The organism is Mesorhizobium sp. WSM4832, from assembly GCF_055811115.1.
This window is the reverse complement of record NZ_JBVVQH010000018.1, coordinates 1-57,671: the sequence shown is the minus strand read 5'-3', so window position 1 is coordinate 57,671 and position 57,671 is coordinate 1. Positions and strand designations below refer to the sequence as shown.

The window sequence follows — 57,671 nt, the reverse complement described above, 5'->3', positions numbered from 1 at the left end:
CCGACGCCGGTATAGGCGATGTTCGTCGACAGCCGTGTCTTGTCGTCGTCGCTCATCTGGCCAGGCCCTCCGCTGCGGACCGATCCGAATGGAGCGCGCCGTTGCGCCCGCCGCCGATCTTCACGAATACGATGGTTACATTGTCGGTTCCGCCGCGCGCCAGCACCATGTCCAGCAGGGTCTGGCATGCCGCCCGTGGCGTGGCGGATCCGGCCGCGGCCTCGATCTCGGCGTCGCTGACATGCGCGGTCAGTCCGTCGGTTCCCAGGACGAAAACATCGCCCGGTATCAATTCGCCCTGCTGGAAGTCGATCTCGAGCTCGTCGCTGACGCCGACCGCATGCGTGATCACATTGCGGCGCGGCCAGGTGCGCGCCTCCTCCGCGCTGATCATGCCGCGGTCGAGCAATTCCTGCACCTCGGTGTGATCCTTCGAAACCTGGAAGATCGAGCCGTTGCGGATGAGATAGATGCGGCTGTCGCCCGCCCATAGGCAAGCGAAGCGTCCATCCATGGCAAGCAGGGCCGCGAAAGTGGAGCCGATGGTGATGCCGCGCGATCGCGATATGTTGCGGATCTCGGCATTGGCGCGGCTAAGCCGGTCCTCGAAGCGGGCGCGAAGGTCCGGCGCCGAGCTGGCAATGCCGATCGTCGCCAGGTGATCGACGATGCTGGCCGAGGCGACTTCGCCGGCCTCATGCCCGCCCATCCCGTCAGCCACCACCCAGAGGCCGGTCTGCGGTTCGATGAGGTAATTGTCCTCGTTGTGGTCGCGCACGCAGCCCTTGTGGCTCACGCCGAAGCTGTCGATGGGAAGGGCGACAGTGCTCAAATTGCCACCAAGCGCTTCGCGAGCGTCCTCTGTGACCAGCCATGGGCCGCGTGCCCGGGCCACTCTGCCATAAGCGCATACATTAGAGTACCGAAATGAAGGATCGAGCCGGCGATGTTCTGGAGTGCAGCCATGGTCAGAACGCCTTCGGACAGCTGAAGCCGGACAAAGCCGGCAGGAAGAGGGGGTTGGCCCCTGATCCAGCCTGGATCGTGTAGGCAACATCGCGCCCACCAATGACGAAGCGGGCTTCGGTGTTGGCGCCGTCGCCGGTGATGGTCGCCTTGTCGAGCAGCCGCTTCAACGCCCACGGCCCATCGAACTTCAGCGCGGACTCGCGGCCCGGCATTTCCGGGACGAGGGTGAGGCTCGCTGATCCGGAAGCGGCGCCGCTCGGCCACGTTACCGTGCTAGGCGCGTTGCCGGCCTGAGCGCTCTGGACCGTCTGCCCGTCCACGTTGAGAAGCGCGCTGTCGACTTCGCTGTTCAGCGAGGTGGGCGTGAAGGTGATCGACACCAATGGCGTCGATCCGCCCGACGGGAAGAAGGCACCGCGGATTTCCGCCGCCGCCTGGAACGCCTTCAAGGTCGACTTCGCAAGGTCCCTGCTGGAACGCGCATCCTGCTTCCAGGTCCACTCCTGGCCGGTCATGTCGATCAGCGGCGCAAGGTTCTGCGCGAAGAAGCGGTCCATCAGGCCGCCGGGCGCGAATAGCTTGGCGAAATCCGCCATCGAGATGTCTTCGGTGCTGTCGCTGGCGAAGGGATAGCGGCCGTTGACCGCCTCTTCGCAAGGCCGCGTCACCGTCTGGTCGAGGCTCTGGTTGAGGTTGGCGACAGAGGCTTCGGCGACATTGCCTTCGAACTCGTCCGCCGCGGCGTTGACCATGCGCGCCAGCGGCTTGGGCAGGCGCGAGACATTGGCGCGCAATGTCGAGATCTGCAGCTGCAGGTTGGCGTTGACGCGCTCGGTCTGCGAGGGGACATCGGCTGCAAGCTTCAGGCTCTGGAAGATGTCGTGGAAATTCTGCGTCAGCGCATCGAGCGGCCGGCGGCCGGCAGCCCCGCTGACCAGCGCCTGGAACGACCGGAACTGCGCCTCGACGCTCGCGCCGGCGTTCTGCGCAGCGGCCGAGCTTGCGCCGGCGCGGTTCTGCGACTTGCCGCCGGCGATCTGCAGGCCGATACGTGCCAGGCCCTTGGCCATCGCGGCCGGATCCTGCTGCGCCGTGCCGGCCTCGGCCTCGGCGGCGGCACTGTCCTTGGTCAACGCGGTCTCATCGGCGATCGCCGTGAACAGCTGGTCGAGAGGCGAGTCCGGCGAGGCGAGGGCGGAGAGCGCCAGATATTGCGGTTTGTCCTTCAGCATCGCCTTGAGCTTCAACTGGTCGAGCACGCCGTTCCAGGCGGCGGCGAATTCCTTGCCGTAGCGGTCGATGAGCTCGGGACCGAGCCTGGGCAGGTCCTGGTCGATGCCGCCCTGTTCGCCGCCGCCACCCAGCACCCACTGGTCGTCGACGAGCATCTGCGCGATGCGCGACAGCTGCGGCAGGAAGAAGCGATTGAAGCCGGCGCGCGTGTAGAGACCGGGAACCTGGAGATCGGCAAGCTCGCTGCCGTCCGTGCGCTCGAACGACAGCTGCGCTTCCGGACCGGCTTGCGCGGCGACGGAGAAATCCTGCAGCCTTGCCGCGTAGACCGCCGACTTGATCTGCGCCGAGGCGCGGTCGGCGAGGCTCATGCGCCCAAGCGAACGCTGCGCGGCCTCGACCAGCGGCTGATTGAGCGCGAAGACCGGATCGTAGGCGTCGTCCAGCGCGAGCATGGCGCGCAGATGCTTTTCGAGCTGCGCGCGGCCTTCGCGGTTGTTTTCGCCGGGGTAGCGGTTCTCTTCCCAATCCTGTTTCATCCAGGAGACGATCAGTTCGTCGTCGACCTTCGGCGCCTTGCCGCCCAGCATCAGGTAGATCTTAAGCGGTTCGTAGAGCGCCATCGGATCGGCCATCTTGGCCTGGATCGTCCGCTCGGCCTGGACCAGGATCCGGGAGCGGAAGGTCCGCTCCAACGCCTGCCGGTAGGCCGTCTTGGAGGCCGACAGCAGCCTCTCCCGCTGGCTGAGCCCGAACGTCTCCTCGATCGGCTTGCCCTGGTCGCCGTTTTCGAAACCGGCGGGCAGGTTGCGCAACTGGTCGAGCGGGCCGATGACGTTTTCAAGATCGACGTCGGTCACCGTCGTGCTCTTCAGAAGCGTATCGGCGCTGTCGCGATAATGCGCCATGGCTTGCCTAGTGGAAGCGATCAGCGACTTGTTGGCGAAGAAGCTGAGCCCCAGAATGCCGAGCGCCGCCAGCGCCGCCAGCGCGATCGCGGCCACGCTGCCAGACCTTGCGAACCTGGCACGCCGTTCGGCCGCCCGGTCGAACGAGACCCAGCCCGATTCCGGGAAGACCACATTGGCCAGCAGATCGTGCAGGAAGAAGCTCTTGCCGGCCCCGGAAAGATGAGCCTGTGAGGAGCTGCCGAAACTGCGGCCGATCGCGCCGAGCACCTGGTCGAAGGGCGTCCCTTCCTGGGTGCCCGATGAGAAATAGAGCCCGCGCAGGCTGACATTGACCTGTGTCCGCGATGCGTCGAACAGGCTGCCGACGAACTGCGTTATCCGGTTCTTCAGCGCGCCGAACTGCGCCGGGAAGCCGAACAGCGCGATCCGCGCCACCGGGTCGGCCTCTTCCTGCAGCCGGTCGGCAACCTCTTCGGTGAGCCGCTGCGCCAATCCGTCGAATTCTGCCGGCGCCTCGCCGGCCATGTTTTTGGTGCGATCGGCGGTCTGGAAGGTCGCGCCCCAAACCTTGCGCCTGCGCGCCTCGTCGAAATCGCCGAAATAATCCATGAAGCCGGAGACGAGATCGGCCTTGGTGAAGAGCAGATAGACCGGGAACCGGATCTTCAGCGTCTCGTGCAGCTCGCGCAGGCGGCTCCTGATTTCGGTGACATGCGCGTCGAGCTGCTGGTCGTCGAAGCCGATCAGATCGGCAAGGCTGATGGCTAGGATCACGCCGTTGATCGGTTGCCTGGTGCGGTGTTTCTTGAGCAATCCAAGGAATGCGAGCCAGCTCGCTTTGTCGCGCTCGCGGTCCGATTCCTGCGTCGTATAGCGGCCGGCCGTGTCGATCAGCACCGCTTCGTCGGTGAACCACCAGTCGCAGGACCGCGTGCCGCCGACGCCAGCCACCGGCTGCGCGCTGCCGGAGCCGGCAAGCGGAAATTTCAGCCCGGAATTGACCAGCGCCGTCGTCTTGCCGGCGCCTGGCGGGCCGATGATGATGTACCAGGGGATGTCATAAAGGAAATTGCGCTTGCCGCTCGTCCGCTTCAGCGTTGCGAGGGCTTCGCTCATGCGCGTCTCGAGCACCTGCGAATCGTCGCTCCGCTCGTCGCTGCGCACGATGGCCGTTTCGAGCGCCTTTTGCGCCTTGCGCTGCTGCCAGAAGCGGACCCCATAGAACAGCGCAAGCACCGCAACGCTGACGCCGACGATCGTCGCCCTCAGCCACACAGGCCCAAGCGGGCGCGTATCGGCAAAGCGGATCAGCGGTCCGGCGTACCAGACCGCCGCCGAGAAACCGGCAAGCGCAAGCAGGCTCAAGATCCGCAGCATCCAGCGCATCAGAGCCATCCTCCGCGGCGCACGCTCACAGCGTCTCCTCCTTCGGGATCATCACGTCTACGCGGCGGTTCTTGGCGCGGCCGTCCGCCGTTCCATTGTCGGCGATCGGTTCGTCCTCGCCCTTGCCGTCGACGCTGAGCCGGGAAGGGTCCTTCAACTGCTTGGCCATCATCGCCTGGACGGCTTTCGCGCGGGCGACGGAAAGGTCGAAATTGGATTTGAACGCGCTCGACTTCTTCGGCTTCACATTATCGGTGTGACCGACGATTTTGATCGGCCCGGGCTCGGCGTCCAGCGCCGTGGCGATGTCGGCCGCGATCGGCTGGAATTGCGGTTTCAGCTCCGCCTGGCCGGAAGCAAACAAAAGCTGGTTGTTGATCTCGACGACGATGAACTCGCCCTTCTCACCGACGCTCAGCCCACCGCCGGCGATCTCCTTGGCAAGCACCGCGCGGATGCGGTCGATCTGGGTCGTGTCTGGAGCCGCGGGCGGCGGCGGGCTGGCTTGCGCCGGTTCGGCCGGCGGCGCCACGCTGGCGCGCTCGATGGTGACGGGCGTCGACGGGTTGAGCGCCAGCAACGCGCCGGCGGTCGCGTCGCCTTCATCGGTGATCATGACGCGCAGTCCGAAGAAGGCTGCTGTCACCAGCGTCGCCGCGGCGGCCGCGACCGCCCAGAGCGGCAGCCGCGCCCTTGGCTTCGGCATCGCCGCCGCCATGCCTTGCCAGCGGGGCGAGACGTCGTCGGCGGCGCGCGGCTTGAAGAAGCGCAGCGTGTCGTAGACGTCGCGCCGAACACGTTCGAGCGTGTTTCGCTCGCCTGCCAGCGCCCGATACTGGCCTTCGAAGCCCAGCGATAGGCAGGCGTGCATCAGTTCGAGCAGGTCGCAATGCGCTTCCGGCTTGGCGAGGATATTGTTCAACGCCTTGTAGAAGCCGGCGCCCGTTGGTCGGGTGTGGAAGAACTGCGCCACAAGGCTGTGCTGAAGCCAGCTGTCCTTGCTCGGCAAGGGCAAATTGCCGACGAGGTCGTCGGCGGTTTCGCAAAGGGCGAATTTGGCGATCCGCGCGTCGTCTTCCCCAATGCCGGCTTTCGCGACTGTTCGCTCGAAGGTCTCGATCGCTTCGGCCATATGCTCCGCCAACGGCGCCGCTAGCCGTTCGACCGGCATCAGCCGCAATTGGCCGAACAGCATCAGCAACGGCGCCGCGGCGGCAAGGATCGGATTTGCCGCAGGATATTTCACGCCGCCGGCGGCGTTGAGCAGGGCATCCTGCTGCAACCCCGGCGCCGCATTTGCGGCCGCTCCCGGAGTAGGCCCTTGAAAGAGCACGGTTCCGGACGACCAGCCGGGCGGCATCTGCCGGCCGCCACCGGGATCGAACACTGTCGATTCCCTCGTGGCTAATGAAGCAGGCCGCACGCTTTCCGGGTCGGACCGCTCGGCAGGCGCAAGCGGTTTCTGCTTCGGCCGTGGCGCGCGGATGACGGTCCTATCCGTCGGCCCGGAGGAATCATCCTTCGAGCTCATCGGCGACGACCCACCGTCACGGCACAACGAGCATGTGTTCGGCCGGATGGGAGACGCGCTGCAGGCTTAGCCTCGGCGGCGGGCCGTATGGAAAGGCTCATTTCGCCGAAACATGCCATTGCTGCACACGCCCCAAGCCACGCCGCTTTGCCCGCCAGGCAAGCGTCCCTGCCCATTCTAATCGCCCGGGCACTCAATTGAAACGGGCCGCCGATTGAAATCGGAATGCAAGATGATCGAAGCGGCGGCTTCTTCTATGAGACCCGTCACATACAGGTGGCGCGGTCCGTGCGCGTGCGGCTATTTCTGTTTGTCGGCCTTGGCGTAGGCCTCGGCAAAATAAGCGAGGAAGACATCCAGCATGCCGTTCTCGTGCTTGTCTTCCATCGTCCGCCATGTCGCCACAAGCGCATCCCAGGCCTGGCTTTTCCTGGACGAGAAGGACGCAGGCGGGATTTTTTTGGCGATCGCCTCCGGCGACAGGTCGTCCAGCAACCGCGACAGCGCGGCCTGCATGGCGGCGTATGTTGCTATTTCGTGCGTCTTGAGGTCGCGGAACGCATCCTCGATACTATGCCTGGCATCGAGATAGCCGGCCCTGCGCTTGGCGAACATGATCTCCAGTATGTCGTCGGTCCCCGGCACGAATTTCAGCGGGTTGTTGTCCTCGGCGCCGATCATGGTGCGGTGCGCGCTCTTGGCGAGCACCTTGGCCGCCGCGCGCGCCTTGAGCAGCAGCGACAATTGCTCGACCGTGGTCCTCAGCACCGCGCCGATCTCAGCGGCGACGTCATGCGGATCGCGCGACTGCAGCAATTCCGGCGCAAGGCCGGCCGCCTTGGCGATATCGCGCAACATCGCGTCCGGTCCCGCCGGCCGATTGGCCGGGGCTGCCGGGCCGGGCTGCGGCGCCGACGATGCCGACACCGGCTCGGTCGGGCGCTGCTCCATCGGATTGAAGAATGGCTCGCGGCCGGGATCCTGCGGGCGGCCCGTCGAGGGTGGCGGCTCGCGCTGCGTCGACCCGGTCCTGGCCTGCGGATGTCCGGCCGCGGCTCGTTCGTCTTCGATCGAAACGCCGACGACATAACGTCCGATCAGCAGCCGGTCGCCCTGGGCCAGCCGATGCGGCCCGGCCATGCGCCGGCTTGAGCCGTTGACGAAAGTGCCGTTGCGCGAGACATCGTAGAGCCAGAACGAACCCGCCTGGTAACGGACCTCGCAGTGTCGGCCCGAGATGAACTTGTCCGGATCGGACAGCGTCCAGTCGCAATTCTCGCGGCCGATCTCGAAACTGCGGTCGCGGGCGGCGTAACGCGCGGCGATGCCGGCCGGCAGCCCGTCGACATTGCTGATCTGGAGAGAGATGAACATCCGGAAGCGTCGCCGAACTTGGTCAATAAATGCTTATTTTCCACGCAATTCCCGACGAAAACCGCTGCGCGCTTTTCCCGGGATTGCTCTGGCATTCTAGCAGCTTGCAAGCGCAGCGGGAGAGGAGTGTTTCACACCGGCGCATGGGCGCTGTTTAGCCATCGCTGTTATTTGGCCTCCATCAAACATGTGCTAGGTTGGCGGCCGTACGGTGCGGTGAATTCGAACGTCCCGAACGTGATGCAGTTAATAGAGCGGGGGCTTCAAACCATCACACTGGCGGCCGCGTCGAGGAGGGGGTACGACCCATGCCGAACGAACGTGCCACGGTTGTACAGACGCCGGCGGGCGCCGACCTGACCTTTACCCATCTCATCGGTCGCGATGAGATCAGCCGTTGTTTCGCCTATACCGTCGGCTTCGTCAGCAAGAACCGTGACGTCGATCCGCTGAAGATGCTGGGCGGCGTTGTTTCGGTCGAAGGCGAATCCGACCCGAAGCGATGGTTCAGCGGCCTTGTGTCGGATTTCAAGCTTACCCGTATCGAGGACCGGCTGGCCTTCTACGAGGCCACCGTCAGGCCGTGGCTCTGGTTCCTCGGCCACACCACCGATTGCCGTATCTTCCAGAACATGACGGCGGTGGAGATCGTCGAAAAGATATTCTCGAAATACGGCATCGCCAAATGCGAGAAGCGGCTGCAGGGGTCCTATCCCCAGCGTGAGTACTGCGTTCAATACGACGAGAGCGATCTCGATTTCGTACAGCGGCTGCTCGAGCATGAAGGCATCTTCTATTTCTTCGAGCATGACGAGGGCAAGCACACGCTGGTGCTGTGCGATGCGATGAGCAAGCTGAAGCCGGCGCCCGGTTACGAAAAGGTGCTCTATAATTTCGAAGGCCATGGCTCGCGCCGCGACGTCGAATACATCACCGAATGGATCCCGGGCAGCGCGGTGCGGCCAGGCGCCTACGCCCATACGGACTATGATTTCGAGAAGCCCGGGGCCGATCTGATGGCGAAATCCGCCCAGCCTTTCGGCCACAAGGAGGCCGCGGGCGAAAACTATCGCCAGCCCGGCGCGCATCTCGATGTCGGCCGCGGCGACACGATCGCGGGAATCCGCCGCGAGGAACTTCAGGCGGTGCACCAGCACAGCACGGCGGTGGGCACGGTGCGCGGCCTTTTTTCCGGCTGCAAGTTCACGCTGGAAAGTTTTCCGCGCGACGACCAGAACCAGGACTATCTGGTGGTCAGCGCCGAATACCGGCTGTTCGACCCGGGTTATCGGACCCAGAACGAAGCCCATAGCGAGAATTTCAAGGTGGTGCTGGGCGTGGCGCCAACCAAATTGCCCTACCGGCCGCCGCGCATCACGCCGCGGCCGATCATGCGCGGACCGCAGACCGCGACTGTCGTCGGCCCTTCGGGCGAGGAAATCTTCACCGACAAATATGCGCGTGTGAAGGTGCAGTTCCATTGGGACCGGATCGGCAAGAAGGACCAGAACTCTTCCTGCTTCGTGCGTGTGTCGCAGACCTGGGCCGGCAGCAACTGGGGCTTCATCCAGATCCCGCGCATCGGCCAGGAAGTCATCGTCGATTTCATCGAGGGCGATCCGGACCTGCCGATCATCACTGGCCGGGTCTACAACGCTTCGCAGATGCCGCCCTATGGGCTGCCGGGCAACGCCACGCAGTCAGGCTGGAAGTCGAATTCCTCGAAAGGCGGCGGCGGTTACAACGAGCTGATGTTCGAGGACAAGGCGGGCTCCGAGCTGGTCAATTTCCAGGCGCAGAAAGACCACCATCTGCTGATCAAGCACGACCGCAACAAGACGGTGCAGCACGACCAGTCCGACCGCATCGACCACGACGCCAAGCACTCCGTCGGCCATAACCTCGATGAAGACGTCGGCAACAACAAGACGGTCAAGATCGGCGTCGACCAGACCACCAACATCGGCAGCAACGACACCGAGACGGTGGGCGCGAACCGGTCATTGACGGTGGGGGCGAACGAGACGATCCATGTCGTTGGCAATTCGACGGAAAACATCGACGCCAACCATTCGCAGACGGTGGGGCTCAACCAGACAGTCACGGTGGGTATCGCGCGCGTGGACACCGTAGGGGCGGCGGAAGCGAGGACCGTGGGAGCCTCGCAGACGAACACCATCGGCGCGACGCGCTCTGTCACGGTGGGTGTCAATCAAAGCCACAGTATTGGTGCAGCGGACAGCTGGGACATCGGTGCCGCGCAGACCGTCAATGTTGGCGCGGATCAAAGTGTGACCATCGGCAGCAACCAGACGTTCAACGTTGGCGCCGGCCGTAGTGCCAGTATCGCGGACGATGATGCCACGACGGTTGGAGGCGCCCATTCGCTGACTGTCGCCAAGGACAGCGGGATCAGCGTCGGCGAAGACAGTTCGATCAAGGTTGGCAAGAAGTTGGTGATAGATGCCGGCGACGAAATCTTGATCCAGTGTGGTTCGGCCAAAATCATGATGAAGAAGGACGGCACGATCGGTATCGAGGGGAAGGACATTTCAGTGAAGGGCTCAGGCAAGATCAGCATCAAGGCCTCTAGTGACATCACGATGAAGGGCTCGACGATCACTGAAAACTGAGGGCGTCAAAATGAGCGAGACAAGGGAACGCATCGAAGGGGTCGTGATAGGGATTTTTCTGGGGTTCAATGAGGGAGCCCCGTTGGTTGTTTTCCCCGGCAATCCACAAGAGACCGCGGTTCCGGCCCGCAGCCTAACCGAGCTTGTCTCCGACATGATCGGCGCGGAAGTCGCCCTGCTTTTTCAGGATGGCGATCCCCTCCGCCCGTTGATTGTCGGGCGCATCGTTGAACCCCCCCGAAAGGCTTCATCGCCGCAGGTCATCCGTGACGGTGAGAGTGTGCGCATCGTGGGAGAGGAGCGCGTCGAGCTGCGCTGCGGCAAGGCGACGATCCTCATGGAAAAGGACGGCCGCATCACCATTCGCGGAACTTACGTTACCAGCCAGGCGAGCGCCGCCAATCGCATACGCGGCGGCTCGATCGATCTCAACTGATGTCGGCCTCGGCTCGAAGCAAAATGAAGGGCGCGCCGGACCGGCCTATGGTTCCGGATGTCGTCAGGCAGCATGTCGAGCAGGCCGCGTTCTTCTGGGCGCAGCGAGACACGTTAATGTTGGGCGATCCGCCCGACCTTCATGTGGTCGCCGGCGTAGACAGACGCTTGGAAGCGAACCTCGATGGTCTGCGCATCGCTGGACCGGCCGCTTGGCCATTCGTCGTCGCCGCCTATGAGGATTTTCCCGAGAAGGGCGAACTGTTCCTCTACGGATGGATGTCGATCGAAGAGGACAATGATCGCCGCGTCGCTGAGGCGATCGAGCTCGGCCGTCAAAGCACGGACGAGGCTCGTGGATTGGTCGGTGCATTGGCATGGCATAAGCCTGCAACGATAGCTCCTTTCGTGCGCGACTGGATCGGCGCGCCGGATGCATTCAAGCGATTTTTAGGCGTATCGGCTTGCCTTGGCCATGACGCTAATCCGGGACAATTGCTGGCGCGCCTCGTCCGCGACCCGGACATGCGCGTGCGAGCCGCCAGCCTGCGCCTCGCCGGAAAATTGAGACGGACCGACCTTGTAGCGGAATTGCGGGTGGCGCTTGAGGATGGCGAAGAGCAGCCGCGGTTCTGGGCTGCCTGGGCGTTGACTGAACTCGGCTCTGGTGATCTGGCTAGCCCACGACTGCGCGAAGTGGCGGTGAACGGAGGCCCCGACGCACTGACTGCCCTTCGGGCGGCGATTAAGGCCGCGCCAGACCAGGATGTGCGGTCGTGGATGGGCGGATTGCTGAAATCACCCAAAACCGCGCCACTGGCGGTTCGAGGCGCTGGCATGCTGGGCGATCGCACTCTCCTCCATTGGCTGATACATCAAATGCGTAGTCCGGCGCTGGCCGCTGCTGCTGGCGGCGCCCTACTGGAGCTATTTCCCGAGTCCCGCGAGGCTGACCTGTTCACAACCGATCCGGGCCAGGTGGATCAGGCCTTCAGCGATCATTTTGGGGATCAGTTCGCAAGGGTACCGTTTGCGGACAAGGTCAAGGCGTGGGGCAGTGCCACCGGCTGGCTGGTGGCTTCCTGACGTAGGTCGTACTGAAATTGCTATAAGGCGAACCGCCGCCCTTCCGATGAAAAGCTGCGCTAGCTAGACGTAAATCTGTGCAGCCACTGAACTGAGTTGTCCTCGGTCCACCGGTTTCCGCCAAAGGAGCCGTGCGCCACGATTTGCGCCGGAAGAAGTGCCTTGGCGAGCCTGGCTTCCGGTTGAAAGTCCTCGCGCCGGTTGAGGTCGATGAGTGCTGGACTGGGTCGGGTTTGGTATATCGCGCCTGTCGGAATCTGCCTGTGGGCGTGAGCGGCACGGCGTGCCGCCGATTGAACTTCAGGGAACTCCTCCAGCACCGAAGCGCCCAAGAGGGTAAGCCAGGATATGCATTTGAAACGGTTGCCGAGCCAATTGACGGTCACATCCTGGTTCCATGCTTCCACGCCCCAATATCTTCGGCATACCGCATACATGTGGTCGAATGCGTCGACATCGTCGGGCCACGGCTGAAGTACAAAGCCACAGGTGCCGCTGGTGAATGGCGCCAGAGCCGCAACGTCCGACACAAACGCCTGAAGGTCGGCCTGATCATAGTCATGTGGGAACTCGAAGCGGCAGAAGCTCGACTTGTTTGGCTCACTCACGGGTTTGTAGCTGTGGAAGACGAACAGAAAGGCACCGAGCAGATTGCCATCATCGAAGGCGTACCCCCATTCCAATGTCCGGTACAAATCCGGCAGATATTCATCGAGAAACCTGCGATGCACCGTTTCGTCGAATTCCTCGATGAATGAATCCGACCAGGTCGCCAGATATCTGCGCATCCTCTTGCCGAAGCGCGACATGTACAGGTCGTAGATGCGGCTGATATAAATGATTTCGACGGGACGATCGAAATAGAGAACGAAAACAAGTTTGAGTTCCCACCGCGGGATATTCTCGTCGAAACGAGTTTCGACCTTGAGGAAAGTATCCGACGGCCGACGGGTGGAACTCATCGCGTTAGACCTTTCCGGTCCGCCTTGTGGCGTGCAATATCTTTCTCGAGTTCGGCTCTCCGCGATTCCAGATAGGCTACGAAATCCTGATGCTCCTTGCGGATGCCACCGGAATCGAAGTCCACGACATCGATTTTCCCTTTCCTGCTTGCCCTGAAGGCAACGGAGTGAGCATCGCTGTCGGCCTGAGCGAAGATGAAGATCTCACCATCTCTGAACATCTCCGCATCGACAAAGATCTCGTCCATTTCTAGGTTATCGAGGATGTATTTGGTCGATAACAAGAAGACGTTGGGTGCATCCAGATTGTCGATGCCATCGTGCCTGCGGAGCAGATTCAGATAATCATCCGGAAGAGGATGGCGCCAGAGCTTTTTCAGCTTCTCGATGCTCTGCTCGTTCGCTCCCGGCCTGAATACCGGCTCTCTCTTTATCCTGAAAAAAGATCGATGCTCGATGGCTCGATCGGCAATCTGTTTTACAAGCGAAAGCACAGTCTCGTCACTGGACATGGATTTTCTCCTTGCAGGCAATCATGAATCCGGAGGACCATCCGGACACTGGCAGCTCGGATGCGCGCGGATTGGTAAGCCATCGTGATCGCCCGAGTTGTCGCGGTTGTATCGGCCCATGGCGGCGCCGATCGTGGTGTTCACCCGTGTATTGAGCATCTTGAAGTTGCGCATGCTGGCGAGTGGGCCGCCGAGCGCTGCGTCATGCAGGTGATCGGCATTGAAGGGCGCGTTTGACCCGCCTTCTGTCGGGTTTGACGGCCTGGGGTTCATGTCGTTCCATTCCTTAGCCGCGCATGGATGCGCGAATTGGCTCTCCATCTTGTTCTTCTTGTCGGCGGCGCGCGCGGCGAAGCGTTCGGTATATACCGCCTTGTAGGAATCATAATCCGACTGGCTGTAATCGACCCTTCGAAGGGATTTGCCCTTCGGCGTGTTTACACCGCGATTCAGCCTGGCGCGGTCAAGAGATGCCACCTTGGCGCAAAGCTGTTTGCACATGCAGGCGGTCCATTTCTTTTTTCCCCGCTTCTTCATCTTCTTGTCGCATCGGATGTTGAGCATAAAGCAATCGGTTGCCTTAAGCGGATCGACATCTCCTGCAAGGTTCACGGTATTCTTGTCGTTGTGGAATTTTTTGTCGGTGTGGCGGCAGGTGTTGCCGCCGTCCATCTTGACGTCGAACGAATAGGTGATCCAGTCGGTCGCCTTCTTGAAGACGTTCGACTTGACGCCTCCGACCGTGCCCGGCTCATCGCCTGAACTCATCGCGTATTGCGAGCCCTTGATGGCGATCATCTTGCCCCCCTTGGCCAGAACCGTCGTGGTGCCGTCCTTTAGCGTGCTCTGGTTGGCGATGTTGGGGTAAGGCAAGGGAATAGGACCGCCGGGGCTGGGGGTCTTGCAGACGTCGGGGATAGTCGCGATCGACAGGCCGATCGTGCCTTTGTAGGTCAAGCCAAGATTGTTGACGACGATATGAGTGGGCATCAGCCGACCCTTCTCGGTCCGCCGAGCAATACGGCTGCTCGAGCGCCGTTCTCGGAGCTTGCCCAGATCAGCGACAGCGGGCCGGCCTGATAGCCGCGCGCGTCTGCTTCCGTGACCAGGCTGATGAACAAGGCCCCCGATGCCGCGCCGACATCGCCCCAGCAATCGGCGGGTGTCTCGAAATCGGCGGCATCCTTGAAGCGCCCAGGATTGCGGATGACGGCGAATCCATACTCGTTGCCGCGATAGCGCTCGCCGTTCATGTCACAGATGATGCGATCGACTTTGTCGATCGGCGCATCCTGGAAAAGCGAGCGGAAAGCCGCGCCCAGGCCCTCTCCCAGCACGACGGTTTCGGTTTTGATCCTATTTTCCTCGCTGGCGATCGAAGCGCCGACGATTTCCAGCAACGGGACAAGTCCGTGAGCGCGCGCTGCCGCATGCGTTGTCAGCAACGCAAACCCGGCCGCTTCGCCTGGGCAGAAACCGTAAGTGGTCGTCTCCGAATGAAGCTGCTCGTTCTCGTCCAGCCATTCCAGCGTTTCCGGTTCAAGATAGCTGTCGACGCCGCCGACAAGGCAAAGCTTGGCTCGGCCGTCCCGCAACGATTTACATGCGTGATAGATCGCGAGTAGGCCGCCGGCATGACCGCCCGCCGTCGAGCCGCCGCCCGCCAGGACGACATGCTGCGCCAGGCGTTGGCGAAGACGCGTATCGACCTGCGCGGCGAACCCTTCCGGCTGCCCTGGCCGGGGTTCACCAGTGGACAGCACGAGCGTCACCGGCAGGGTGGCGCCCGATTTCAGGAAAGGCCGCAACGCGTCCAAGGCCGCCGATTGCGCGATCTCGACTATCCGGTCGGCCCCGCGCAGATCGACGTCGACACCGGTATCGCGTGTCACCTTCATCCGCTCGCCGTACCGGTCGATCATATAAGGATGGTCCTGGATGGCCGAGATTCCGGCACGCACCGCCGCAGCGCTGGAGGCCGCGTCAAACCCCAGCGGTGTGCGCGCTCCTACGCCGACAACGACGATCGTGTCCCCTTTCGCCATCATTCGTCTTCTTCGTCCGCCAGCCAAACACCCGTCGCCGCGATCGTTGGAGAAATACCGGTGCGCTCGCGGATGCTCAGCGTCGTCTGCTTAAGGCGCTCCTCGTCGAACGGCACCGGCAGCGTCGACATCCACGTGATCGAGAACTGCCTGAGGTCGGGCTTGATGCGAAGCGTGTGAATGATCGCTTCGCCGTTTTTGCGATCAGGCCGGTTGTAGAACTCAGTGTTCATATCGAAGGTGATGCGCGGCAGCAGGAACTGCCAGAAGCCCTCCTCCGTGAAGTTGCCCAATCGGACGGCCTCATAACCGATCAGGGGGGTCTGGGTTTGCTGATCCTCGGGCGCGCACTGGAAGTACATGCGGTCGAAATCGCGGGGTAAAAGCGGATCGCGGTTTTTTTCCCACTCCTCGCCATAGGTGCCGGCATATTTTATGCGCGGCTGCCAATGCCGTGCCACCGCGCCGAAGCCGGCCGGCCTGCCGCTTCTGTGATCGCGATAGGGAGCGTCGGGATATTCGAAATTCGGTCCGCTTTTGCCGATCAGGCGCTGCGGGTCGACGGCAAATCCTGTGCCTACAGGATTGCGCTGGTCCCAGTCCGGCTTCGATGCTTCCATATCCGTGCCGCCGTAGGTGCGGCGCCAGCTGATCGGCATTTTCGTAAATGGTTCAGACCGGCCCAATCGCACGGATACCGGGCCGGGCATGAACACGCGGTTGCCCACCGCTTTTACGCTCTTGTCGACATCGCCGACCTTGATGCGCGCCACGCTTTCGACGTTTGGGCGGCCATCGGGTGTGTAGATGTGCCCTTCGATCAGAATATCTGTGTGCCTCTTCTCGAGGTTAAGGTCGGTCTCGTCGAGAAGCTCGTTGGGATCCGAGCCATAGACGGGCGCCAGGTTCACAGGCGTCTGGTCCTTCAAGAGTCGCTGTTTGCCGTCCGGATCGATCTCGAACGACGCCTTGATCGCGATCAGCCACACCTCGTGGCCGCGCTCGTCACGCGTCCAACTCTCCTGGGCAGCGAACGGCGTATCGTTGGACAGTATCCACATTTTGACAACGCGTCCCTAGGCAACCAACGGGCCTCAACCACCTTCAAAAGAACCAGCTTTGGAAAACATCCTCTGTGCTCAATTTCACCTGCATCAGCTGGTCTCCCAACTCGCGGCAAAGATCTGCTCCAGCGTCGGCTGCGGCGCCTGCGCATCGACGTCGAAAATATCGGAGTGCGCTGTCCACGCCACGAGATCGTCGATGACATCGCTTTCGCCACCGACAAGCGAAACCGACAGTCCGCCCAGCGCCGCTTCCAGCTCGTCCGGCGTCAGCTCGCCCCGCTGCGCGGCGAAGGCGGCGGTTTCAATGCCTTCGAACCACACGTCCGCGTAGGCCAACTTCAGCGGTGCTACGGGGAGCAGCACGACGACGCTCAACGGAAACAGCCGGCCGACCCGGTCGGCGCTCTGTACAATGACGCCCATTGAGGCGCCGAAGAAGGCGGGGCCAGCCAGGAAACGCAGCGCCATGCTCTGGGGCCAGGTTTCCATCCCAAACAGCGGCACGATGTTCTGCGCCAGCCAGCGGTCCCACACGCGCACGAAATCCGCCGGCAGTCGGCGCGTGACGAAATCGCCGGTGGCGGGCATCTTGCCGTAGAAGCCGGGTGCGATCAGATCTGCGGCGGACATGTGAACTTCTTGAACATTTCGAGTGTGTACGGGTTCTCGACGCTGGCCGCCTTGAGCTCGAAATCGGCCCACATCCCCTTCGTGCCGAGTCGCAGGCTGTAGACGTCGGTGAGCTTGGTCGCGTTGAAGCGGCCGCCGCGCAGCATTCTCAGCCACGCCCAGCTGCCGGTCTCGTTGAGCATCACTTCGGGCGAGCCGTCGACCGGCTGGAAGGCCAGCGAGATCACGCCGGTGCCGTCCTTGCCGGGCCATGTCATCGGCTGCGGCCTGGTCGCGTTGTTGTAGTAGGCGAGGCTCTGGCCATCGAGGTTGAGCGTCACCCGCGCCACGTTGGGCGACAGGTCCTTCGGCTCCAGCGTGAAGTTCATCACCGGGCCGGTGCCGCCGGGAAACAGGTCGTCGCGGATATGCCGCGCCTGTTCGAACGCTGCCAGCGCCGCCGGGTCGAGGCCGAAATCGGCGCGCCATTTCCACGGCTCGCTGGCGGTGTCGACATAGTTGATCAGATGGTCGTTGGTGAAGGCGTCGATCAGGCCGGTCGGACCGAAAAGGCGTTGGAAGTCGCGCACATTGACGTCGACCGCGCTTTCCGGGCTGAACGGATAGCGGTTGTTGAGCGCTGCCTGGCAGAAGGGCAGTATGTCCGCCCGCCAGATAGCGTTGAGCTCGTTGGTGACGGCCTTCTGCGACAGGCCGCTGGTGTCGCCGGCAATGCCGCCCAGCCAGTCGTTGATCGGCGAAGGCAGGATCTGCGCCTGCCTGGCGACCGCGCCTGTCAGTTCAGCGAGGCCGCCCTGCTTCTTGATCGCATCCTGCGGGTTGGGGTTGGCTGTCACCGTCTGCAGCACATTGGACAGCGCCGTCAGCGCCACCACGGCGGCGTCGAGCGCCGGCGGCTGGCCGTCGACCTGGGCGATCGTGCCTTTGAGCGGCTTGAAATGTTCGGCCACCAGGCTGCCGGTCATGTCCACCTGATTGGCGGAGCCGGCGCGCGGCAGGAGCTTGGCGCCCGTGGTCACCACCTTGCCGAGTTTGCCGAGCTTGCTCAAGAGCTTCGACCCGGTCTTGGCGGCGCCGCCATTCTTGTCGTCGGCAGGTGCCTCGTCGGAGCGGGTCAGGTCGGTCTCCTGCACCACCGCGGTCAACAAGCGCTTCAGCGCGGAGTCGGCGCTCGACAGGTCCTTGAGGTTCTCGCTGGCGACGTTGAGGTCGGTCAGCGGCGCCAGCCGCATGTCGCGCAGGAAGCTATCCCATTGCGCGATATAATCGTCGTAATAGAGCTTCAGGATGTCTTCCGACAGCGCCGAGACCGACGTCTCCGAATTCTCCGAGCAGCCGCCGGCAAACACCGCCCGGTCGAGCGCCGCCTGTCCCGCGACATCCTCGATCCGATCGAGGATCGCATCATGGAAGCCGGCATAGGTGTAGGGGCCTGGAACGCCGACACGCAATGTCTTGTCCGAGCGGCGCGCGAATACCTTGGCGCCGTTCGGTCCGGCGAAATTGGCCGGCACCCATTCCTTCGCGGCTGCCACTTCCGGGTCGGCCAGAAGCTGCTTGTAGGCGCGCTCCGGCAGCGAGATCGTGCATACCGTCTTCAGCGCCTCGGCGACCAGCTCCTTGTCCGGCGCGATGTAGCTGTCGTCGACCGCCATGCGGCGGATCGCGGCGAGCTGATGCTCTTCGGCGTCAGCGGTCGGGAAGGGCGCTGCCGGCGCGAATTGCGGCAGGCTGTTCACCCACCAGTTCTGCACGAAATCGGTGTCCATCTGCGACAGGCCGGTCATCATGCGGTAGGTCTTCAGCGCGCCGAGCATGAAATCCGGATCGCGGATCTGCCGCCACATCGTCGCTTCGAGCAGCGCGACCATGTGCGGCTCGAGCACATTGCGCAGCGCATGATCATAGGTGTCGGTCTGCGCGCGCACCAGCTCGGCCGAGGCGGTCGGGCCGAGCAGGTTGTGGACCGCGTCTGGGGGCGCGGTGCGCGCCGCCGCCACAGCATCCATCGCCGCCAGCGCGCCGTCCATCGTCGGCTGCTCGACCGCGGCCGGCATGGCGGCGACGTCGGTCAAAGGCTGCTGCAGCGCTTCGAACTGGCCGGCCTGTTCGGTGATCGCATCGCGGTTGTCGAGATAGGACCACGTGAAAAGTCCGCCGGCGAGCAGGGCCGCGAGCGCGCAGGCTGCGGCCGCTCCGCGCCAGATCCAGGCGCGGCGACGCTGCGCCAGCGGATCGAACGTGCCGAGGCCGGCCTCCTTGAAGATCACGTCGGTGAGAAGGTTCCTGAGGAAGAAGCTGCGCTTCTCAACGCGCGCCGCCGGCATGGCGCGGCGCGGCGGCAATCCGAAGGAGGATGACAACGCCGCGGTCAGCCGGTCGATCGGCGCGCCTTCCTGCGTCGCCGACGTCAGATAGAGGCCGCGCAGCCAGGCTGCCTCCTCATAGCGGCTCTCGCCGAACATCGCCTCGACCAGCACCTGGATCGGCTCGGAGAGGCTGGCGAGCTGCGCCGGGAAACGGAAGATTTCGGCACGCTGGCCGAGCTTGTCCTCGTCCTCGAGCCGCGGCACCAGCCGCCGCTCCAGCTCGGAGCCAAGCCTGGCAAGTTCCGTCTGGATCGTGCCGGCGTTGACACGGGAGTCGAGCGGAAAAGTCGTGCCCCACACCTGCTCGCGCGCCGTCGTCGACAAGCCGCCGAAGAAGGCTTCGAAGCCTTTGATCAGGTCGGCCTTGGTCAGCATCAGGTAGACGGGCAGGCGGATTTCGAGCCGGTCGTTCAGCTCCGCCAGCCGGCGGCGGATCTTGCGCCCATGCGCCTTGATCGCCTCGTCTCCTTCCGAGAGCGCATCGATCGACAGCGCGACGATGACACCGTTGAGCGCACGCCGGCCCCGGTGCTTCTTCAGAAGGTCGAGGAAGCCCAGCCATTCCGCCGCGTCGACGTCCGGCTGGCTTTCCTGCTGGACGTAGCGGCCCGCCGTGTCGATCAGCACCGCATTCTCGGAGAAGAACCAGTCGCAATTGCGCGTGCCGCCGACGCCCTGCAGATCATCGGTGAGGTCGATCGGGAAATTGAGGCCGGACTGGCGCAATGCGGTGGTCTTGCCGGTGGCCGGCGGACCGACGATGACATACCAGGGCATCTCGCGCAGGAATTTTCTGCCGCCGAGCTTGCGCCGCTTCAGTTCCGCCATCACCTCGCCGAACTTGGCGCCGACCGCCGCGACGCTCTCTTCGCCGGGGGTGAGCTGCTTTTCGGCCACGGGTGCCGCTATCTCGGCGACGAACATGCGGTTGGCGCGGATCGCGCGGCGCTGCGCGATGATCAGCCAGATCAGCCACAGGATCACCAGCCCGGCGATCATGGCGATGCGGACATTGTCGGATTCGAACGGTGCGTAAGGGCCGACCTGCACGATCGGGCCAAACACCCAGATCAACAGCGAAAGCAGCGCGATGCCGATCAGCGTCCACAGGAATCGCGAGGTGATGACGGCCCAGAGGAAGCGCAGGATGAACATCTCAGAGCCTCTTCTCGACCAGAACCTCGACGCGCCGGTTGAGCGCGCGGCCCTCGCGCGTCGAGTTGTCGGCCGCCGGATCGGTTTCGGCGCGGCCTTCGGAAGAGATACTCTCCTGCGGCACGCCTGCTTGCACCAGAAGCTTGGCTATGGTTTCGGCGCGCGCTTCCGAAAGACGCTGGTTGCTGGCAAGCGGGTTGGACCTTTGCAGGCGCACATTGTCGGTATGGCCAACAACGGTGATTTTTCCGATCAGCTCCTTGTTGTCCAGGATCACCTTGGCGATCGCTGCGATCAGCGGCTCATAGCCTTGGGTCAGCGTCGGCCGTGATGATTGGAACAGCTCGGGGTTGGAGGACTGAACGACAAGCTTGGCCAGTGAGACGCTCTCGGTGCCGCTGAGCGCCCCCTTGAGATTGTCCGGCGCTTCGGCCTTGAACTCGGGCAGCAGGGCGAAATCGACCGGCTGCGGCGCTTCGAGTTCGGGCGCATCCTGCTTGGGCGCGGCGCGGGTGACGTCGCCGCGCGAGGCCGGCGGCAGGGTGCGTACCAGCGCGGAGAGCTCGACCGCCTGGCTGCTCAAGCCCATCGACAGGCCGATATAGGCAGCGGCGGCGACGACCATCGCGGCAAGCGCCATCACCCAGATCGGCACGATGAAGCGCTGCGGCTCGTCGGAGGCGATCACGCCTTTCCAGTTCGGCGACAGCGGCGCGTCCTCGGCATCGGCGTTGCGCAGGAACCGCGCGGCTGCGACACGCACGGCGTTGAGCGACCGGTCGCCCGCGCGACCCGGCACCCGATACTTGCCGCGGAAACCGAGCGCCAGGCAGTAATATTGCAGCTCCAGCATCTCGCGGTCGCGGTTCGGATGGCGCTCCAGCTCGTCTAGGCGGGTGAAGAACTGGGTGCCGGCGTCGACATCGCCGCGCAACATGACCACCAGCGGCTGGCGCGGCCAGGCGCTGGCGCCGCCCCAAGGCGTGTTGAGTGCGAGGTCGTCGAGCAGCGCCGCCACCGCCCAGGCCGCCTGGTCGGCGCGCTCTAGTGATGAACCCGCGGCAATAGCGGCATCGCGGGCCCGCACCAGCTCGTCGAGCAGGCGCGTGCGCATCACTTCGGGGTTCTCCGGCGCCAGCGCGCTTTCGAGCTCCGGCGCGAATTCGAGCAGCGGCGCGAAGATGTTGATGAGCGTGTTGGGATGGGCACGCGCCCGTTTGACCGGCGCGCCCGGCGCCAGCGGCGCCATCGGCCGGGGCGCGGCGCCCGTCAGCCGGATGCGTGTGCGCTCGCGATCCTCCGACAGTCCGAAAGGATCATCCCGGCTCATGGCCTCACCTGTTCACCGAATAGCAGTCGACCTGCGGCTCGCTCGGCAGCACACCGGAAACGCCGATGACGAAGCCGGGGGCGTCGAGCAGCGAGGCCCAATGCTCGCTCTTCTGGTCAAGCTCCAGGCACAGCCGGTCGCCGTCATAGGGGATTTCGCGCGGCTGCGAATGGAGCGGTTTCAGCGGAATGCCGGGCAGGCGCGACTTCCACAGCCCTTCGAACTGGTCGGCTGAGCCGACGGTCGCCTGGTTGACGAAGATCTTGCGCAGCGCGTCTTCCGACAATTCCGATCCGACGCGAATGACGATGCGGCTGGCGACCAGGAGCTTCGGGTTGTCGATGCGCACCTTCCAGACATTGGTGGCGTGACGCATCACCGGCAGCGCGCGCGATTTCGGCTCGATGTAGCGCAGGCTGAGGATCAGCGAACGCAAGGCGTCGGCCAGCGCCATATAGGCAGGGCCGGGCGCCATGTGGTCGTAGGCCGGCAGTTCGCCGAGCCGCCGCGAGCTCGAGCCGTAGGTGGCCATCTCGCCGGCGAGGCCGGCAAGTTCGAGATAGAGCTCGGCCGGATGGAAGACATCCTGCGCCAGCATATGCGCAAGCCGCGGGCGAGCGGCATTGGCGAGGTGCAGCATCAAAAGATCTTCGACGCTGCGGCCGGCGCCGCCCATCACCATCTTGCCATGCGCCTCGGCGATCTGGTCGAGGCCGGTGACGACCTCCTGCAGCAATTGCCGGTACCAGTGGACCGCGCCGGTGATCAGCGTCGGCGGCAGGAAAGTCTCCTCGAGCGAAATGCCGCCGTCGGCGCGCAGACCTTTGATGTCGGCGATCGGCAAGGTGGTATAGCCGCCGACCGATTTGCCGGGCGCAAGCAATACCGCTTGCGGCCGGGCGATTTCGATGTCTTCCGGGTCGGCGCCGCTCTGCACGGCGTCGCGCACGGAGACGATCTTGCCGTGATAGCGCGCGCCTGTCGATTGCGCATGCGCCGGATCGAAACCGACGCCGCCGGGCGGTTCGAGCGGCAGCGCGACCAGCACCGGCCCGGCGCCGGTGTCGGCCGTCACCGGCAACGGCTTCGGCGCGTCCATCAGCTCCGGGATGGAGAAGGGCGTGCCGTCCGGGAAGATGCCCCGGGCGGACACGATCGAGACCTGGCCGGTATCGAGCAGCGACTGGTCGAGCGTCAGCTGCTGGAAACCGAACGTATGGAGCTGGCCGGCCTGCAGCGCGCCGCGCACCATGCCCTCGAAGAACCGATCCTGCTGCTGGAAGTGCTGGGTCCTGAGAAACAGGCCCTCTGACCAAAGCACCCTGTTTGCGTCGCTCATGCCGTTACTCTCTGCACTGTCCTGCCGCCTTGTCGTCGCGCCGCTAAGCAATTCCAGGAAAAGTGTGAAACGGTTTTCCGTCCGGAATTGCGTAAAAACAATGAGATAGAGCGGTTCGCCGTTTCCTGGAAACGGCGAACCGCTCTAGGCGGAAATGCCGCCTTTGCCGAGACTGACGTTGATGGTGAATTTCGACCCCGGCGATACCGACTTGGTCGTGCGCCAGTTGCGTCCGCCGGGTTCGCGGATCAGCGCCACGAAACCGAGCGCCGTCGCGTTAGGCTCGACGGTGATGGTCTTTGCCGCGGTCTTGCCCGGCGCGACCGAGATCGCGTCCGAGCCGATGAGGTCGGCGCCGAGCGCCGAGCCGGCATCGCCCTGCAGCGCGAAATAATCGGCCGAATTGAACTTGCCGGTGCTGGCAAGCCGCATCACCAGCACTGTCACCGGCCGGTCGCCGCCGCCCGGTCCCGGATTCATGCCAGCGCCGCCGGTCACGTTGACCGAGATAACCGATGGTTTCGGCGGGCCGCTCTGGCAAGCCGCAAGCAGCCCGGTCGCGCCGATGGCAACGATGAATTCACGTCTATCGATCATGTCCCTACTCCTCTTCGTATGCGTCCCTGAAGTCTGCGCCGATCTCGCCCAGGAAGCTCGATTCCGCGCTCTGGGCGATGTCGCGATGGCGTTTCTGGTAGAGCTCCCACAGCTTGGCATTGCGCCCGCCGGCGAGCAGGTTGCCGATTGCGGAATTGGCTTTGAGTTCTTCCTCGATCGCCGCCGGATCGAAACGGTCGATCATGCGCCGCAGAGCGGCCTGCACGCCGCGCCAGGCGCGCACGTGATGCTGCGCAAGGTCCTTCACCGCGTCGCCGATCGCCGCCTCGCCTGAGAGAAAGCCAGGACTGCGTTCCGCGATGATGGTGACGATGACATCCTCGACCGTCGGCAGGAATTTGAGCGGGTTGACCTCGGAAGCGCCGACCATCGTCTGGGCGACGCGCGCGCTTCCCTTTTCCTCCGCGCGCTTGCGCAGGAGCTGCATCAGGCCGTCGAGCATCAGCCTGTATTCCCGTCCGAACTTTTCCATTTCGGAGATCGCGTCGCGCCCGGGCAAATCGGCCTCCTCGACGCCCATGCCACGCAGGAACGCGGCGCGCAACGCCATGTCGCTGGGCGCTGGTTGCGTCGGACGCGATGGCTTGGGCACCGGAGCAGCGCGCGGCGGCGGAGCAGGAGGATCGGCCACCTGCACCGGTATCTCCCATGGACGAGCGGCCTGCGGCTTTTCGGCGGGGCGCTCGGCACGACCAGCTGGATCGGTGCCGTTGGCGGAAGCGGGCGTCGCGGCTGGCCCGAAGCTGAAATCGTCATCGGAGCTGGGCGGTTTCGGCGCGGGCTCGGCCGCATCGCTGCGCGATGGCATCTCGCCGAAGCCGAACGGATCCGATCGGCCTGCGGCCGGCTCTTCGTTCGAGGCAGGCGTTGCCACCGGATCGAGGCTGAACGGGTCGTCGAAGGCCGGCGAGCTGCGCTGGCTCGAAGCGCGATCATAAGCCCCAGGCACAGGCTGTTCGAACGGGTTCGGCAGTCCGGCCGGGCGCGGCCGCTGCGGCTCTTCCTCGGCCTTGGCCGAGAAGAAGTCGTCGCCGCCGATGCTGGGTGGCGTCCGCGATTGTGGCGATGACCATGCCGGCGTCGAATGGTTGGCGATCGGCGCCTGACCGACCGAGGTGTGGCCAGCGCTTGGCTGGACCTCGACATGGAGCACGTAGTCGCCCAGGCGTAGCCGCATGCCGCTTTGCAGCCGCGTCGACCTGCCGGTCCCCAGGGGGCTCTCGGAATCGTCGATGAACAATCCGCTGCTCGACGTGTCGGTGACGAAGTAACCATCCCGGCCGCCGCTGATCTTGCAGTGCGCCCGCGAGACGAACATGTCCGGATCGTCGATCTGCCAGCCGGCATCGGCGCTGCGGCCGATCACCAGCTCGCCCTCGTCCAGCCGGGTCTGCCTGACCGCCTGCGAGCGCGGGCCCTGTTCCAGCGTCAGCAGCAAGCTCATGCGGCTGCCTCCGCCATTTCCGGCCGCCAGCCGACGACAGTGTGCAATCTGAGATCGTCAGCGTCCCCCTTTTCGGCGGGGCGTGAAAGCCAGGAGGTTCGGCCGAGCTGGATGGTTCCCATACGCGGCGAGGGCACGGCGTCGCGCGCCAGCACGAGGCGCAGGTCGACGTCGAGCGCTTCCCCGATCATGTCGCGCACCGCCTTCTTGAACAGGGCGAGGCGCCGTTCTCCGGGAAGGAACGACTTGAAGTCGTCAAGGCCGAGCGGTCCGACGCGCAATTCGATCCTGCTTTGCCGGCTGAAGACGCGCGGGCCGATCGTCGCCCCGCTGCCGAGCGTCGCATAGGCCTTGCCGACGCGGCTCTGCAGCGCTTTCGGGATGGTGATCCAGGCGGCGACGAATTCCTTGATCTCAACCGGCACCTTGAAGGCCGTGGCGAGGAACAGCGTCAGCCGCTCCGCGCCGTCCACCTGGTTGGCCAGCGATCCGGCCTGGCGCAGCCGCACCGTGTCGAGCTCGGGATCCTGTGTGCCGGGAAGACCGATCCCGGCCATCGCTTCAAGCATGGCGCGGACGCGTCCGCCGACCGAACGTTCGACCTGCACCGCCGGATGCGCGTCTGCCCAGGCACGGTAGTAGAGCGCGATCAGGCGATGCTGCAGGATGTTGACGAAGTCGACGAACGTCGTGTCGCTGGTCTGCTCGGCGTCGGCGCCCGTGAACCAGCGCTGGGACAGCCGGTCGAGCACCCAGCGCGTCAGATGCAGCGGCATCGGTCCTTCCGGCCCGAGCAGGCCGAGATTGGCGACGGTTACTCGCGCTGGAGCCTTGTCCTTGGCATCCTGGAATTTGACCACGTCCCTCGCCGAGAAGCTCAGGCGCACATGTTGGCCGAGCCTTGCCGGCTCGCGGTCGGCCTGGCCCGAATGGCCGAACAGTCCGCGCCGCTGCTCCAGGCGGCGCAGCAGCTCGAAGAAGTCGAAGCTCTCCGACAGCGGCTCGCCTTCGTTCGAGGCAGGCCGCGCTAGATCAGGTAGCGATTGCCGGGCGTCATCGGCCATGGCACATCCTCCTGCTTCTGCAGCAACCGCGTGCGCGTCCGCACGAAACCGTTTATCCCGGCATGGCGGGCAAACAGCCGCGCAAGCAGGGCCGAAAGCAGCAGCGTGCTTTGGCCCGCCAGCACCGACTGGTCGACATGCAGCGTCACCTCGGTGCCGCGCCCGAAGCACATCGGCCCGTCGATCTTGAGCCGCTCGATCACCGGTCGCGAGTCGATGCGGGTGATCGAATGCACATTGCGGGCAAGGCTCGGATCGCCGCGATCGGCGTAGAGGTCGAGCAATGCATGCAGCGGATCGACGCCGCGGCCTTCCTTGGCAAGGCTGAGGAAATTGAGCGAGAGCTGCGCCACCAGTCGCCAGGCGAGATTGTCAGCGCGGGATTCACCCTCGGCGCCCGCCGGCAGCGCCGCCGGGATCGCCGGCTGCGGCGGCCGCAATGCGCCGAGCAACCGTACCGCTTCCACCGGATCGGCGGTCTCCAGCGTCAGCGCCGGCGTGTCGTCCAGGATCGGCAGGTCGCGATTGGTGCAGAGCGCGATGATGTCGAGCCGCTTCAGCGGCCGATTGGGCTGGCTGTCGGCTGGTCGCGAGACGGCCAGGAACACATCGTCGCCTGTATAGGAGGTGCGGGTCAGGCCGTCGCGTCGCTCGTCTTCCGTCGCCCGACGGGGACGCCGCTCGGTCGAATAGACCCAGCCGCTACCGCGGTTCTGCCCCAGGCTGAACAACTCTGGAATTATCGCCTCGTTGCCTTCCGCGTCGGCGTCTTCCACCCTGGTGACCCGGAAAATCTCGAAATCGCGCGCCCGCGTGCGGTCGGCGTGCAGCACCTGGCGCGTCCGGCGCGGATCGATCTCGATGACGTTGCACTCGCGTTCGAAGAGATTGATGATCGGCGTTACGAACAGCTCGAAATCGGCGGCCGTCACATCGGCGAGCTCCGGCGCCGGACGCCGGAACAGGAAGATGATCTCTATTCCCCCGTCGCACTTGCGCATCACCGGCTGCAGGCCGGCGACCCGCACATAGTGGAAGCGCTCGGGGATCATGAAATATTCGCGCAGCAGCCGGTATCCCTCGAAGGTCGGGCGCGTGCGCGGCATCAGCGCTTCATCGTCGCTTATGCCGATCATTTCGGGCTCGGGCAGCGCCGTGAGCGGATTGGTCTTGCCTTCTGCCCGCGCGCCGACGGCCGAGCAGGCGCCGAAGATCGTGTCGAACAGCAGCGGCGCCTTGGTGCGCCCGGCGAAATAGAGATCGAGACGGTCGAGCGACAATTCGCTGAGCTTGCCTTTTCCGGTTCGGGCAAGCGCGATGCGGAACGCCGCCTCGCCGCGCACGCCGCCGAGCGGCGCGATACCGGCCGCCGCCAGCGCGCTGCGATCCTGGAAATAGCTGACCGAGGTAATCGCGATCGGCCACAGCGTGACTTCTTGCGCGGTGGTGAAGGTCGAGCGCGTCGAGAGCCCTGGATGTAGGCCGGAAACCAGCCGCGTGCCGCGCGGGACGGCGTGGCCGGCGATCATCGACTGCACCTGCTGGCCGGGTTTCAGCACGGCCATCGCTGTCGCCGGCGCCGGCGTCACCAGGTCCGGATAAAGCACGTCGAGCACGGCGCGCGAGAAGCGCGAGCGCTCCGCGTCGACCTTGAGCCGCGTGCGCGCGGCGAGAAAGGCCACGCCGTCGAGCAGCCGTTCGACATAAGGGTCGGGGCAGGGGACCGTGTCGAGGGAAAGGTTGCGGGCGACCGCCGGATGCATGTCGGCGAATTCCGCGGCAAGCGCCCGGATATGGGTCAGTTCCTCTTCGTAATACTCCACGAAGACCCGATCCATCTCAGGTCTCCCGGAATTCGGTTCGCGCCAGGCCGTTGTCGAGATTGATCGTGGTGCGCAGCCGCATGCGTTCCGGCGTCGGCGTCATGATCAGCACCGCGTCGATCTCGATCTTGAGGCCGACGCTTTTGTCGCCGAGCGTGACGTTGACGGTCGTGGCGCTCTCCTTCAGGCGCGGCTCGAAGGTGGCGAGCACCGCGCGGATCTCGCGCGCCAGAGTATCGCGGTCGAAATCCCGCGACGAGCGGCCCGAAAAGGACGGCACGCCATAATTGATCACGCTGCGGCGCACCTCCGGAAAGTCGGCCAGCGGCGGCAGTTCGTCCAGGGGCTGTTCGTGCTCGGCATCGGAAAGCATCGGTACGGACTCGAAGCGTTCGGTGTTGAACAGGGCCTCGATGTCGCGCCGGACGGCTTCCCTGAGCACGCGCGCCGACACCACCACGCCGCGGCTTTCGATTTCGGTGCGATGGTCGGTCTGGAAGACCAGCCTATGCAGTCGTCTTTTCTGCTCGGACGTAAGTTCGGCATCGGCATCGATGACGCGCGCGCTGCCGGCAAGAAGAGCCTCGACGCGCTCGGCGCCGAGTTCTTCTTCCAGCAGACGGCGCAGCCCGTCGATCTCCGACGTCAGCCCGGGCAGGTCGTTGACGAGGCGGTCCCAGAGAGAGGGCTGGACCGCCTCGCGCTTTGCCCGGGAACTGCCGGCAAGCTGCGCTTTCGCGCCAGGCCGCTTGGCCTCACTTGCCGACATAGACGTCCATTTCGATCTCGTCGTCCTTGTCGTAGACGAACTTGATCTTCTTGTAGGCGAAGCTGACCTCTTCCTCGATCAGGTCCGCCTCGTCGGCGGCCTGCCGCATGTCGTATTCCATGATCGAGGCGTCGGTAAGCGTCACGACCAGATAGTCGCTGGTCTCGCCATCAATGGTGCGGCGAGCCGAAAACACGACTTCGTCGAGCGCCTTGTTCTCGAACAACGCTTTCTTCAGGTAGGGCGACGACTTGTCGTAGTGCTTGGAAAATTTGATCATACCCATCGATACGCGGCCGCGCCGCGAGAGCGAATTCGGGTCGTAGGGCGCGATCATTTTGTAATCGACGCCATGGATCTCGATTTCGTCTTCATGGCCGTCGCGCTTGCTCGGGCCCTTGATATCCGGGACTTTCAGGAAACCGTCGATCTTCATCGAAGGCGCATCGGTTCTGTCTGGCATTGTCTTTCTCCACCGCTTTCAAACGCAACAAGATGACTTTGCTTATGATTTCAGCCCTTCACTGACGGCAGTTCCGACACCAGCCGGAGCGAGGCGTTGATGCCTTCCAACTGGTAGTGGGGACGCAGATAGAAACGGGCATTGTAGTAACCGGGCCGGCCTTCGACGCTGTCGACTTGGACCTCCGCCGCGGCAAGCGGGCGCTTGGCGCGCGCCTTGTCGTCGGCAAAGGCCGGATTGGCCAGCACGTACCGGTTGATCCACTCGGTCAACCAGGTCTCCATATCGGTGCGTTCCTTGAACGAGCCGATCTTGTCGCGCGCGATCGCCTTGAGGTAGTGCGCGAAGCGCGAGACCGGGAAGAGGTAGGGCAGGTTGGCGCTCAGCCGTTCGTTCGACTGGGCATCGGGGTCGACCAGACGCCCGGCGCGCGTCTCGTCATCCTGCAGCGAATGCGCGCCGATGAAGGCCGCAAGGTCGGTGTTCTTGCGATGCAGGATCGGCATCAGGCCGAGCTTGGCCAATTCCGCCTCGCGCCGGTCGTCGATGGCGACCTCGGTCGGACATTTCATCGCGATCGACCCGTCGTCGGTCGGGAAAGCGTGCACCGGCAGGTTGAGCACCGTGCCGCCGTTTTCGACGCCACGGATCTGGGTGCCCCAGCCGTAGAGCTTGTGGCTGCGGTTGATGTTCACACCCATCGGGAAGGCGGCGTTCATCCAGACATATTTGTTGTGGTCGCCGCCCACCTCTTCCTCGAAGGTGAACCCCTTCACCGGAACGGTCTCCGAGCCGTAGGGCAGGCGCGCCAGCACCCGCGGCATGGTGAGGCCGATATAGCGGGCGTCCTCGCTTTCGCGCAGCGACTGCCATGAGGCATAGGCCGGGTTGTTCACGATCATCTGCAGGTCTTGCGGGTTCGGTAGTTCCTGCCAGCTGTCCATGCGGAACAGCCGTGGCGAGGCGGCCGCGATGAACGGCGTGTGCGCCGAGGCGCAGACGCCCGAAATATTGCGCAGCAGGCCGACGTCGCGCGGATGGTTGGAGAACTCGTAGGCGCCGATGATGCAGCCGATCGGCTCGCCGCCCAGCATCGAATACTCGTCCGTGTAGACCTTCTTGAAGACCGGGCTCTGGTCCCACATCTGGCCTTCATAGTCTTCGAGCGTGTCGGCCAGCTGTTCCTTGGAGATGTTCATCACCCGGATTTTCAGCTTGGTGTCGGTCTCGGTGTTGTTGATCAGGTACCAGAGGCCGCGCCAGGTGCCTTCCATCTCGCGCACTTCCGGGGCATGCAGGATCTCGTTGACCTGCGTCGTCAGCATCTTGTCGATGCCGGCGATCAGCGACTTGATCGACTTGATCGCGTTGGACGAGATGGTCGTGGTCTCGGAGCGCGATTGTGCGGCAAGCGCCAGGTTGCGCACCAGTTGCTGCAGCTTCTCGCTGTCGTCCTTCTTGACCTTGAAGTCCTTTTCGAGAAGTCCGCTGAATTCACCGAGATCGATGGCTTCCGCCTCGGCGGTGGCGGCGGCTGTCTTTTGCTGTTCGGCCATGACTTACTCCTCGCCCTTGCCGTCATCCATCGCCTGGCTGGCGATCTTGCTCAGCAGCGGCTCGTTGTTCAGAAGTTGCGCAATGCGCTTTTCGGCGTCGACGCGGCCGTCCATGAAGCCGAGCAGCTCCTCGAGCTGACGGCGCATCTTCAGGATCTCGGCCAGTTGCGGGACCTGCTCGGCAACCTTGTCCGGAGCGAAATCGCCCATCTTGGAAAAGGTGAGATCGATCGCCAGCTCTTCGTCCCGCTCCTGGCCTTCGACCTGCGGCAGGGTGTTCTTCACCCGCGCCTTCACGCGCGGTCCCATCGCTTCCATGAATTTCGGGAAGCGGTTGGCGTCGGTTTCGACGAAATTGCGGTCGAGGACCGACTTCGACGCTTCCTTGGTCTGTGAAGCGCCGGAAAGGTCGGCCATCACGGCCATGACGAACGGCAGTTCGATCGTCGTCGGGCTGCCGTAGGTTTCAACGTCGTAGGCGATCTGCACGCGCGGCGCGCGGTTTCTTTCGATGACCTTGGCTTTGCTCTCTGCTGGCATGCTTTTCTACCTTTCATCCTTCTGGGCCGGCTTCTTGGGATCGGGGACACCGGCAAGCAGCCGGAACTCCTTCAGCCCCGACGGGGCTAGATCTTCCATCAGTTCCACGAAATCCATGTGCACCATCCGGCGCACGCGCCGGGCGAGATGCGGGATGGGGCTTGACGGTTCGGTGCGGTCGTAGAAGGCGACGACAAGGTCGAGGCATTTGACGACTTCGTCGCGCGAGTTGATCCGGTCCGGCAGGCCGGCGCCCGCTTCCACAGAGCTTGCCACACCTGCCATAGTCTCGGCTCCCCTCGCTTCGCCTGCATGACCGTTTCGGGCGGGCATTGCTGGTTCCGCTGCCTGCGGAGCGGGCTTCGCGGCGCCGTTTGCCACGGCGCCCGCGCCGGAATTCCGTTCCAGCGTCGTCAACAAACGCTGCAGGAACTTCTTCAATTCCGGGACGGTGGCGCCATTGCCTTCGATGCGGGCGTTGAGCGCGGCGTCGACGGCCTCGAGGGCGGCGATCGCGGCACGCGCGTCGGCCTGCAGCGACGTCATCGCGTCCGCTGCCTGATCGATTTGCGCCGCGCAGCCGGTGCGCACCCGGTTCAACAGCTGGTTGTGAGCACTCGTTAGCGCCGCCTTTTCGGCGGTTCCCAGGCCGGAGGCCGCTTCCTGGAGCATGACGCGCTCGTCGAGCGCCGCCTGTTCCAGGTCCCGGCCGCTGATCGGCCCGATCGCGCGCGGCGAGAAGAAGACCACCTGCCTGAGGTTCGCCAGCAAGCCTTCCTGGCCGTTCTGCAGATCGAGCAGCGCGTTGATGCGGCGCAAGGCGGCTTCGCGCGGCGCGCCGGTGCGCAGCGACGGGTGCATCGTGTCCCAGTACTGTTCGAAGGTCCGCGCAATGAGCGTCAGCCCCTGGGCGAGGCCGGCCAGCCCTTCTTCATTGGCAAGGCCGCGCGTGACGAGAACCAGCAGACGCAAGTCGCGGCCGCGAAGCCGCAATTCCTCCGCCTTTTCCAGAACGGCCGGCCAGTCTACCGGGACAGTGGCTTGCGAGGTCTTGTTGCCGCCATCGTGGACGACCTTGAGCTGGGCTTCGGCCAGGCGCTCCAGCTCATGGAAAGCCGGGTCGTTGCGCAAGTCCTCACCCGACGGATTCGCACCGTTCAGAGGATTCAGCCAGAGTGCGAGATCAATCACACCTACCCCCAGCCAGCGGCCCTGAGACCCCATGTGACGTAACGTTATCACTGGCCTCACGCGACGACAATTGAGCATCTGCGCAAAAACTAACGGAAGCTAAACGCGACCGCCTCTTGCGGCGAAACCCATTGCGCGATTGTCGGACCCGGTATGTGAAATGGCTCGCATAGCTCGGACCGCAATCCAGTGTTTGTTGCAACGAGTTTGCAAGGCTTGTGTAACCGGGCGGTGCCGCCCGGATAGATTCAAAACGCCTTATCCGTCACGCGGCTTTGTCAAGCAGCCGCTTATATGGCAGGGTAGGGTCGGCAGGTTGCGGGGGAGCAGGTTCAATGGAACAGCGCCGGTCATCGCAGAGCTTCAAGCGTAAGGAACTGGTCGCCAAGCTCAACGCCACGGGGGTGCGCGCCTTCAAGGCTGCGGCCGACACGGCCAAGCTGCGCGGCAATCCTTATGTCGAGCTCGCCCATTTCATCCAGCAACTGGTGCTGTCCGAGCGCTCGGATGTGCAGATGATCGTGGCCGACGCCGGACTGGATGTCAGCCGGCTGACGGCCGACATGACCCGCGCCATCGACAAGCTGCCCTACGGCGCCACCTCGGTGGAGGAATTCTCCGACCACATCTTCCACGCCATCCAGGAAGGCTGGAACCTGGCGACGCTGGAGTTCGGCGTGGAAGAGGTGCGCAGCGCTCATATCCTGCTTGCCTGCCTGAAGACGCCGGCGCTCGAAGGCCTGGTGTCCAAGATCAGCGCCGAGTTCGATAAGATCGACGCGGATGGTGTCATTTCCCGCTTCGCCGATGTCACCGAAGGCTCGCTCGAAGCCGGCTCGCCGCCCGCCGCAGCCGCTGCCGAGACGCCGATGAAGCGTGGTCCGGGCGGGGATTCGGCGCTTGCCAAATATGCCACCGACCTGACCCAGCGCGCCCGCGACGGCAAGATCGATCCGGTCGTCGGCCGCGATCCGGAAATAAGGCAGATCGTCGACATCCTGATGCGACGCCGGCAAAACAACCCGATCCTGACCGGCGAGGCGGGCGTCGGCAAGACCGCGGTGGTCGAGGGCTTTGCGCTGCGCATCGCCCAGGGCGACGTGCCGCCGACCTTGCAGAATGTCAGCGTGCGCATGCTCGATGTTGGGCTGATGCAGGCGGGCGCCAGCGTCAAGGGCGAGTTCGAGAAGCGGCTGAAGGCGGTCATCGACGAGGTTCAGGCCTCCGAGGTGCCGATCATCCTGTTCATCGACGAGGCGCATACGCTGATCGGCGCCGGCGGCGCGGCCGGGACCGGCGATGCCGCCAATCTCTTGAAACCGGCATTGGCGCGCGGCGAGCTTCGCACGATCGCCGCCACGACCTGGGCCGAATACAAGCAGCACATCGAGAAGGACCCGGCGCTGACCCGTCGCTTCCAGGTGGTCAAGATCGACGAGCCGTCGGAAGCGGTGGCCGTGCTGATGCTGCGCGGCGTCGCCGGCGTGCTGGAGCAGCATCACAAGGTGCAGATCCTGAATGAGGCGATCGAGGCGGCGGTTTCGCTTTCGCACCGCTATATCCCGGCCAGGCAATTGCCGGACAAGGCGGTCAGCCTGCTCGACACCGCCTGCGCCCGCGTCGCGGTTTCGCAACATGCGACGCCGGCCGAGGTCGAGGATATCCTGCGCCGCCGTCAGGCGCTGGAGGTCGAGAACGGCATCATCGGCCGCGAGGCGGCGATCGGCATCGAGGTGGCCGACCGGCAGGCACGCGTCGACGCCGGGTTGGCGGAAACCGAGACCAGTTTGGCCACCGCCCAGGCGCGCTGGGACCGGGAAAAGGCTTTGGTGGCCGAGATACTCGACCTGCGCGCAAAATTGCGCGGCGAGGGCGTGCCGCTCGATGAGACGGCGGCTGAAGAGGCCGCCGCCGCGGAGACCGAGAGCGCAGAAGGCGCGGCAAAGGCGCCTGAGCAAAAGCCAGCCGAGATCAAGAAAATCAAGGCCTCGAAAGCCAAGGGATCCAAACCCGCAAAGGCCGATGCGGCTTCTGCTGAGCCGGCGGATGAAGCCGCCGCCGACCTGGCGCGGCTGCGCGAGCTGATGGCTGAACTCGCGGCCGCGCAGGGCGAGACGCCGCTGATCCTGCCCTCGGTCGACCGCAATGCTGTCGCCGCCGTGGTGCAGGACTGGACCGGCATTCCGACCGGACGGATGCTGTCCAGCCAGACCGAGAAGGCGCTCAGGCTCGCCGCGACGCTGTCCGAGCGGGTGGTCGGCCAGGATCACGCGATGGAAATGATCGCCAGGCGCGTGCAGACCAGCCGCGCCGGCCTCGGCGCGCCGGAAAAGCCGGTCGGCGTGTTCCTGCTTTGCGGCCCCTCAGGCGTCGGCAAGACCGAGACCGCGCTGGCCCTGGCCGAAACGCTTTATGGCGGCGAGCAGAACCTGATCTCGATCAACATGTCGGAGTTCCAGGAAGCGCACACGGTCTCGACGCTGAAGGGCGCGCCGCCCGGCTATGTCGGCTACGGCAAGGGCGGCATCCTGACCGAAGCGGTGCGCAGGAAGCCATACTCCGTGATCCTTCTCGACGAGGTCGAGAAGGCGCATCCGGACGTGCACGAGATCTTCTTCCAGGTCTTCGACAAGGGCATGATGGATGACAGCGAAGGCCGCCGGATCGATTTCAAGAACACGTTGATCCTGCTCACTTCGAATGTCGGGTCCGACGTCATCATGGACCGCACCAAGAACGGCACGGTGCGGACCGGCATCGACGATCTTGACACAGCCTTGCGCGCTCCGTTGCTGAAAGTATTTCCCGCCGCCTTCCTCGGCCGCGTGGTGACCATCCCCTATTATCCGCTGTCCGATGCGATGATCGAGGCGATCGCCCGGCATCAATTCGGCAAGATCGCCAAGCGCCTCAAGGCAACCAACGATGCCGAACTGGTGATCGGCGACGGCGTCATGGACCTGGTCAAGGCGCGCTGCACCGAGATCGAGTCGGGCGGGCGTATGATCGATGCGATCCTCACCAACACATTGTTGCCGGAACTCAGCCGCGGCGTGCTCAATCGCTCGCTCGAGGGCAAGAAGATGACGAAAGTCATCGTGGGTGCGTCCGCGGAAGGATTTACCTACTCGTTCGAATAGAGCTTTGGGGTCTGACGCATAACTTTATGGTGATGGTGCCCAGAGGCGGAATCCAAGCAGAGAAAGCACCGTTTTGATTTTCAAATGCTTAGGGGAAGGGCCACCGCAGCTGCTACCAACAGAAATACCAACAAAATATTTCTGTGGATAGGTTCGGTTCCGGAATAGGACCTGTCGGTCAGATACCTCTCTATCTTAGATGGCGCGGGTGGTCTCGTCGCTTGTGACGCAGTTTGCCACACGGCTGCCAAATTAAAAGGCCCGCCAAGCCAGAGTTGAAGTTGGCGGTCGGGACTTCAGAGCGGCAGCATCCTCAAGGGCCATCGCGATTTAAGGCACAAACGAGATAAATCAAGAATGCGCCCCAATTTCCGGTCATCACATCAGTTCCGCCGGTTCCGAAAGCAGACACAGGGCAATGATGAAGCAGAACCAGTGGTTTTCGGGACCGAGGTGACATCAGGGGCTTAATCACTGTGCAGGTTCGGCATCCTGGCCGGCTGCCGTGCGACTAAGGTCCCATAACCAGCGGCATTGGTCTCATAAAGGGCCGATCAGGGTGGATTTGGAGTAATACTGCGATTCGTCCCGGCGGCGCGGAGGCTCAAGTGCATCATTCAGTGAAACTGGAAAATTTGCAGTTCGCTTGTTCAATGTTGCGAGAAATCCGCCAGCAAACCGAAGCCGCAGGCGAAGAATTGCTGACCTATTTGATCGACATGGCATACCTCGAAGCTGACGACCGCGTGAGGAATATCAGGTCTGATGCGTCGGAAACCTCATCGATCGACGAATCCCATCGCTCAGTAAATCGAGTTCAGGCAGCGCGCTAGGGTTGCCACCACCCCCAAGTGAGACTCCCGAACGCGCCGGCCAGCCTACGTGGGCGATTCAGTATTTGTTCACGATATTAGCGCACGCTCATAGCGGACATGTTAGGTTCCGCGTACATGTGTGAGGCCCCGGCGACTGGCCCAGTTCCGGGGCCTCTCCACGAGTGCCGCGCCGCCGGCCGCGATGATCGGAATCTGCAATTCACCAATCATGTGGAGACGCCGGAGAAGCAGCGTTGCAATGTACGAATTTAACCATCTGATGATGTGCGGAAACCGAGCACAGGCATCTGCCGTTTATCCCGCCGGCCGGAGTCCGTTGTGATGAGAGTCCTGAGTACCGGCTATCCTGTATCAAGGCCCGCTGCCAACGCTCCGGCAGCGGGCTTTTCGCTGACCGCGCTGGCGGCCTTCACTGCGGAGCGCTAAATTACCCGAATGGGCAAGCCAAGCAAAACCGGGTTCACCAAACTGCTCGCGGCTGACACGACGCTGTTGTCGGCCGAGCCACTAATCGGACTGCTCGAACTGGAGACCGATACCGGCACGGTTCAATTCGCCATGAACAGGATCGTTGCCGAGCGGCTACTTACTGCCGTGGTGGAATTCCTCCAGGCCGGTGAGGGCAAAGATTCACCAACTTTCGCGGTCGAGCGTTCGCAATAGCCGGTATAGAAGGCACACGCGCGCTGGCGGGCTTCCCTGCCTTCGCCTCAGGTTCCAGCAGCGCTATCTTTCGCCTCGGCGGCACATATGCCTGCACCACCGCACCTTCTCGATGGGGAGCATCAATACCGGCCTCAGGTTCACCGACACGATCGTCATTAACTCTGGCAACCTCGCCTACGAAACTCGATCGGCTGGCTGCGCCTTACTGATGGAATTCTATCATGAGTGCCGGCTTTCCTTTCGCAAATGAAAGAAAACAGCGTCCACATCCGCCGACTTGGATCGCCACGAATCGACCCGAATCGGCGGCTTGGGCCGCTGCGAATGGCGTTAACATCGCATGCGTGGGACCTTCCTCTTCTGTTCGCAGAACTACTGATGCCTTCCGCGCCGATCGAGAGCACACCAGTGACGCGGACGACCATGTGCCATTTCTTGGATTGCTCCGAATGGTCGTGATTGGGCGTTCTGAAACAGATGCACGTTCAGTCGCCGCACCTGCTTATGAGCGATGGCTCAAGAGCTTCAAATTCCTTTACGATCTCAATGGCACGCCGACTCCACCAAACCTGCCGCTGACCTTCGATGCAGCAATCGAGAAGGAATTGTGCGTCGTAGGAACGGCAGCTTCTGCGGGACAAGCTCTTCTTGATCAGTTGGAAGAGGCCGGTGCAAACTACCTCCTTTGTCAACCGGCATTTGGGAATCTGACGTTAGATGCTTGCCTATATACGGCAACGGCCATCCAATCGGCAATTATGGCTCGAGTTGGCTAACCTGGTGCGGCAGCGCTCCTAAAGACGCGTCCATCATGGATTTGTTTCATGTGCTCCTGAATCCGACGGAGCACGCCTTCGGTCATAGTCAAGAAAAAGTCAATTTCCTCTGCGGTACAGTGGGTCTCCGACAACATGGCGAAACTCTTTATGAATCAGCGCCGAAGGTTGACCCCAACCTGATCCGCCATCACAATGTGAAAAAGCAGGGGTCACTGTCGGCGCCGGTAGTGACCTCCCAAAGGTATGAAGTTGCCCGTGGGGTCAACCTTCGGCGCTTGTTCACATGGCCGGCGGCGTTGGCCTGACGCCCATGCAAGGCATGCTGGAAGCAGAGGCAGAAAAGCATCCCGGCCACCCATCCTTCTGAATCCATGGTACCGGAATCGGGCCATCTGGCAGGGCGCCAGCAAGGGACCTCAGTTGGGAACTTTCCATGATCAATCGCGCGATGAGGCGGGTTCATAGCGGCTACACTCCTTCGAATGGCTACTCGCAAACACCCCTATAATGAAGCGGACCTCTATATCTGCGGTCCTTGTCATTCATGCGCTTCTTTGTTTCGTGGCTGGCGCAAGCGGGCGTTTCTGCTGATCACATCCATAATGGATGTTTGGCCCGACTGACGAATTGTTGGCGAGGCTTGAGGAGAAAAAACGGTGTTGCAACAGCTAAGAATGACAATTCCGATCATCCAGGCGCCTATGGCGGGTGTTTCGACCCCCGCCTTGGCGGCGGAGGTCTCGAATGCTGGAGGGCTGGGATCGATTGGCGTTGGTGCAACCGATGCGGCAGGCGCAAGAGCGATGATTGAGGAGTTGCGCTCGCGGACCGATCGCGCCTTCAATGTCAATTTGTTCGTGCATGGCACGCCAATCAGCGATCCGGTGCGCGATGCGGCCTGGCTTGATTGGCTGAAACCACTATTCGCGGAGTTCGGTGCAGAGCCTCCAGAGGCCCTGCGCACGATCTACAAGAGCTTTGCCGACGACACCGAGATGCTGTCGATGTTGCTTGAAACGCGGCCGCCCGTCATCAGCTTCCATTTCGGACTACCGTCGGATGGAGTTATCCGGGCCTTGAAAGCGAATGGCACGACACTGCTTGCGACCGCCACGAGTCCTGATGAGGCACGCAAGGTCGAACGGGCCGGCATAGATGGGATCGTGGCGCAAGGCATTGAGGCCGGTGGTCATCGCGGCGTCTTCGATCCGACGTTGCCCGATGACGGTTTGGGCACTTTCGCCCTTGTGAGGCTCCTGGTTCGCGAAAGCATGCTCCCCGTGATCGCCGCCGGCGGCATTATGGATGGAGCGGGAATTGCGGCGGCGCTCGCGCTTGGCGCAATCGCAGCCCAGCTGGGTACGGCATTTGTCGCGTGTCCCGAATCGAGTGCTGACGAGGCATATCGAAAAGCACTGACGGGGCCGGGCGCGTATCACACGCGACTGACGCGGCTGATCTCCGGAAGGCCGGCACGCGCACTCGAAAACCGCTTCACGGCGCTGCAGGAAAGGTTTGACCTACTACCGCCTGATTACCCGATCGCCTACGATGCTGGAAAGGCGCTGCATGCCGCTGCAAAAGCCAGGAATGAGCACGGATTCGGAGCACAATGGGCTGGCCAGGGTGCTCCATTTGCGCGTGCCATGCCTGCAGCCAAACTCATTTCGACACTGGTTAAGGAGCTTGAGGTCAGCACTGCTGCTCTTAAGACCGAGGTTCTATAACCAATTCGAGATCTGTAAGTGTGACTGTCGTCGACGGCGACCCGCGGCAGCCGAGTGCCCCATCTGCGGGATGCCTGGGTTTTGGGAGACTTGGACGGTCACACGATCTTCGCACGATCGCTGATGTCGCTTGGCAGTTAGCTGTGAGAATGCAGTCGAGGCGTCTTGTAATTTCTCACCCCTGAGCTGGCGCGTAGGGCAGGCGCGCCTAGCCATCGCCCTGTGGCGCGCCGACTACAACACCGGCGCGGCCGGACTCCCAAATCGCCTGACAGATACCGGCCGAGTTCGCCACCACCTTCAATCCGCGACGGTCGCTCGCGCTGCGCTATGCCAAAGGCTCCGCGCCAGCGCCCGTCGCTTCACCCGCCCAGCAGGGCACAACCCGCGCGGAAACGAACTCGAAACTGGATAGGACTGGCAGCAAGGTCAGCCCGGCCGCGGCTGGACGCTTTGGAAAGGAGGCGCGCCGGTCCATACAGTGCCGGGCGGTGGCGATGCCAAGCAGGGGGAACCCGTCTTTGCTGGCGTCATGCATCTATTTCCAGCGGCTTATGTCCCGGCTGCTCAGCCAGATGACTTGACGCCGATCGCGCCAGGCCATTGCCTAGAAAAGTCGATGGCTATCGGTCGCAGATCGTCATCGATGAAGACGGTGTTCGCATCTTTACCCGCCGCGGGCTGGACTGGACATCGAAGTACCGCGAACTCGCGAAGGCGGCCGGCGAATTCGCAGTCGAGAGCGCGGCCGTCGACGGCGAAGTGATCACCACCAACGAAGCGGGGCTTTCAGACGTCCACGCGTTGCGCTCGGCCATCACCGGCGCCAGCAAGACCTCTATTTCGTCGCCTTCGACGTGCTGCACATCAATGGCCATGACTTGCGCGACGTGCCACTGAAGGAGCGCCGGGAGTATTGCAGGCGCTCATGCCGGCCGGCCGCCGGATCCAGTTCAGCGAGGCGCTGCCGGGAACCGGCGACGCCATCTACCACCTGGCATGCGAAGGAGGCCTGGAAGGCATCGTGTCGAAGCGGTCGGACGGCGTCTACCGCAGCGGGTCGACTATGAACTGGCGCAAGGTGAAGTGCTACGTCGAGAAGGAAATGGATGTCATGTGCGTGAAGCGCGAGACAGGGAAGCCGGCGATGGTGCTGAAGGCCGACCAAGGCCGCTACATGGGCGGCGCCTTCGTCACCTTCAAAGCCGACAAGCGGCAGCTATGAAACCGCGTTCAGGGTAAGGTCGGCGCTCCACCGCCGAAAGGGCTTGCGAAGGAAAAGGCCGAGTGGCTGAAGCCTGGCCTCGTAGGCCGCGTGAAGAGGAGAGGCTCCGCCATGCCTGGCTTAAGCACTTCCATGAAGAACCTTGATTGTTGCTAATGTGTTACAGCGCACCGCGTCATGCATCTATAAGCTGGCGTGCGTTCGCTGGATTCATAGGCGGACCGTCCAGCGGATGTCCATTAAATGAGGGAAGCCTATTCTTGCCAGGCGAGAAAAGCTGAGCGTTGTTAGTGCCCGGCCGCCTTCGTCGCTGGTCGGGTAGGTGGAAAACGGGAGCGGCCCAGTAGCCTTGGTCTTTGGGCGATCAGAGCTGCCGGGCCTAACCGGCGGGATAGCTAGGGGGGACTTCTGCTAAGGGCACCGGCTGTCGATGAATATACGCTCCCGCTAAAATATCCGGCCACATACATAAGGCGAAGGCCGCCACCTCTTTGGAGTGCCTTCCCGCGCAGATCATCGCGCTCGCATTGCCAACTCGGCAGACGCCGATGTGGAGCCGATCACGCTGCCGCGACGCACCTTCGCAATATGACGCTGGCACCGACGTAGCCGCCATTGCTGTTCTTGTATTTAACGTTCCGCATGCGGTGATCTCGCGGTCGACCCGTTGAACTGCGAACGTCGGGCCAGTTAAAATGGCGCTACTTATGGCAATATCGGGCTCGCCAAGCTTCCCTTTTCCAAAAGCGGTTCTCGACGGTGAAGGGATTGCTTAGAGATTGGTTGCAATATGCGGATGTCTGCTCCCGAACGGTATCAAGCGGCCTAGTTCTGCTCCGCTTGAGGGGCGGTGAACCCGTTCGGGGTCATTTTGGCTCCCTGATACCGTTCGGGAACATGGGCCTTGAAACAAAGACGGAGTAAGATTATGTTCCCGATCGGGAGCAAAACATGGCCAAGGCCTCACGATCCGTCAGCGCCATCAGCGCGAGAGACATCGCAAAGCTGCTTGCCCAGACAGGTCCTGCCCAGGATCTGGGGAAGATGCTTGCGGATATCAAAGCGTCTGGCGACGCCGTCAGGAACGTCACGACAGACCTGTCGCGCCACAATGACACGATCGAACACGCCTTGAGCGCGACAGAGATCGCCAAGGCACTTTCCCAAATTCCTTCTGCCCAGGCCCTGGCGAAACAAATTGCAGACATCCATGCGTCCAGCGAAGCACTCAAAGCGGCTAGTAAAGAATATTCGCGTCAAGATGGGGCCGTCAGGAGCTCATTGGACACAAAGGGAATTTCCGAGGCACTTTCCCGCGTTGATGCCCTGGGGGACGTCAGCAGACGACTGACCGACGCAATACCGCAGATCAATCTGCAGCTTCCTGAGGTTTCGGAATTCATTACGGCTGCCCTGCCCAGAACGCTTCCCGACGCTTATCTGCCTCGCAGCGGAGGGACCAGTGATGGGGATGAGGGCGCCGGCGCGGCCTCGCCGCGCCATGACGAAACGGATACGGTAGGGCTGGAGATCGTCTCCGCCTCAGATCTTGGGCGGCTAGTCCGGCGCGCTCGCGAGGGCCGGTATCTCTCGCAACAGAGTTTTGCTGACCTTGCTGGAGTGGGGCGCAGATTTTTATCCGAATTGGAGAACGGCAAAGCCACACTTGAATTCGGCAAGGTCCTGAAAGTCGCGCATGCAGCCGGCATATCGCTGCTTGCTCGGGAACGCTGATACATGGAGGTGCTTGCCCTCGATGTGAGGTTCGACGGTTTCGCCGATCCGATCGGCATCCTCGTGCGGGACGAAAACGGCTCAGTCGCCTTTGTCTACAAGGCAGACTACCTTCGAAGATCAGACGCGACCGCCTTGTCTCTCTCGCTTCCACTCGCCGAAGAGCCTTACAATGACGTGATTACGCGAGCATTCTTCGACAACCTTCTGCAAGAGCGCGACGGCGTCCTCACCGACGTGATGGCACGGGAAGGCATTGCTCGCGATGACATTACGGGCCTGCTATATCACCTTGGAAAAGACTGTGCAGGAGCACTTTCGGTTCTTCCGTCAGGATCGCCGCCGACAAAGGTCCCAGGCGACTACGAAAGCGACTATGTCCCCATTCCGCCGGATCGCATGATCGCGATCGTAAAAGCACTCAATGAGCGTAAACGCTTGCCGGACGGAACCGAAGATCCCTCTCCATTGGCAGGCGTACAAAGCAAGATCGCACTGACTGTTCTGCCGGACGGCAGGTTTGCCGAGCCGAAGCGGGGATCCGGCGCTCCGACGACACACATTCTCAAGGTGCCCGACCGCGATCATCAGCAGGATGCGCGCTATGAAGCCGAGGCCATGAGACTTTCCGCGGAACTGGGGTTCGAGACGGCCGAAGTCTCAGTGGTACCGTTTGACGAGATCGAGACCCTATTGGTGACCCGGTTCGACCGACGCAGAGACCGCCAGAACCGGATCGTGCGCCTTCACCAGGAGGATTTCGCGCAGGCGCTCGGTTTGCCAGCTTCGATGAAGTATGAAAGGCGCGGCAAGGTAGGCCGGCGCTTCGACGTTTCGGCCGTTCGTGGGATACTCGAGGCGACGGTTGATCCGGCCCAGGCGAAGGAGACCTTCATCAGAGCCACGATATTCGATCTCCTGGTCGGCAATAACGATGGACACGCAAAGAATTTCGCTCTGCTCTACGAACCGGGGGGAAGAGTCCACTTTGCGCCGCGTTACGATATCTTGCCGACCAGGCTGGATGAGACTCTGACCGACGAGCTCGCTTATAGGATCGGTGAGGCGCAAACGCTGGATGAAGTTACCCCAGAACAGTTCGATGCGTTTCTCCTGGCGTTGGGGATAGAAAGTGCTGCTGCGCGCAGGCGCATGCATCAGCGTTATCCGGCGGAGATTGCTTTCCGCCTCGCGGACTGTCTCGGCGCTCTTGAAAAGCGCCAGGTGAAGCGTTTCGCGGACTTGATCGCGACCAACATGCGCATGCTACTCGGTGCACTCCGGTTGGAATTACCCGATGCGGCGAGGCACCGAGACGAGTTCATTGGCCGAGCCGGCGGATGGCTGATGAGTTGAAATCGGGTCCACCGATAGAGACTTGCCGCTTATGTACTCGGGACGTAGAAAACCGGCGGTCGACGCATACTGCTTGGAGGGCGGGGTGAGGTACGTGAAAACGTCGGCCGCCGGTGTGCGGCAAGCCTACGTCATCAATGACGCCGGCCCACGTTAGGCGCGATGGAAGCGCCAGCAATCAGTCTGCCAACTTGTGGTGAACAGATGGTTACGATCGACAGGCTTCACTCGCCCTCTTGTCGGGTAATCTCCCAAATGGCCAACACCGGGATAATCGACATTGCGGCTGGCGCGGTGCACGTTCGAGGCATGGTCGAAGAGGATACCCACATCGTACCTCGCGAGAGAACCTTACAATTGATGGATGTAATGATGCGACCCTCGGTCCCCGCGGGCACTTCACGCGGCAATCCTTCCTCGTGAGCCGATGCTATTGTTCGACTTTCGCAGACCGGGTGGCTATATCGCCTAAGATAGCACGCAGAAGCGTTCCAATTTCCTGTTCGGCGAGCCCCGGTGCAATTCCTGATTGGGACAATTGGAGGAGAATTGTCTTCACGGTGCTGCGCCAGAAGGCATTGGCGTCCTCCCCGTTCTTGGACTCCAGAACCCGGGCGATACCTTCGACCAATTTCCGCCGACGATGCAGCGGAAACGCGCTTATGTTTGAATCACCCATCGATCACCTCACGCCTCCAGTCTCGCGATTAGCATTGGGGGTTAAAAAATTTCGTTAACGGTGCCTTTTTTTGGGCAGAGGCTAGAGTGGAAATAAGGGGCACGCTGTTGCCCAATCCGCCGTTGATCCATCAGTCCCGTGCAGCGTCGGCAGGTCGCTGGCAAGGCCGGGCGCGCGCCAGATCTACGACCGTTTCGCGGGGTCTATGAACGGGGCAGTCAGCTGCCGTCGCCCCGCGACCTCGCGATGAGCTCGACGATTCGGGAACGACGGTTGGCGTCGCGTGCGACCAGTTGGCTGCGGAAGATTTCATCGAGGTCATCAAGGCGCGTTGCGTCGTCGCTGGTCCGTAGCAAGGCCGCTTGCGCGGTGCCAAAACGGATCGGCCCTCATGCACCTCTGCGGCTACGGCGACCGAGTTCCGGGATCGAGATTGGATCGGCGCTCTGGAGCAGCTTCTTTAAGTTTGCGTGCAAGCCGTCGATGTACTATCAGACGCGCGGGCAAATAGCTTTTGCATGCTGCCATATTTCAAGGCCATCGACCTCCTCGTCCATGCTCGAGATGGTGTAGCCTACCTGCTCACAGGCTTTATAAAAAACGGTCTGTTCAGGGTGTGAGTAGCCAGCAGGCTTGCTCGTGCCGTCGGATGCATATAGCTCGGGCGACAGCAGAAGGGCCAGACGTTCATTCGTCGTCTGCCGCGACTTCCGCGTAATTCGTGTCCAACAAGGAAGAAACTATGAGGCGGCAAACCCGACCGTTCACGGTGGAGATCAGACAGAAGCGAAGTTCTCAAAAACGGGATCGTTCCATCTGGAGCGATGTCGATCTCTCCGCAGCAATGGCCGAGACAACAAGGGAGCTCAAAGAGATGGGGTTGCCAAATGGTCGCCTTGTTGACTCTAGTGTCGTAGCCCTTGATGCTGAACACATGCACAAACCGCGAGCGGAGCATCTCATGGCAAATCTCTTGGACGCTGAAGCTGCAACGGAACCGACAGCCAAAGTGGAGACACCTGAAAAGAAGAAGGCCCCACGGTCGCGGAAGGCGAAGGCTGAACCTAGGCAGCCTGCTCGGAAGAATGCAGCCCATACGGCGTCTCAAGCGCAGGAAGCAGCGGCCGTGCGGACCGGACGGAAGATTTATTCTGAAAAGGAGCGTGCCCAAATGCTCGGCCAGATCGAAAAGTCTATTAGTGGCGGCGCCACTCACAACAGTGCCGTAAAGCAGGCCGGCATCTCGGAACAGACCTACTATAACTGGAAGAAGGCTGCGTCGCCTGCATCGGAAGGTGACAATCTGAAGGACCTCGTCGCGCTCGAGGAAGAAAACAAGCGACTGAAGAGCCTGCTCGCGGAACGCTTGCGCAAGGAGAACGCGGAACTGAAGAGGAAACTGGGGCTGTGATGACGCTGAATCGCAGACCGGAGCGGATACGTATTCGTCGCTGACGGTATCCGAGCGCTCATCATCTGCTCCAACGATCTGGGCCGCGCGGTTTAACTCGCAGGCGGCGTGGTTGGCCGTCGCTTTGAACATCAGATGCTCGAAATGGTGCGCGATGCCGGATTTCCCCGGCGCCTCGTCGGCGCTGCCGATCTTATACCACACCATATGGGTGACGATGGGCGCGCGGTGAAACCGTACGTCAAGCGCGGCAAGAACGACGCGGTGGACGCAGAAGCGCTGTGTGAGGCGATGAGCCGGCCGACGATGCGGTTTGTACATGGGTCCGGACTTGAGCGGATGTCGATCTTTGAAGCGGCAGACTATGCCGTGGCCGCCTTGCGGCGGGCGGATTTCGGGCGTGCGCAGGCAAGCATGCGGTTGAGGACGGCGCAGCCGATGGCGACTGCACCAACGCCCATTCTCACAATTAACTGCCAAGTGACAATGGGTCGCTAACAGCGGATGAACCACACAAATTGAGGAAGAACCTAATTTAGTGCAGTGTGACAATTGTGGCCTAATTCGCTAGAGTGGTTTTTCGCCCCCAGCCAGAGCCGATCCCTGAACATGCAGAGCTGCAACCTTTCTCAGTGCGATGCTGAGCTCGTCATAGGTCGGTCCACCAAGACAAAGGCGAATTCCACTTTCATCGCTTTCCTCTGATAAGGAAAGTGCAGGCTCGGTGACCAGTATACCGATTTCGCGGGCGGCGCTGGCAAGAGCGATGGCCGCCGCGCGGCGTGTCGGGAGGAACATATGGAACCCGCTGCCAATCCAGGCATCAGTTATGGAGCTAAAGACTGAAGCCGCTAGTTTATTCCTCGCGACCGCTTCTGACTGTGTCATCGTCGCGATATGGGATGCGACTCCATCCACGACCCATCTGTACATGACAAGACTTGCGATCGGAGAAACAGTGGAACCCTGCGCGTGGATCACGCGCAGGAGATTACCTAGTTGGTCAGACGGTGCGATGAGAATACCGAGTCGCATTCCAGGCGTTAGAATCTTAGCTAAACTGTTGATATAGTAGGTTCTTTCAGGCACAAGATCGAGAAAACAGAGGTGCTCGCGAGCGGAGAAGGCAGAGTATACGTCGTCTTCAATGATCAATACATCTCGGTGCCTGCAAATTTCCGCAATATCCTTGAGGCGCGATCGCGACATCGTCTTGCCGGTTGGATTCTGCGCCGTCGGGTTCGTGAATAATATTAGACGCTTCCCCTTCGCCGCGATCTCGTGTGCAATCTTATCGAATGCAGACGGTAGAATGCCCTCAAAATCAGTTTTTATGCCGAATAATTGAAGGCTCAATAGCCCCGCGATCATCTGGAGGCCAGGGAACGGAAGATCGTCTGTCGCTATGCAAAGGTCCGGCGCGAGCAGCGCTGCAAGCACAATTGAAAGTGCTTGCTGGCCACCATTACAGAGGATCATCCGCTCGGCGTCGACGGAGGCACAGTAACGTTGCAGCCATCCTGCGAGTGCCAGACGATGCTGAAAGATTCCCTGTGGAGGCGTATATGCTCCGAAGGTCTTGGCATCAATCGCCGACGCTAGCGAAGCCAATGTCCCACTTAGCAACCGGTCCGACATAATGTTCGGAGGCACGTTCACGCTCAGATCAATAGCCTTGGTGATCGTGAGATTTTTTTTGGTCGCGAACATGCCGCGACCATGGACAGATGCGGCGAGGCCTTGGCGCTCCAGCAGGCCATAGGCCTTGGTGACCGTTCCCAAGCCCACGCCTAGTTGATAGCTCAAGTCCCTATGCGCTGGGAGCCTGGCGCCGGGTGGGATTTTGCCACTGCTCAGATCCTCCGCGATCGCGGCTGCGAGGCGCTGGTAGATCGGCTCACTACCTACGGCGAGTCGTGGTTCCCAAGGCGATTTCAACTGCATCTGGCATCCAAAAGTGTCACGTTACATAATAATGATAGCATAATAAGTGTCTCATCGTGTAGATAATATGCAGCCGAATTTAATAATGGGTCATATGCGTGAAGATTATATGTAACCAAGATGAGGGCCATCTTTCAAGCAAAAAGGGAGATATTTATGCGAGACGACTGCATAGTCTTAGCAAGAAATTTTCCTACAAGCGTGATAACCATCTGGGAGATTCTTACAATCTCGATTTTGACCTAGAGCCAATCTCTCAATTCGACAAATTGTTAATTAATAATTTAGGTGATCCATATGTCGGTTCACACTATGCGACCGAGGTCTGTGACTTAGAGCGAGAGGTGGTCGACTGGATCATGCGGGTATGGGAGTGCGCCGATCCAGAAAAATATTGGGGGACTGTGGGCGCGAGCGGAACTGAAGGCAATCTATGGGCCATATACCTTGCGCGCGAGACCCTTGATAATCCTGTTCTGATATACTCCACAGAGGCGCACTACTCGCTTCCAAAGGCTGCAAAAATCCTCCGGATCGAGGCTTTGACGTGCGGGGCCGATTGTTCCGGTGCCATCTCTCCAGATGCTCTTTCTGAGGTTATCCACGCAAACCGTCATCGCAGCATCATTCTCGCACTGACGTCTGGAACGACGATGAAAGGCGCACACGCCGATATCACGTCCTGCGTCAGCGTTCTGGGCCGCGTCGGGATGGATCCGGGCCGACGCTCTGATGGGATCGCGCAACGGCCACGCCGTTCTCGCGATCTGGAACCGGCTGATGCGGCTTGGCATAGCCGGTTTCCGCCATAATGCCCGAACCTACATCGAGCGTGCGGAAGGCCTCGCAGCAGCATTTCGTTCAGCGGGCATCCCGGTGTTGCTCAATCCATGGTCCTTGTATTTCCGAGCCATCCGAGAGGCTCGTCAGCGAATACCAGCTCGCATGCCATGACAACTCCGCCCACGCGATCGTTATGCCAAACGTCAAAGCTGATCTCATTGACCGCTTCGTCGGTGCCTATACCGCAGAGTGGCGCTGCAATTCTCGGCAAAAGGTGTCTTCATGAACGCTCACGCGCGGCCGCTCTACAACGGCATCGAAGCGCCCGGCCGCTACGTTCACCATCGTTTTGATCGATGCATCACTAGTGACATCAAAGCTCTTACAACTGACAATTGGCATGGCCCGCTTTATATCGTGAAGGATTATGCGGTGATCGCTGCCTTCGCGTGGCTGGTCATTGGGGTCAGCTGGTGGTTCTATCCTCTCGCAGTGATAATGATCGGAGCCCATCAGCGAGGGATCTCCACCATTCTGCACGATTCTGCGCACGGTGTGCTGACAAAGAACCGTCTGCTGAACTTCCTGCTCGGCACATTGCCAACGGCTTGGCCCATCTTTCAACGCCACTTTGCCTACAAGGAATCACACGTCCACAGCCATCATCCCTTTCTGGGAAGAGCCGACGCCGATCCTGACCTGGAGTTCTTCATCGCGGAAGGTGTCTTCACACCCCGAACGGATCGTTCCTTCGTCTGGAAGCTCATCATCCTGCCCCTGCTGGGATCGAAAACCTACGCCTATCTGAAGTATCTGGTCCGCAACAGATATCAAATGATCCTCAATTCCCTCTCCGGCAAGGAGAGTTCAGTGCGGGTGAAGCGCGGAGAAAATTGGCGTTACGAGTTCGATCGCTGGGGGTTCTACGCGTTCTGGGCTTGTATCGTCGTGTACGCTTTGATCTATGGCTACTTCTCGGAAGTCGTCCTTCTCTGGGTCGTTCCCTACCTCACCTCATTCCACATTATCGGCTGGTTTATCGAGATGTCTGAGCATTGCAGCTCCATCGAAAATCAGACCGTGAACCTGCACATGGCTAGGAACCGCCGCAGCTGTAATATCGAGAAGTGGCTGACCGCGATTAATAACGACAACTACCATCTCGATCATCATCTCGACCCGACAACCCCGTTCTGGCGCTTACCCGAAGCACATGCCATCCGCATGGGGGACCCCGTCTATGCGGCGCACTGCTCCGAAACGGGTGGGATATTCCAGCCTGGCCCAAATGGTGAGCCTTCGATCCTGAAACTGATCCGCGACCAGAACCGGAAGCGTTTCGCCCAGTCTGAATGCCGCGCCGAGAAGTATCCAACTCCCGGAGAGATCCAACGTTGACCAAACCAGAGAAAAATGACCCTTCAGCACGATTGGCGCCAACGCCACGCCTGCATCCGGAAACGGCAGTGTTGCATGGCGGCTATCGCTATGATCCGGCGACCCTTGCTACAACTGTACCGATCTATCTCTCGAATGCTTATGCATTCGAATCAATTGATCACGCATCGGACGTCTTCGATCTCCGACGCGAGGGGCGCACCTATTCGCGGTTGATGAACCCGACAACGGATATTTTCGAGCAACGCGTTGCGGCTCTGGATGGTGGCGTCGCCGCCTTGGCAACCGCGTCGGGGCAAGCCGCAATTATGCTTGCAATCCTAAACATCACCGTAGCCGGGGACAATATCGTAAGCTCCACGCACCTGTATGGTGGCACAATCAATTTGCTGGCCAGTACGTTTCAACGGCTCGGGATTGAAACCCGCTTCGTCGATCCAAGCGATCCCGAACGTTTCCGCGAAGCCTCAGATCACCGAACGCGCTGTTGGTTCGGCGAAGCGCTTCCCAACCCCAAGCTCAGCCCTTTCCCGATCGTCGAGGTCGGGGCGATCGCGCAGGAACTCGGAATTCCGCTGATCATCGACAACACGCTGACCCCTCTTATCTCCCGCCCTCTCGAGCTTGGCGCCCACATTACCGTGCACTCCACTTCCAAATATATCAGCGGCCACGGCACGACGATTGGCGGCATTATTGTGGATGGGGGCACCTTCGACTGGGCTGCCTGTTCCGAACGCTTTTCGTTGATGACACGTCCTGACATCTCGCACGGTAACATTCTTTGGCTCGATGCCGCGCGCAATCTGCCCGGCCCCTACGGAGCCAGCCCGTTTCTGCTCAAGATGCGCAATACGCTCATGCGCGATTTCGGTCCCTGCCCGTCGCCATTCGCATCTTTTCTCTGTATCCAAGGTCTGGAAACGTTACCTTTGCGAATGCCTCGACATTGCTCCAATGCCCGCCAGCTAGCCGAGTTTCTCATCGCGCATCCTGGCGTTCTCGAGGTAACATATCCGACTTTTGGCGGGATTGTTGAACGGCATCGCGCCGAGCAGAACATGGGTGATCATGGTGGCCCGATGCTCGTGTTCGAGATCGCTGGCGGCATTGAGGCTGGGCGCCGTTTTATCGAGCGGTTGCGACTCGCCTATCACGTCTCAAATATTGGCGACGCGAGAACACTCGCCACTCATCCAGCCTCGACGACACATGCTTCGGTCCCGCGCGAGGCGCGCCTTGCTGCCGGAGTTCGCGATGGAACAATCCGGATTTCCGTAGGACTTGAGCATATTGAGGATATCATCGCCGATATCGGGCAAGCTCTTGAGGGCACCTGATTGTGGCCGCGCTGATAAACAGCGGCCCTGCGTTGGTGTCATTTCCGACCGCCGGACAGAGGACGGCGTCGGTTATGAGACCGTACGCGTTCGTTATCTTGAAGCCCTGCGTACGACCGCAGGTGTCTTACCGCTAGTGATCCCGGGCGGACTGGTGGAAGGGGATTTGCGAGTCTGTTTGTCAGTCCTCAATGGCGTACTGCTGACCGGGGCGGAGTCGAACGTCTCGCCCTCATTTTACGGGGGCCCAGAGGCTTGTCCAAAGACGCTTGATCTTGACCGGGACAGGACAAGCTTTGCTGCGATCGAAATTGCATTATCATCGGGCATTCCCCTGTTCGGAATCTGCCGTGGGCTGCAAGAACTCAATGTCGCACTTGGTGGCAGCCTCTCAAGCAACATCTCGGAAGGTGAAGGTCGGATCACTCATGTGGAAGACCTCTCTCTCCCACGCGACCTTCAATACGCCCCCTTTCATGCAATTCTAGCCGAAGGCCACGGCCACATCGCCCAATGCATCCGCCGCTCGCAAAAGAATCCAGTCTTGGTCAATACCCTGCATCGGCAGGGGATCGCGCGTTTGGCGGATGGCCTTGCGGTTGATGCGCGATGCGTGGACGGCGTTATTGAAGCCATATCGGTAAAGGACACGGCAACTTTTGCTGCCGCCGTACAATGGCATCCTGAATGGTTTCACGTTGAGGATTCGCTCAGCGTCGAAATCTTTCGTGCATTCGGCGAGGCCTGCCGCTCGCATATGATAGAAACAAAGTGACCGCCATGAGAAATGCTTATTTTTCATCAATCCTTGGGGCCGGTTTCGCTCTTCTTGCAGCTCTGTCCAATGGAACCGTCGGCGTGCTTTCGCGGTCCGCTTTCAAGGAAGGCCTCGATCACACTGCAGTTGCATTTTGGCGTTGCGCCATTGCGTTTTCGCTGCTCTCGATCATCATCCTTTTAAGGTCTGGAGGTTTAGCTCGACTAGTCTCAGTGTTCACGGGATCGTGGAAGATCGCCGTCTGCTCCGCGCTTGGCATCTTCACACTTTACCATTTCGAAACCCAAGCTTTCACGTATGCACCGATCCCGCTTGTCGCCATCCTTGTTTTCGCTGGCGGCCTTGGTGCAATCGCGCTCGACATCCTCATCTTGAAGGAAAGGGTAACGACCCGAAAGGCGTTCGCCATGACCATGGTCTTTCTTGGAGGTTACTTCGTGATTGCTGGGGACGGCCTGATGACCGGAAGCATTATCGGTGTTAGCCTCGCCCTTATCGCGGGTCTAGGCTACGCCAGCTTTATCTTCGCCTGGAAGTTCTTTAAGCTGCGCTCATCCCTAGAAACCTTCTGGTGGTTCCTGGCTTATGGCCTCGTTATGCTCGCTGTTCCCTATGCTTGGAGCGGAGCACCAATCCCGTCAGTGAACGCGCTGCCAAGCTTGCTATCACTGGGGGTTATCCCCTCGTTCTGTGGGTTCTACTGCACAATTCTCGCTCTTCAGCATATCGAGGCATACAAGACGCAGGTCATCGAATCGAGCGAGCCGTTCTTTTCTGCGCTCTTCGCAGCCGCGCTCTTCGGCGAATGGCTGACAGGTCCAGGAATGTTTGCAGCATTGGCCATTATCGTCGGTGCGTTGATTACATCCATGCCAGAGCGCCGCGCCGTCTCTATGCAAGTGCGCCCAATTGGCGAAGAGGATTAGGGCAACTGCTTATTATCTTTTCCGAGGACCAATATGCTCATGAAAGCGCGGGCGGGTTATGGCGCGGACAGATGGTGCCCTGCTTCGACACACCAGAACGGCCGAAACGAATAATCGCTGGCCTTCGCAATGTGGGGTTCGAACGGATTCTACCGCCGAAGCCGATTACGTCCAGCGCCCTGCAGACAGTTCACGATCCAGGCTTCATCCAGTTTTTAGAAGCAGCTCTGGATCGCTGGAGTGCGGAAGGAAGGCAGGGGGATGCATTGCCTTCTGCTTGGGCCACTCGGACCTCCTGCCATCTTACTATTCCGCAAACAATTGACGGGCAACTCGCTTACTATGCCGCGGATGCAGCTGCCCCGATCGGAGAAGGAACCTTCAGAGCCGCGCTGGCTTCGGCCGCTAGCGCACTTGACGCGGAAAATCAGGTGCTTGATGGAATCGAACCTATACGGGATGTCACGTTGTCTGCATATACACGCGTTGAGACCTGCAGGCGCAGATGTCAGCTGACCATGGCCACGGCTTTCCATTCCGCCATGGCCTGCAGGCGGTGAATATGTGTAGCGAGAGCGGAGCGTTTTGAGCGGGGCGGGACGAAGAGATTGCGCTGAGCCGAGAAGATCGAAACGAAGCGTTGCAGTGCTCCTGGTGATCGGAAGCCTTGCATAATCCGCTCCCGTTTTCGCAGCGGCACATGCGAATTCTCGGCACGGTTGTTCAATCCCTTATGCGACCAATGCTCGACGTCCGGCATCACCTGTCGCCTGGCTGCTCCATAGGAGCGTAGCTTGTCGGTGATCATGCGCTTCGGCGCGACGCCGCCGGGGGCATGGAACTGGCGGTTGACCTGATCGAGCGGACAGGGAGCGGCCTTGTCGCTGATCGTGGTCTTCACCGGCTTGCCGCGGATCGCCCCTTCGAGACCCATTTGGCGCATCAGCCGCGAGACGGCGCAGCGGGCGACGTCGAAGCCTTCCCGCCCAGCTGCCGCCGGACCTTGCGCACCCCATAGACCCGGAAGTTCTCCTCGAACACGCGCCGCACTTCGACCTTGAGTTCCTCATCGCGCTTCGCCCGCGCCGACAGCCGGGAGGGATCGCGCCGCTTGGCGACTTGATCGTGGTAGGTCGACGGGGCGATCGGCAGCACCTTGCAGATCGGCTCGACCCCATGCGCCTCCCGGTGATCGTCGATGAACGCGATCATGGCTTGAACGGGCGGTCGAGCTCCGCCTGGGCAAAATATGCCGACGCCTTGCGCAGGATCTCGTTGGCCTGCCGAAGCTCCCGGTTCTCCCGCTCCAGAGCCTTCAGCTTCTCGGCAACCTCGGTGGGAAGGCCGGCGCGCACGCCGCTGTCCACCTCAGCCTTCTTCACCCACTCATTGAGCGACTGCGCCGTGCAGCCGATCTTTGCCGCGATCGAGGACACCGTCGCCCAGCGCGAACCATGTTCGCTTTCGTGATCCAAAACCATGCGCACCGCGCGGGCGCGCACCTCGGGCGAAAACCTGTTAGTCGTCTTGCTCATGATGGCTCCACCTTCTCAAGGTTTGGAGCCTCCGGCAAACCCGGCGCGGTTCAAGTATTTGATTGCAAATCTCCTCGAGTGTGGACGTTACAACCATTTAAGAAGCCTTTTCTAAAGAACGCTAAATTTACCGGTTCTCAATATCGATAAGCGGAATTCATCGAATCAATAGGGTTACCGCTCAAGAGCTGGCCGCCACTGCTGCGGATAACAGCACATGCGGCATTCAAGCCCGTTTGTACCGCGCCCTCGACCCACCCGCCGGTAAAGGAGCATCCACATCCTGCGAGATACAAGCCCGTGTCTTCTTCCGGTTTTTTTGCGGTAGCGAATTGGAAAAATAACCGTTCTGAATAGATGTCTTCACCAGGATAATTGAGCTTGAAGGCACCTACTGAATATGGATCCATCAGCCAATCGTGCTGCAGGACATGACGTTCATAGTCGCCGTTAGCCGGGACTAGATGACGGGCGAAATCAGGGGAAATGGTGGCCAGATCATCGACCAGACGCTGGCACCGTTCCTTTTTGTCCAGAATGGAAAGCATTTTGTTAGCATCATCTTCCCATGTATAACTTAGCAGCACCACGCCCTTACCATCCGGATCATCTGGCTGATAGTCTAGGCAGTAAACCCCTCTGGCAAGGCCATCTGACAAGATGGTTGTCGGCAAGCCCTTTTTTAACCAGAACTTGTTTTCCGTCAGCATAAACAGCTTGGAAGAGCCGGTAAGGTGAGTTTCTCTGACCGCTCGCAAAACTTCGTTAGTAAGAAAGGTTCCATCTGCCGTGAGACGATGGGCCAGCTCCATAGCTCGATTGCTGGTAGTGACGATGACGCGGTCAAAAGGCACGATCTGCCCTCCTGCGCATGTCACGAGAATCTGACCGCCCTGTTTGTAAATACGGCTTACATGACCGTAGCGGACACGCTGCCGCAAACTCACACCGTTAAGCTCCTGTTCAGCCAACCGTTTCACCAACAGAGAGATCCCTCCCATAATCAGGCGCTGATCGTCCTCGTACCCGTTAATTACTAGACGCAGCATCTCAGTAAACGCGGCTTGGTACACAGGCAAAAAGCCTCCAGATCCAATCCCCAGCGATCCGAAAAGCTCAAAATCTTCCGGCCTTTTCCAAGGTACGCCCCCTGGTGGCTGCGGTCCGGTAAAGATGGTGACGAGGGCCGAATAGAAGGAGATGTCGCGAAACGAATCTAGCCAGGCCTGCCATGCGTCACGAGCTTGGTCAAAGCGATGCGACCGAAGCAAAGTTGTGATCTTCGCCGGTGCGGGCAGTTGAATCCCTTCGTGCACGTAACCGTCGCTTATCAAAGCCTGCCATCCTTGATGAACGCGTCTGAACAGTGGCGGCGGAGACTCGCCGGCCTGCCATAAATGACGCGCACCTCGATAGTGCACCTCGGTATCCACGATGCCCGGATCGGGGAAGGAAGCTGCGGTATCTATCCTCAATTTGTCCAGATAATGGAACAGGCAGGTTGCGCTGGAAGGAAAGCGCATAGCGCCCATCTCGGCAATGAGATGCGGTTCGCGCGGGTCGAAGATCTGTGACCAAGCCCGCCCACCCATACGATCCCGCGCCTCAAATAGCACGATGTCCGTTATTCCGGCGCGCAAAAGTTCAGTCGCCGCCACCAAGCCACTGATGCCGGCGCCCACAATGCCAACCCGCGGGCGCCGGCTGTTTTGAGCAAAGCTCCCAATACCACCTTCAGACTCGCTCAATCGCAAGAACGGTCCATAATCATACAGAAGATCGATACTCGGCAATGAATTTCTTGCGATAGTATTGTTCAGCATACCGCTCTCCGGTGATAGCTATATTTCTTGAGATCTAGTGTGGCCGCCGCTCAGAATGCCTCCCCCGTTAAATTGGAACGCTGGCCACAGCATAACAATTGCTGCTCACCGGAGGCGCAATTAACGGTGTGTATTAGAAGAGAGCTTGCCAACTTCTGTACTTAGTTAATAATAATTACTGCAAAGGCATCACGCTAAACGACGATTGACGCAATATTTATTTGGATGAGAATGGATTTTTCAGCCGAAATACGTCGGGAAGTCGCTCTCCTGCCACTGAGCATGTTCCAAATACTCGCGGACGATATCTTATATTAGTGCTTGCTAACGAGCAATATTATCTATTTCTTTCTATCACTCAATTCCCACTCATTGAATTAATATTACGTTTCATATGTAATATAATATGCTTCCTCACTGATCAGAACCCATTTGTCCATTCTCTTCGGCCGATGGACATGATGCGCCAAGGCTAGTTTTCGAGCTTGCGCCAAGCATCGCAGCAATGGGCGACGATATCGTCATAGGATTTGAAGATGCGGTTCGACAGCCAGTTTTCGCGCATGACGAGCCAGAGGTTTTCGACCGGGTTGAGCTCCGGTGATTTCGGCGGCAGTGGCTGGATGGTGATATTCGTGGGCACGACGCCTGGCGTCCTTTCCGGCAAGCAGCCTTTGGTTGCTTCCATCGACGGCTATATCACTTTGGGGGGCGAGGATGAGGCAGCTGACTACGTCGACGAAGACGGCCAGGCCTGGCAGGCCACGCCCGGTGCAGTCGTGTGGGTGGCGGAGGTTACCAGAAAGCTGAAACCACGACGACGGCGTAACTGACCGCCGGTGGGCGTGTTCTAATTTGGGTATACCCGGCCTGAATACCCGCCATGAACACGTCGCAACCGGAAAGCCTGTTTTGGGCTCAATCGTCGTTATGAACAGAGCATCGCGCCGGCACACCCAAAATGAACGGCGTTGGTGCATGGGTCCGGACTTGAGCGGCAGACTATGCCGTGGCCGCCTTGCGGCGGGCGGATTACGGGCGTGCGCAGGCAAGCATGCGGTTGAGGACGGCGCAGCCGCTGGCGACTTCGGTCTTCTGAACGGGAAGCGACCGTGCCCGCAAACGCCGCCCGATGGTGGACTTGTATCGCCCTATG

General features: G+C 61.3%; 44 protein-coding genes, 7 pseudogenes and 1 other annotated feature (1 of these 52 running past the window's edge). Of the genes and pseudogenes, 20 read left to right on the top strand and 31 right to left on the bottom strand.

What is annotated here, in order from left to right:
* From AC0L2L_RS23665 to tagH (AC0L2L_RS23645), 5 genes are all read right to left on the bottom strand, one after another.
* Positions 1–56, bottom strand: partial view of a serine/threonine-protein kinase gene (locus AC0L2L_RS23665; protein WP_473581596.1) — the 5' portion only. Its footprint begins 2,443 nt before the window's first position; only the first 56 of its 2,499 coding nucleotides appear in the window; its start codon is at positions 54–56; its stop codon lies off the left edge, out of view.
* On the bottom strand, positions 53–832 hold the full coding sequence (locus AC0L2L_RS23660; protein ID WP_473581594.1) for a PP2C family protein-serine/threonine phosphatase: 780 nt from the start codon (positions 830–832) through the stop codon (positions 53–55). Before AC0L2L_RS23660 ends, AC0L2L_RS23665 begins: the two co-directional genes overlap by 4 nt.
* Positions 833–968: 136 nt before the next feature.
* Positions 969–4,499: a type VI secretion system membrane subunit TssM gene (gene tssM / locus AC0L2L_RS23655; RefSeq protein ID WP_473581593.1), complete on the bottom strand. Its 3,531-nt coding sequence runs from the start codon at positions 4,497–4,499 to the stop codon at positions 969–971.
* 25 nt (positions 4,500–4,524) lie between these two features.
* The gene (tssL, locus tag AC0L2L_RS23650) at positions 4,525–6,030 is read right to left on the bottom strand and encodes a type VI secretion system protein TssL, long form (protein WP_473581591.1); all 1,506 of its coding nucleotides are present in this window, start codon (positions 6,028–6,030) and stop codon (positions 4,525–4,527) included.
* A gap of 300 nt (positions 6,031–6,330) precedes the next feature.
* A complete protein-coding gene (gene tagH, locus AC0L2L_RS23645) occupies positions 6,331–7,404 on the bottom strand; it encodes a type VI secretion system-associated FHA domain protein TagH (protein WP_473581589.1) in 1,074 nt (357 codons plus the stop codon).
* Between the two features lie 308 nt (positions 7,405–7,712).
* Here tagH (AC0L2L_RS23645) and AC0L2L_RS23640 point away from each other — a divergent pair, with 308 nt between their 5' ends.
* The 3 genes from AC0L2L_RS23640 to AC0L2L_RS23630 are packed head-to-tail and all read left to right on the top strand — an operon-like array spanning position 7,713 to position 11,558.
* The gene (locus tag AC0L2L_RS23640) at positions 7,713–10,037 is read left to right on the top strand and encodes a type VI secretion system Vgr family protein (RefSeq protein WP_473581587.1); all 2,325 of its coding nucleotides are present in this window, start codon (positions 7,713–7,715) and stop codon (positions 10,035–10,037) included.
* A 10-nt stretch (positions 10,038–10,047) separates the two neighbouring features.
* A complete protein-coding gene (locus AC0L2L_RS23635; RefSeq protein ID WP_027168483.1) occupies positions 10,048–10,473 on the top strand; it encodes a DUF6484 domain-containing protein in 426 nt (141 codons plus the stop codon).
* A 23-nt stretch (positions 10,474–10,496) separates the two neighbouring features.
* Complete coding sequence (locus tag AC0L2L_RS23630) at positions 10,497–11,558, top strand: HEAT repeat domain-containing protein (RefSeq protein ID WP_473581586.1); 1,062 nt, start codon at positions 10,497–10,499, stop codon at positions 11,556–11,558.
* A gap of 59 nt (positions 11,559–11,617) precedes the next feature.
* Here AC0L2L_RS23630 and AC0L2L_RS23625 read toward each other — a convergent pair whose 3' ends face one another.
* The 18 genes from AC0L2L_RS23625 to tssA form a co-directional block, all read right to left on the bottom strand.
* Positions 11,618–12,520 (bottom strand): type VI immunity family protein, encoded by a 903-nt coding sequence (locus AC0L2L_RS23625; protein ID WP_473581584.1) that lies wholly within the window; start codon positions 12,518–12,520, stop codon positions 11,618–11,620.
* On the bottom strand, positions 12,517–13,032 hold the full coding sequence (locus tag AC0L2L_RS23620) for an SMI1/KNR4 family protein (RefSeq protein ID WP_473581583.1): 516 nt from the start codon (positions 13,030–13,032) through the stop codon (positions 12,517–12,519). The genes AC0L2L_RS23625 and AC0L2L_RS23620 overlap by 4 nt, the downstream gene beginning before the upstream one ends.
* Positions 13,033–13,053: 21 nt before the next feature.
* Positions 13,054–14,022: a DUF4150 domain-containing protein gene (locus AC0L2L_RS23615; protein WP_084508242.1), complete on the bottom strand. Its 969-nt coding sequence runs from the start codon at positions 14,020–14,022 to the stop codon at positions 13,054–13,056.
* Entirely contained in the window at positions 14,022–15,080 is a 1,059-nt protein-coding gene (locus AC0L2L_RS23610; RefSeq protein WP_473581582.1) for a beta-ketoacyl synthase N-terminal-like domain-containing protein, read from the bottom strand. Before AC0L2L_RS23610 ends, AC0L2L_RS23615 begins: the two co-directional genes overlap by 1 nt.
* Positions 15,077–16,138 (bottom strand): DUF2169 family type VI secretion system accessory protein, encoded by a 1,062-nt coding sequence (locus tag AC0L2L_RS23605; protein WP_051334053.1) that lies wholly within the window; start codon positions 16,136–16,138, stop codon positions 15,077–15,079. The genes AC0L2L_RS23610 and AC0L2L_RS23605 overlap by 4 nt, the downstream gene beginning before the upstream one ends.
* 93 nt (positions 16,139–16,231) lie before the next feature.
* Entirely contained in the window at positions 16,232–16,774 is a 543-nt protein-coding gene (tagF, locus tag AC0L2L_RS23600) for a type VI secretion system-associated protein TagF (protein ID WP_473581581.1), read from the bottom strand.
* Complete coding sequence (gene tssM, locus AC0L2L_RS23595) at positions 16,756–20,298, bottom strand: type VI secretion system membrane subunit TssM (protein WP_473581580.1); 3,543 nt, start codon at positions 20,296–20,298, stop codon at positions 16,756–16,758. The genes tagF and tssM (AC0L2L_RS23595) overlap by 19 nt, the downstream gene beginning before the upstream one ends.
* A gap of 1 nt (position 20,299) precedes the next feature.
* Positions 20,300–21,628, bottom strand: a complete 1,329-nt coding sequence (gene icmH, locus AC0L2L_RS23590) for a type IVB secretion system protein IcmH/DotU (RefSeq protein ID WP_473581578.1) — start codon at positions 21,626–21,628, stop codon at positions 20,300–20,302.
* A 4-nt stretch (positions 21,629–21,632) separates the two neighbouring features.
* Positions 21,633–22,967: a type VI secretion system baseplate subunit TssK gene (gene tssK, locus AC0L2L_RS23585; protein ID WP_473581576.1), complete on the bottom strand. Its 1,335-nt coding sequence runs from the start codon at positions 22,965–22,967 to the stop codon at positions 21,633–21,635.
* A gap of 144 nt (positions 22,968–23,111) precedes the next feature.
* Positions 23,112–23,564, bottom strand: a complete 453-nt coding sequence (tssJ, locus tag AC0L2L_RS23580) for a type VI secretion system lipoprotein TssJ (protein ID WP_095765815.1) — start codon at positions 23,562–23,564, stop codon at positions 23,112–23,114.
* Positions 23,565–23,568: 4 nt separating this feature from the next.
* Positions 23,569–25,029 carry a type VI secretion system-associated FHA domain protein TagH gene (gene tagH / locus AC0L2L_RS23575; protein ID WP_473581574.1) on the bottom strand — a complete coding sequence of 487 codons (1,461 nt, stop codon included), beginning with the start codon at positions 25,027–25,029 and terminating at the stop codon, positions 23,569–23,571.
* Complete coding sequence (gene tssG / locus AC0L2L_RS23570; RefSeq protein WP_473581572.1) at positions 25,026–26,093, bottom strand: type VI secretion system baseplate subunit TssG; 1,068 nt, start codon at positions 26,091–26,093, stop codon at positions 25,026–25,028. The genes tagH (AC0L2L_RS23575) and tssG overlap by 4 nt, the downstream gene beginning before the upstream one ends.
* Positions 26,057–27,931 carry a type VI secretion system baseplate subunit TssF gene (gene tssF, locus AC0L2L_RS23565; protein WP_473581570.1) on the bottom strand — a complete coding sequence of 625 codons (1,875 nt, stop codon included), beginning with the start codon at positions 27,929–27,931 and terminating at the stop codon, positions 26,057–26,059. Before tssF ends, tssG begins: the two co-directional genes overlap by 37 nt.
* A 1-nt stretch (position 27,932) precedes the next feature.
* Positions 27,933–28,685, bottom strand: a complete 753-nt coding sequence (gene tssE, locus AC0L2L_RS23560; RefSeq protein ID WP_027168496.1) for a type VI secretion system baseplate subunit TssE — start codon at positions 28,683–28,685, stop codon at positions 27,933–27,935.
* Positions 28,672–29,121 (bottom strand): Hcp family type VI secretion system effector, encoded by a 450-nt coding sequence (locus AC0L2L_RS23555; protein WP_027168497.1) that lies wholly within the window; start codon positions 29,119–29,121, stop codon positions 28,672–28,674. Before AC0L2L_RS23555 ends, tssE begins: the two co-directional genes overlap by 14 nt.
* Before the next feature lie 77 nt (positions 29,122–29,198).
* Positions 29,199–30,704: a type VI secretion system contractile sheath large subunit gene (gene tssC / locus AC0L2L_RS23550; protein ID WP_027168498.1), complete on the bottom strand. Its 1,506-nt coding sequence runs from the start codon at positions 30,702–30,704 to the stop codon at positions 29,199–29,201.
* A 3-nt stretch (positions 30,705–30,707) separates the two neighbouring features.
* Entirely contained in the window at positions 30,708–31,244 is a 537-nt protein-coding gene (gene tssB / locus AC0L2L_RS23545; protein WP_027168499.1) for a type VI secretion system contractile sheath small subunit, read from the bottom strand.
* A gap of 6 nt (positions 31,245–31,250) precedes the next feature.
* Entirely contained in the window at positions 31,251–32,435 is a 1,185-nt protein-coding gene (gene tssA / locus AC0L2L_RS23540; protein WP_473581742.1) for a type VI secretion system protein TssA, read from the bottom strand.
* 335 nt (positions 32,436–32,770) lie between these two features.
* Between tssA and tssH the strand changes: the two genes are divergently transcribed.
* From tssH to AC0L2L_RS23490, 10 genes and pseudogenes are all read left to right on the top strand, one after another.
* On the top strand, positions 32,771–35,575 hold the full coding sequence (gene tssH / locus AC0L2L_RS23535; RefSeq protein WP_473581567.1) for a type VI secretion system ATPase TssH: 2,805 nt from the start codon (positions 32,771–32,773) through the stop codon (positions 35,573–35,575).
* Positions 35,576–36,183: 608 nt separating this feature from the next.
* Positions 36,184–36,408, top strand: a complete 225-nt coding sequence (locus AC0L2L_RS23530) for a hypothetical protein (protein WP_473581565.1) — start codon at positions 36,184–36,186, stop codon at positions 36,406–36,408.
* Positions 36,409–36,846: 438 nt separating this feature from the next.
* Positions 36,847–37,074: a hypothetical protein gene (locus AC0L2L_RS23525; protein WP_473581563.1), complete on the top strand. Its 228-nt coding sequence runs from the start codon at positions 36,847–36,849 to the stop codon at positions 37,072–37,074.
* 257 nt (positions 37,075–37,331) lie between these two features.
* A pseudogene (locus AC0L2L_RS23520) lies at positions 37,332–37,853 on the top strand (LLM class flavin-dependent oxidoreductase); the annotation flags it as partial.
* Between the two features lie 35 nt (positions 37,854–37,888).
* On the top strand, positions 37,889–38,161 hold the full coding sequence (locus AC0L2L_RS23515) for a hypothetical protein (protein WP_473581562.1): 273 nt from the start codon (positions 37,889–37,891) through the stop codon (positions 38,159–38,161).
* A gap of 351 nt (positions 38,162–38,512) precedes the next feature.
* Positions 38,513–39,583 (top strand): NAD(P)H-dependent flavin oxidoreductase, encoded by a 1,071-nt coding sequence (locus tag AC0L2L_RS23510; RefSeq protein ID WP_473581560.1) that lies wholly within the window; start codon positions 38,513–38,515, stop codon positions 39,581–39,583.
* Between the two features lie 603 nt (positions 39,584–40,186).
* Positions 40,187–40,467 (top strand): annotated as a pseudogene (locus AC0L2L_RS23505) (ATP-dependent DNA ligase); the annotation flags it as partial.
* A gap of 32 nt (positions 40,468–40,499) precedes the next feature.
* On the top strand, positions 40,500–40,808 hold the full coding sequence (locus AC0L2L_RS23500; protein ID WP_473581749.1) for a hypothetical protein: 309 nt from the start codon (positions 40,500–40,502) through the stop codon (positions 40,806–40,808).
* Positions 40,809–41,759: 951 nt separating this feature from the next.
* Positions 41,760–42,542: a helix-turn-helix transcriptional regulator gene (locus tag AC0L2L_RS23495; RefSeq protein ID WP_473581559.1), complete on the top strand. Its 783-nt coding sequence runs from the start codon at positions 41,760–41,762 to the stop codon at positions 42,540–42,542.
* A 3-nt stretch (positions 42,543–42,545) separates the two neighbouring features.
* Positions 42,546–43,898 carry a HipA domain-containing protein gene (locus AC0L2L_RS23490; RefSeq protein ID WP_473581557.1) on the top strand — a complete coding sequence of 451 codons (1,353 nt, stop codon included), beginning with the start codon at positions 42,546–42,548 and terminating at the stop codon, positions 43,896–43,898.
* 430 nt (positions 43,899–44,328) lie between these two features.
* On the opposite strand, the gene AC0L2L_RS23485 is transcribed toward AC0L2L_RS23490, so the two are convergent.
* Positions 44,329–44,577, bottom strand: a complete 249-nt coding sequence (locus AC0L2L_RS23485; RefSeq protein ID WP_473581555.1) for a DUF6074 family protein — start codon at positions 44,575–44,577, stop codon at positions 44,329–44,331.
* 742 nt (positions 44,578–45,319) lie between these two features.
* Between AC0L2L_RS23485 and AC0L2L_RS23480 the strand changes: the two genes are divergently transcribed.
* Entirely contained in the window at positions 45,320–45,988 is a 669-nt protein-coding gene (locus AC0L2L_RS23480) for a transposase (protein WP_473581553.1), read from the top strand.
* Between the two features lie 83 nt (positions 45,989–46,071).
* Here the strand turns inward: AC0L2L_RS23480 and AC0L2L_RS23475 are convergent.
* A pseudogene (locus AC0L2L_RS23475) lies at positions 46,072–46,219 on the bottom strand (insulinase family protein); the annotation flags it as partial.
* A 336-nt stretch (positions 46,220–46,555) separates the two neighbouring features.
* A complete protein-coding gene (locus AC0L2L_RS23470; protein WP_473581551.1) occupies positions 46,556–47,932 on the bottom strand; it encodes an aminotransferase-like domain-containing protein in 1,377 nt (458 codons plus the stop codon).
* 98 nt (positions 47,933–48,030) lie between these two features.
* Here AC0L2L_RS23470 and AC0L2L_RS23465 point away from each other — a divergent pair, with 98 nt between their 5' ends.
* From AC0L2L_RS23465 to AC0L2L_RS23445, 5 genes are all read left to right on the top strand, one after another.
* Positions 48,031–48,744: a PLP-dependent aminotransferase family protein gene (locus AC0L2L_RS23465; protein ID WP_473581549.1), complete on the top strand. Its 714-nt coding sequence runs from the start codon at positions 48,031–48,033 to the stop codon at positions 48,742–48,744.
* A 253-nt stretch (positions 48,745–48,997) separates the two neighbouring features.
* Positions 48,998–50,113, top strand: coding sequence for a fatty acid desaturase family protein (locus tag AC0L2L_RS23460; RefSeq protein WP_135909880.1), 1,116 nt, complete (start codon positions 48,998–49,000; stop codon positions 50,111–50,113).
* Positions 50,110–51,453, top strand: a complete 1,344-nt coding sequence (locus tag AC0L2L_RS23455) for an O-acetylhomoserine aminocarboxypropyltransferase/cysteine synthase family protein (RefSeq protein ID WP_473581547.1) — start codon at positions 50,110–50,112, stop codon at positions 51,451–51,453. The genes AC0L2L_RS23460 and AC0L2L_RS23455 overlap by 4 nt, the downstream gene beginning before the upstream one ends.
* Positions 51,398–52,228 carry a gamma-glutamyl-gamma-aminobutyrate hydrolase family protein gene (locus tag AC0L2L_RS23450; RefSeq protein WP_473581545.1) on the top strand — a complete coding sequence of 277 codons (831 nt, stop codon included), beginning with the start codon at positions 51,398–51,400 and terminating at the stop codon, positions 52,226–52,228. Before AC0L2L_RS23455 ends, AC0L2L_RS23450 begins: the two co-directional genes overlap by 56 nt.
* Before the next feature lie 5 nt (positions 52,229–52,233).
* The gene (locus tag AC0L2L_RS23445; RefSeq protein ID WP_473581740.1) at positions 52,234–53,157 is read left to right on the top strand and encodes a DMT family transporter; all 924 of its coding nucleotides are present in this window, start codon (positions 52,234–52,236) and stop codon (positions 53,155–53,157) included.
* Between the two features lie 508 nt (positions 53,158–53,665).
* Here AC0L2L_RS23445 and AC0L2L_RS23440 read toward each other — a convergent pair.
* The 4 genes and pseudogenes from AC0L2L_RS23440 to AC0L2L_RS23425 all read right to left on the bottom strand — a co-directional run.
* Positions 53,666–53,983 (bottom strand): annotated as a pseudogene (locus tag AC0L2L_RS23440) (DDE-type integrase/transposase/recombinase); the annotation flags it as partial.
* A 3-nt stretch (positions 53,984–53,986) separates the two neighbouring features.
* Positions 53,987–54,692 (bottom strand): annotated as a pseudogene (locus AC0L2L_RS23435) (IS3 family transposase); the annotation flags it as partial.
* Positions 54,295–54,411, bottom strand: a sequence feature (AL1L pseudoknot). (Overlaps the previous pseudogene by 117 nt.)
* Positions 54,693–54,829: 137 nt before the next feature.
* The gene (locus AC0L2L_RS23430) at positions 54,830–56,515 is read right to left on the bottom strand and encodes an NAD(P)/FAD-dependent oxidoreductase (RefSeq protein ID WP_473581543.1); all 1,686 of its coding nucleotides are present in this window, start codon (positions 56,513–56,515) and stop codon (positions 54,830–54,832) included.
* A gap of 472 nt (positions 56,516–56,987) precedes the next feature.
* Positions 56,988–57,158: pseudogene (locus tag AC0L2L_RS23425) on the bottom strand (transposase); the annotation flags it as partial.
* Between AC0L2L_RS23425 and AC0L2L_RS23420 the strand changes: the two are divergent.
* Entirely contained in the window at positions 57,151–57,348 is a 198-nt protein-coding gene (locus AC0L2L_RS23420) for a hypothetical protein (protein ID WP_473581541.1), read from the top strand. The pseudogene AC0L2L_RS23425 and the gene AC0L2L_RS23420 overlap by 8 nt on opposite strands.
* Before the next feature lie 199 nt (positions 57,349–57,547).
* On the opposite strand, the pseudogene AC0L2L_RS23415 reads toward AC0L2L_RS23420, so the two are convergent.
* Positions 57,548–57,671: pseudogene (locus AC0L2L_RS23415) on the bottom strand (IS5/IS1182 family transposase); the annotation flags it as partial.

Excerpts from the sequence above, each read along its gene's own strand:
- AC0L2L_RS23525 (WP_473581563.1), top strand. The coding sequence starts at position 36,847 with ATGGGCAAGCCAAGCAAAACCGGGTTCACCAAACTGCTCGCGGCTGAC.
- AC0L2L_RS23615 (WP_084508242.1), bottom strand. The coding sequence starts at position 14,022 with ATGCCCACTCATATCGTCGTCAACAATCTTGGCTTGACCTACAAAGGC.
- AC0L2L_RS23635 (WP_027168483.1), top strand. The coding sequence starts at position 10,048 with ATGAGCGAGACAAGGGAACGCATCGAAGGGGTCGTGATAGGGATTTTT.
- AC0L2L_RS23610 (WP_473581582.1), bottom strand. The coding sequence starts at position 15,080 with ATGATGGCGAAAGGGGACACGATCGTCGTTGTCGGCGTAGGAGCGCGC.
- AC0L2L_RS23480 (WP_473581553.1), top strand. The coding sequence starts at position 45,320 with ATGAGGCGGCAAACCCGACCGTTCACGGTGGAGATCAGACAGAAGCGA.
- AC0L2L_RS23485 (WP_473581555.1), bottom strand. The coding sequence starts at position 44,577 with ATGGGTGATTCAAACATAAGCGCGTTTCCGCTGCATCGTCGGCGGAAA.
- AC0L2L_RS23555 (WP_027168497.1), bottom strand. The coding sequence starts at position 29,121 with ATGAAGATCGACGGTTTCCTGAAAGTCCCGGATATCAAGGGCCCGAGC.
- icmH (WP_473581578.1), bottom strand. The coding sequence starts at position 21,628 with ATGAGCCGGGATGATCCTTTCGGACTGTCGGAGGATCGCGAGCGCACA.
- AC0L2L_RS23630 (WP_473581586.1), top strand. The coding sequence starts at position 10,497 with ATGAAGGGCGCGCCGGACCGGCCTATGGTTCCGGATGTCGTCAGGCAG.
- AC0L2L_RS23620 (WP_473581583.1), bottom strand. The coding sequence starts at position 13,032 with ATGTCCAGTGACGAGACTGTGCTTTCGCTTGTAAAACAGATTGCCGAT.
- tssG (WP_473581572.1), bottom strand. The coding sequence starts at position 26,093 with ATGGCCGATGACGCCCGGCAATCGCTACCTGATCTAGCGCGGCCTGCC.
- AC0L2L_RS23625 (WP_473581584.1), bottom strand. The coding sequence starts at position 12,520 with ATGAGTTCCACCCGTCGGCCGTCGGATACTTTCCTCAAGGTCGAAACT.
- AC0L2L_RS23495 (WP_473581559.1), top strand. The coding sequence starts at position 41,760 with ATGGCCAAGGCCTCACGATCCGTCAGCGCCATCAGCGCGAGAGACATC.
- tssM (WP_473581593.1), bottom strand. The coding sequence starts at position 4,499 with ATGCGCTGGATGCTGCGGATCTTGAGCCTGCTTGCGCTTGCCGGTTTC.
- tssH (WP_473581567.1), top strand. The coding sequence starts at position 32,771 with ATGGAACAGCGCCGGTCATCGCAGAGCTTCAAGCGTAAGGAACTGGTC.
- AC0L2L_RS23460 (WP_135909880.1), top strand. The coding sequence starts at position 48,998 with ATGAACGCTCACGCGCGGCCGCTCTACAACGGCATCGAAGCGCCCGGC.
- tssL (WP_473581591.1), bottom strand. The coding sequence starts at position 6,030 with ATGAGCTCGAAGGATGATTCCTCCGGGCCGACGGATAGGACCGTCATC.
- tssB (WP_027168499.1), bottom strand. The coding sequence starts at position 31,244 with ATGCCAGCAGAGAGCAAAGCCAAGGTCATCGAAAGAAACCGCGCGCCG.
- tssM (WP_473581580.1), bottom strand. The coding sequence starts at position 20,298 with ATGTTCATCCTGCGCTTCCTCTGGGCCGTCATCACCTCGCGATTCCTG.
- AC0L2L_RS23605 (WP_051334053.1), bottom strand. The coding sequence starts at position 16,138 with ATGTGGATACTGTCCAACGATACGCCGTTCGCTGCCCAGGAGAGTTGG.
- AC0L2L_RS23640 (WP_473581587.1), top strand. The coding sequence starts at position 7,713 with ATGCCGAACGAACGTGCCACGGTTGTACAGACGCCGGCGGGCGCCGAC.
- AC0L2L_RS23490 (WP_473581557.1), top strand. The coding sequence starts at position 42,546 with ATGGAGGTGCTTGCCCTCGATGTGAGGTTCGACGGTTTCGCCGATCCG.
- tagF (WP_473581581.1), bottom strand. The coding sequence starts at position 16,774 with ATGTCCGCCGCAGATCTGATCGCACCCGGCTTCTACGGCAAGATGCCC.
- tagH (WP_473581574.1), bottom strand. The coding sequence starts at position 25,029 with ATGAGCTTGCTGCTGACGCTGGAACAGGGCCCGCGCTCGCAGGCGGTC.
- AC0L2L_RS23445 (WP_473581740.1), top strand. The coding sequence starts at position 52,234 with ATGAGAAATGCTTATTTTTCATCAATCCTTGGGGCCGGTTTCGCTCTT.
- tssF (WP_473581570.1), bottom strand. The coding sequence starts at position 27,931 with ATGGATCGGGTCTTCGTGGAGTATTACGAAGAGGAACTGACCCATATC.
- AC0L2L_RS23430 (WP_473581543.1), bottom strand. The coding sequence starts at position 56,515 with ATGCTGAACAATACTATCGCAAGAAATTCATTGCCGAGTATCGATCTT.
- tagH (WP_473581589.1), bottom strand. The coding sequence starts at position 7,404 with ATGTTCATCTCTCTCCAGATCAGCAATGTCGACGGGCTGCCGGCCGGC.
- tssE (WP_027168496.1), bottom strand. The coding sequence starts at position 28,685 with ATGTCGGCAAGTGAGGCCAAGCGGCCTGGCGCGAAAGCGCAGCTTGCC.
- AC0L2L_RS23470 (WP_473581551.1), bottom strand. The coding sequence starts at position 47,932 with ATGCAGTTGAAATCGCCTTGGGAACCACGACTCGCCGTAGGTAGTGAG.
- AC0L2L_RS23515 (WP_473581562.1), top strand. The coding sequence starts at position 37,889 with ATGGATTTGTTTCATGTGCTCCTGAATCCGACGGAGCACGCCTTCGGT.
- tssK (WP_473581576.1), bottom strand. The coding sequence starts at position 22,967 with ATGAGCGACGCAAACAGGGTGCTTTGGTCAGAGGGCCTGTTTCTCAGG.
- tssC (WP_027168498.1), bottom strand. The coding sequence starts at position 30,704 with ATGGCCGAACAGCAAAAGACAGCCGCCGCCACCGCCGAGGCGGAAGCC.
- tssJ (WP_095765815.1), bottom strand. The coding sequence starts at position 23,564 with ATGATCGATAGACGTGAATTCATCGTTGCCATCGGCGCGACCGGGCTG.